The 51,236-nt window shown below is 69.4% G+C and carries 52 protein-coding genes; 23 read left to right on the forward strand and 29 right to left on the reverse strand.

All coding sequences use genetic code 11. The features are described from left to right. Positions 1 to 529: energy transducer TonB (locus SAHL_RS17510; RefSeq protein WP_148045514.1), on the forward strand; the 529-nt coding region annotated here is incomplete at its 5' end. A 214-nt stretch (positions 530 to 743) separates the two neighbouring features. Here the strand turns inward: SAHL_RS17510 and SAHL_RS07215 are convergent. Continuing rightward, positions 744 to 1,244 (reverse strand): CC0125/CC1285 family lipoprotein, encoded by a 501-nt coding sequence (locus SAHL_RS07215; RefSeq protein ID WP_123590732.1) that lies wholly within the window; start codon positions 1,242 to 1,244, stop codon positions 744 to 746. 601 nt (positions 1,245 to 1,845) lie between these two features. On the opposite strand from SAHL_RS07215, the gene SAHL_RS07220 reads away from it, so the two are divergent. Together SAHL_RS07220 and SAHL_RS07225 are read left to right on the forward strand one after the other, a co-directional pair. Next, the gene (locus SAHL_RS07220; protein WP_123590733.1) at positions 1,846 to 2,418 is read left to right on the forward strand and encodes a TRAP transporter small permease subunit; all 573 of its coding nucleotides are present in this window, start codon (positions 1,846 to 1,848) and stop codon (positions 2,416 to 2,418) included. Further along, a complete protein-coding gene (locus SAHL_RS07225) occupies positions 2,418 to 3,788 on the forward strand; it encodes a TRAP transporter large permease (protein WP_123590734.1) in 1,371 nt (456 codons plus the stop codon). Before SAHL_RS07220 ends, SAHL_RS07225 begins: the two co-directional genes overlap by 1 nt. A gap of 45 nt (positions 3,789 to 3,833) precedes the next feature. On the opposite strand, the gene SAHL_RS07230 is transcribed toward SAHL_RS07225, so the two are convergent. From SAHL_RS07230 to wrbA, 5 genes are all read right to left on the reverse strand, one after another. After that, entirely contained in the window at positions 3,834 to 4,919 is a 1,086-nt protein-coding gene (locus SAHL_RS07230; protein ID WP_123590735.1) for a TRAP transporter substrate-binding protein, read from the reverse strand. Positions 4,920 to 5,066: 147 nt separating this feature from the next. Continuing rightward, complete coding sequence (locus SAHL_RS07235; protein ID WP_123590736.1) at positions 5,067 to 5,723, reverse strand: rhomboid family intramembrane serine protease; 657 nt, start codon at positions 5,721 to 5,723, stop codon at positions 5,067 to 5,069. 856 nt (positions 5,724 to 6,579) lie between these two features. Continuing rightward, complete coding sequence (locus SAHL_RS07240) at positions 6,580 to 8,577, reverse strand: BCCT family transporter (RefSeq protein WP_123590737.1); 1,998 nt, start codon at positions 8,575 to 8,577, stop codon at positions 6,580 to 6,582. Positions 8,578 to 8,688: 111 nt separating this feature from the next. Beyond that, entirely contained in the window at positions 8,689 to 9,285 is a 597-nt protein-coding gene (locus tag SAHL_RS07245; protein ID WP_123590738.1) for a nitroreductase family protein, read from the reverse strand. 17 nt (positions 9,286 to 9,302) lie between these two features. Beyond that, entirely contained in the window at positions 9,303 to 9,905 is a 603-nt protein-coding gene (wrbA, locus tag SAHL_RS07250; RefSeq protein WP_123590739.1) for an NAD(P)H:quinone oxidoreductase, read from the reverse strand. A gap of 179 nt (positions 9,906 to 10,084) precedes the next feature. Here wrbA and SAHL_RS07255 point away from each other — a divergent pair, with 179 nt between their 5' ends. Then, positions 10,085 to 11,005 (forward strand): LysR family transcriptional regulator, encoded by a 921-nt coding sequence (locus SAHL_RS07255; RefSeq protein WP_123590740.1) that lies wholly within the window; start codon positions 10,085 to 10,087, stop codon positions 11,003 to 11,005. On the opposite strand, the gene djlA is transcribed toward SAHL_RS07255, so the two are convergent. Then, positions 10,969 to 11,763, reverse strand: a complete 795-nt coding sequence (djlA, locus tag SAHL_RS07260; protein WP_123590777.1) for a co-chaperone DjlA — start codon at positions 11,761 to 11,763, stop codon at positions 10,969 to 10,971. The genes SAHL_RS07255 and djlA overlap by 37 nt on opposite strands. Positions 11,764 to 11,916: 153 nt before the next feature. Here djlA and SAHL_RS07265 point away from each other — a divergent pair, with 153 nt between their 5' ends. After that, on the forward strand, positions 11,917 to 12,600 hold the full coding sequence (locus SAHL_RS07265) for a DUF2057 family protein (protein WP_148045515.1): 684 nt from the start codon (positions 11,917 to 11,919) through the stop codon (positions 12,598 to 12,600). A gap of 328 nt (positions 12,601 to 12,928) precedes the next feature. On the opposite strand, the gene pdeM is transcribed toward SAHL_RS07265, so the two are convergent. From pdeM to SAHL_RS07285, 4 genes are read right to left on the reverse strand one after another with little or no spacing between them, the layout of a single operon-like run. Further along, positions 12,929 to 13,621, reverse strand: a complete 693-nt coding sequence (pdeM, locus tag SAHL_RS17780; protein WP_184947487.1) for a ligase-associated DNA damage response endonuclease PdeM — start codon at positions 13,619 to 13,621, stop codon at positions 12,929 to 12,931. Further along, entirely contained in the window at positions 13,618 to 16,107 is a 2,490-nt protein-coding gene (locus SAHL_RS07275) for a ligase-associated DNA damage response DEXH box helicase (protein WP_123590742.1), read from the reverse strand. Before SAHL_RS07275 ends, pdeM begins: the two co-directional genes overlap by 4 nt. After that, a complete protein-coding gene (locus SAHL_RS07280; RefSeq protein WP_123590743.1) occupies positions 16,100 to 16,402 on the reverse strand; it encodes a YbaN family protein in 303 nt (100 codons plus the stop codon). Before SAHL_RS07280 ends, SAHL_RS07275 begins: the two co-directional genes overlap by 8 nt. Next, a complete protein-coding gene (locus SAHL_RS07285) occupies positions 16,399 to 18,039 on the reverse strand; it encodes an ATP-dependent DNA ligase (RefSeq protein ID WP_123590744.1) in 1,641 nt (546 codons plus the stop codon). Before SAHL_RS07285 ends, SAHL_RS07280 begins: the two co-directional genes overlap by 4 nt. 288 nt (positions 18,040 to 18,327) lie before the next feature. Between SAHL_RS07285 and SAHL_RS07290 the strand changes: the two genes are divergently transcribed. From SAHL_RS07290 to budC, 3 genes are all read left to right on the forward strand, one after another. Continuing rightward, positions 18,328 to 19,182 (forward strand): glycine/sarcosine N-methyltransferase, encoded by an 855-nt coding sequence (locus SAHL_RS07290; protein WP_123590745.1) that lies wholly within the window; start codon positions 18,328 to 18,330, stop codon positions 19,180 to 19,182. Between the two features lie 12 nt (positions 19,183 to 19,194). After that, the gene (locus SAHL_RS07295) at positions 19,195 to 20,031 is read left to right on the forward strand and encodes an SAM-dependent methyltransferase (protein WP_123590746.1); all 837 of its coding nucleotides are present in this window, start codon (positions 19,195 to 19,197) and stop codon (positions 20,029 to 20,031) included. 125 nt (positions 20,032 to 20,156) lie between these two features. After that, positions 20,157 to 20,921 (forward strand): meso-2,3-butanediol dehydrogenase, encoded by a 765-nt coding sequence (budC, locus tag SAHL_RS07300; protein ID WP_123590747.1) that lies wholly within the window; start codon positions 20,157 to 20,159, stop codon positions 20,919 to 20,921. Positions 20,922 to 21,261: 340 nt separating this feature from the next. Here the strand turns inward: budC and lipA are convergent, their stop codons facing one another. Continuing rightward, complete coding sequence (gene lipA, locus SAHL_RS07305; protein WP_123590748.1) at positions 21,262 to 22,257, reverse strand: lipoyl synthase; 996 nt, start codon at positions 22,255 to 22,257, stop codon at positions 21,262 to 21,264. Positions 22,258 to 22,474: 217 nt separating this feature from the next. Here lipA and SAHL_RS07310 point away from each other — a divergent pair, with 217 nt between their 5' ends. Further along, entirely contained in the window at positions 22,475 to 23,533 is a 1,059-nt protein-coding gene (locus SAHL_RS07310; protein ID WP_221177875.1) for a DUF5924 family protein, read from the forward strand. Positions 23,534 to 23,543: 10 nt separating this feature from the next. Here SAHL_RS07310 and SAHL_RS07315 read toward each other — a convergent pair whose 3' ends face one another. Further along, a complete protein-coding gene (locus SAHL_RS07315; protein ID WP_184947489.1) occupies positions 23,544 to 25,751 on the reverse strand; it encodes an acetyl-CoA hydrolase/transferase C-terminal domain-containing protein in 2,208 nt (735 codons plus the stop codon). Between the two features lie 26 nt (positions 25,752 to 25,777). Beyond that, positions 25,778 to 26,689, reverse strand: coding sequence for a lipid kinase (locus SAHL_RS07320; protein WP_184947491.1), 912 nt, complete (start codon positions 26,687 to 26,689; stop codon positions 25,778 to 25,780). Between the two features lie 135 nt (positions 26,690 to 26,824). Here SAHL_RS07320 and SAHL_RS07325 point away from each other — a divergent pair, with 135 nt between their 5' ends. Beyond that, complete coding sequence (locus SAHL_RS07325; RefSeq protein ID WP_123590752.1) at positions 26,825 to 27,376, forward strand: YIP1 family protein; 552 nt, start codon at positions 26,825 to 26,827, stop codon at positions 27,374 to 27,376. Positions 27,377 to 27,383: 7 nt separating this feature from the next. Here the strand turns inward: SAHL_RS07325 and dusB are convergent, their stop codons facing one another. Beyond that, positions 27,384 to 28,370 carry a tRNA dihydrouridine synthase DusB gene (dusB, locus tag SAHL_RS07330; protein WP_123590753.1) on the reverse strand — a complete coding sequence of 329 codons (987 nt, stop codon included), beginning with the start codon at positions 28,368 to 28,370 and terminating at the stop codon, positions 27,384 to 27,386. Positions 28,371 to 28,908: 538 nt separating this feature from the next. Between dusB and SAHL_RS07335 the strand changes: the two genes are divergently transcribed. Together SAHL_RS07335 and SAHL_RS07340 are read left to right on the forward strand one after the other, a co-directional pair. After that, entirely contained in the window at positions 28,909 to 29,544 is a 636-nt protein-coding gene (locus SAHL_RS07335; protein ID WP_123590754.1) for a BON domain-containing protein, read from the forward strand. A gap of 2 nt (positions 29,545 to 29,546) precedes the next feature. Then, positions 29,547 to 29,873, forward strand: a complete 327-nt coding sequence (locus tag SAHL_RS07340; RefSeq protein WP_123590755.1) for a hypothetical protein — start codon at positions 29,547 to 29,549, stop codon at positions 29,871 to 29,873. Between the two features lie 306 nt (positions 29,874 to 30,179). Here SAHL_RS07340 and SAHL_RS07345 read toward each other — a convergent pair whose 3' ends face one another. The 4 genes from SAHL_RS07345 to SAHL_RS17790 form a co-directional block, all read right to left on the reverse strand. Then, positions 30,180 to 31,523: an NADH:flavin oxidoreductase/NADH oxidase family protein gene (locus tag SAHL_RS07345; protein ID WP_123590756.1), complete on the reverse strand. Its 1,344-nt coding sequence runs from the start codon at positions 31,521 to 31,523 to the stop codon at positions 30,180 to 30,182. A 323-nt stretch (positions 31,524 to 31,846) separates the two neighbouring features. Next, positions 31,847 to 32,017, reverse strand: coding sequence for a hypothetical protein (locus tag SAHL_RS17785; RefSeq protein WP_184947493.1), 171 nt, complete (start codon positions 32,015 to 32,017; stop codon positions 31,847 to 31,849). Beyond that, positions 31,981 to 32,580, reverse strand: coding sequence for a sigma 54-interacting transcriptional regulator (locus SAHL_RS07350; protein WP_123590757.1), 600 nt, complete (start codon positions 32,578 to 32,580; stop codon positions 31,981 to 31,983). The genes SAHL_RS17785 and SAHL_RS07350 overlap by 37 nt, the downstream gene beginning before the upstream one ends. A gap of 18 nt (positions 32,581 to 32,598) precedes the next feature. After that, entirely contained in the window at positions 32,599 to 33,147 is a 549-nt protein-coding gene (locus SAHL_RS17790) for a hypothetical protein (protein ID WP_184947495.1), read from the reverse strand. A gap of 73 nt (positions 33,148 to 33,220) precedes the next feature. Here SAHL_RS17790 and SAHL_RS07355 point away from each other — a divergent pair, with 73 nt between their 5' ends. After that, positions 33,221 to 34,297, forward strand: a complete 1,077-nt coding sequence (locus tag SAHL_RS07355; RefSeq protein ID WP_184947497.1) for a DUF3080 family protein — start codon at positions 33,221 to 33,223, stop codon at positions 34,295 to 34,297. On the opposite strand, the gene SAHL_RS07360 is transcribed toward SAHL_RS07355, so the two are convergent. Next, on the reverse strand, positions 34,267 to 34,713 hold the full coding sequence (locus tag SAHL_RS07360) for a hypothetical protein (RefSeq protein WP_123590759.1): 447 nt from the start codon (positions 34,711 to 34,713) through the stop codon (positions 34,267 to 34,269). The genes SAHL_RS07355 and SAHL_RS07360 overlap by 31 nt on opposite strands. A 161-nt stretch (positions 34,714 to 34,874) precedes the next feature. Here SAHL_RS07360 and SAHL_RS18335 point away from each other — a divergent pair, with 161 nt between their 5' ends. From SAHL_RS18335 to sppA, 6 genes are all read left to right on the forward strand, one after another. Continuing rightward, on the forward strand, positions 34,875 to 35,255 hold the full coding sequence (locus tag SAHL_RS18335; protein WP_123590760.1) for a glycine zipper 2TM domain-containing protein: 381 nt from the start codon (positions 34,875 to 34,877) through the stop codon (positions 35,253 to 35,255). A gap of 8 nt (positions 35,256 to 35,263) precedes the next feature. Continuing rightward, on the forward strand, positions 35,264 to 35,617 hold the full coding sequence (locus SAHL_RS07370; RefSeq protein ID WP_123590761.1) for a PepSY domain-containing protein: 354 nt from the start codon (positions 35,264 to 35,266) through the stop codon (positions 35,615 to 35,617). A gap of 35 nt (positions 35,618 to 35,652) precedes the next feature. Beyond that, positions 35,653 to 36,360 (forward strand): response regulator transcription factor, encoded by a 708-nt coding sequence (locus tag SAHL_RS07375; protein ID WP_123590762.1) that lies wholly within the window; start codon positions 35,653 to 35,655, stop codon positions 36,358 to 36,360. After that, positions 36,360 to 37,700 (forward strand): ATP-binding protein, encoded by a 1,341-nt coding sequence (locus tag SAHL_RS07380; protein WP_123590763.1) that lies wholly within the window; start codon positions 36,360 to 36,362, stop codon positions 37,698 to 37,700. Before SAHL_RS07375 ends, SAHL_RS07380 begins: the two co-directional genes overlap by 1 nt. Positions 37,701 to 37,931: 231 nt before the next feature. After that, positions 37,932 to 38,441, forward strand: coding sequence for a hypothetical protein (locus SAHL_RS07385; RefSeq protein WP_123590764.1), 510 nt, complete (start codon positions 37,932 to 37,934; stop codon positions 38,439 to 38,441). 3 nt (positions 38,442 to 38,444) lie between these two features. Further along, positions 38,445 to 39,446: a signal peptide peptidase SppA gene (gene sppA / locus SAHL_RS07390; RefSeq protein ID WP_123590765.1), complete on the forward strand. Its 1,002-nt coding sequence runs from the start codon at positions 38,445 to 38,447 to the stop codon at positions 39,444 to 39,446. Between the two features lie 11 nt (positions 39,447 to 39,457). Here sppA and plsB read toward each other — a convergent pair whose 3' ends face one another. Genes plsB through SAHL_RS07415 form a run of 5 tightly spaced genes read right to left on the reverse strand, consistent with a single transcriptional unit; the run spans position 39,458 to position 45,348 of the window. Continuing rightward, the gene (gene plsB / locus SAHL_RS07395; RefSeq protein ID WP_123590766.1) at positions 39,458 to 41,956 is read right to left on the reverse strand and encodes a glycerol-3-phosphate 1-O-acyltransferase PlsB; all 2,499 of its coding nucleotides are present in this window, start codon (positions 41,954 to 41,956) and stop codon (positions 39,458 to 39,460) included. A 15-nt stretch (positions 41,957 to 41,971) separates the two neighbouring features. Further along, on the reverse strand, positions 41,972 to 42,670 hold the full coding sequence (locus SAHL_RS07400; RefSeq protein ID WP_123590767.1) for a protein kinase family protein: 699 nt from the start codon (positions 42,668 to 42,670) through the stop codon (positions 41,972 to 41,974). A 10-nt stretch (positions 42,671 to 42,680) separates the two neighbouring features. Further along, positions 42,681 to 43,433, reverse strand: a complete 753-nt coding sequence (locus tag SAHL_RS07405; RefSeq protein WP_123590768.1) for an MlaA family lipoprotein — start codon at positions 43,431 to 43,433, stop codon at positions 42,681 to 42,683. A gap of 23 nt (positions 43,434 to 43,456) precedes the next feature. Further along, positions 43,457 to 44,530 (reverse strand): NAD-dependent epimerase/dehydratase family protein, encoded by a 1,074-nt coding sequence (locus SAHL_RS07410; protein ID WP_123590769.1) that lies wholly within the window; start codon positions 44,528 to 44,530, stop codon positions 43,457 to 43,459. Beyond that, positions 44,530 to 45,348 carry a lysophospholipid acyltransferase family protein gene (locus SAHL_RS07415; RefSeq protein WP_123590770.1) on the reverse strand — a complete coding sequence of 273 codons (819 nt, stop codon included), beginning with the start codon at positions 45,346 to 45,348 and terminating at the stop codon, positions 44,530 to 44,532. Before SAHL_RS07415 ends, SAHL_RS07410 begins: the two co-directional genes overlap by 1 nt. Before the next feature lie 85 nt (positions 45,349 to 45,433). Between SAHL_RS07415 and SAHL_RS07420 the strand changes: the two genes are divergently transcribed. After that, complete coding sequence (locus tag SAHL_RS07420; RefSeq protein ID WP_123590771.1) at positions 45,434 to 46,279, forward strand: ParB/RepB/Spo0J family partition protein; 846 nt, start codon at positions 45,434 to 45,436, stop codon at positions 46,277 to 46,279. A 4-nt stretch (positions 46,280 to 46,283) separates the two neighbouring features. On the opposite strand, the gene SAHL_RS17795 is transcribed toward SAHL_RS07420, so the two are convergent. The 4 genes from SAHL_RS17795 to SAHL_RS07440 form a co-directional block, all read right to left on the reverse strand. Then, complete coding sequence (locus SAHL_RS17795; protein WP_184947499.1) at positions 46,284 to 46,460, reverse strand: hypothetical protein; 177 nt, start codon at positions 46,458 to 46,460, stop codon at positions 46,284 to 46,286. 20 nt (positions 46,461 to 46,480) lie between these two features. Next, positions 46,481 to 46,849: a c-type cytochrome gene (locus tag SAHL_RS07430; protein WP_123590773.1), complete on the reverse strand. Its 369-nt coding sequence runs from the start codon at positions 46,847 to 46,849 to the stop codon at positions 46,481 to 46,483. A gap of 17 nt (positions 46,850 to 46,866) precedes the next feature. Next, positions 46,867 to 47,208 carry a c-type cytochrome gene (locus SAHL_RS07435; protein WP_123590774.1) on the reverse strand — a complete coding sequence of 114 codons (342 nt, stop codon included), beginning with the start codon at positions 47,206 to 47,208 and terminating at the stop codon, positions 46,867 to 46,869. Between the two features lie 72 nt (positions 47,209 to 47,280). After that, positions 47,281 to 47,952, reverse strand: a complete 672-nt coding sequence (locus SAHL_RS07440) for a hypothetical protein (RefSeq protein WP_123590775.1) — start codon at positions 47,950 to 47,952, stop codon at positions 47,281 to 47,283. Between the two features lie 57 nt (positions 47,953 to 48,009). Between SAHL_RS07440 and SAHL_RS07445 the strand changes: the two genes are divergently transcribed. The 3 genes from SAHL_RS07445 (at position 48,010) to SAHL_RS07455 (ending at position 51,071) form a co-directional block, all read left to right on the forward strand. Beyond that, positions 48,010 to 48,285, forward strand: a complete 276-nt coding sequence (locus SAHL_RS07445; protein ID WP_123590779.1) for an acylphosphatase — start codon at positions 48,010 to 48,012, stop codon at positions 48,283 to 48,285. Positions 48,286 to 48,365: 80 nt separating this feature from the next. Further along, complete coding sequence (locus tag SAHL_RS07450; RefSeq protein WP_148045517.1) at positions 48,366 to 49,103, forward strand: hypothetical protein; 738 nt, start codon at positions 48,366 to 48,368, stop codon at positions 49,101 to 49,103. Between the two features lie 357 nt (positions 49,104 to 49,460). Further along, entirely contained in the window at positions 49,461 to 51,071 is a 1,611-nt protein-coding gene (locus SAHL_RS07455; RefSeq protein WP_123590780.1) for a peptide chain release factor 3, read from the forward strand. Positions 51,072 to 51,236: the final 165 nt, after the last annotated feature.

Here is a 51,236-nt window from a genome sequence, read left to right on the forward strand (position 1 = left end):
ACCCGAACCGGAACCCGAACCGGAGCCCGCCCCGGAACCGGAACCTGAACCAGAGCCCGAACCGGAGCCCACGCCGGAGTCCACGCCGCAGCCCGAACGGCAGGACGCGCGTCCGGACGCCGCCACACAGACGGCGACGGCAGCCGAGCCGGCCGGGGGCTCGGACGCAACCAGTGCCCGCGCCCAAGCATCGACGGCCGGCGAGCAGGCTCAATCCGGATCGACGGGCAGCGTCTCCGACACCCCCGCCGACTACCGCGGCGAGCTGCGCGCCTGGTTGGCGAGGAGCAAGGAGTACCCGCGGCGGGCGCGGCGCCTGCGCCAGGAGGGTACGGCCACGCTCTACTTCGTGATGGACCGCAACGGCAACGTGCTCGAATGGGAGATCCGCAAGAGCTCCGGGCACCCGTTGCTCGACGAGGCGGTGGAGAACATGATCAAGCGCGCGGATCCGCTGCCGGCGCTACCGGACAACGTGTCGATGCAGCGGCTGGCGCTGACGGTGCCGGTGAGTTTCAAGCTGCGCTGAGCGACGCGTCACCGCGTCTCCCGCCACCCAGCCCAGACCCGAGCGGATCAAGCACTCAGGGCCCGACGACGGCGAGGACCGCCGCAATAAGACTACCCGTCGGCCGCCCGATAGCCTCGGGCTAGCGGATGTATACCGATGCCCGGGACCGATCGGGCGCTGCGCCACGTGGGCCCGGCGAGACGGTAACCGAGGCGCATGGATCGCGTGGCGATCAGGCCTCGTCGCCGGCCGCGACCGAGGGCGCCAGGTTGCGCTTGAGCTCTTCCGCGTCGTAGACGTCCGCGCCGTTGTCGGGCAGCTCGTCGCCGAGCTGAATCTCCAGCACGGTCTCGTAGCGGGTCCGGCTCTGCCCGCCGGTGGAATAGCCGATGCTCGTACCCCAGAAGGGATAGCCCCAGCCGTAGCCGATGCTGGTGCTCGGCCCGCCGCCGGAATAGCTGGTCACCGGGGACGTCTCGCGCGAGGTGATCCGAAAACGATCGGCACCGTGGCCGAGGGCCACGTCGGCGGCCCGGAACAGGGCGTAATTCTCGACCGTTTCGCGTGCCATGCCGTAGTCGCCGGCGAAGCTCACGCGGTAGCGATCGCTGGTCAGTGCGTTGTCGCGATAGCCGAAATCGCCCGGTTCGGCGGCCGGACGATAGGCCGGACCGCTCGCACACGCGGTGAGCACGGCACAGATCAGCGCGACGATGGCGATGCGTGACTTCATGTCTCCACTATAACTCGAACCCGGCCGTTTGGATGCACCCTCGGAACGGCGTCGCAGTCGCCGCCGATGCGCGGCCGGAGTTGCCGGCGAGGCCGGCCGTGGACGCTCTCTCGGCAGCTCAAGCCACGCGCCGGGCGCACCCGGATGCGCAACGGCGGCGAGCCTGCCCGCTTCGCCTTGGCGCGCAGGCCGAGGCGGCCACAACGCCGATGCGCAGCGAAGTCCGTTACCCGACTGCTTCGCCAAGCGACCGGCCTTCCGATGGCCCCGGTCGGGCGACGAGCCACAGCCTGATGGCAACGGCCTACGAACAGGTCGCCGGCCGACAACGGCACCGCTCGTACGCAAGGTCGCCGGTCGCCGGTCGCCGGTCGCCGGTCGCCGCACGATCGAAGTAGCTTTGATACGAACACGCGTGCAGATATCGCGCAGTTTCGGGCCCGCGTCATGCGCCGGCAGACCGCGACACGGGACTGCGCACGCCCGCGCCCCGAGCGTGCGACCGTCGCCCGGACGACCGCCACGGGCTCGGCGCCCCGGCCCCGTGTTCGCTAGAATGGCGCGTTCGACGCGGCCTGTCGCCGCCGCCGGGGAGATACGCATGTCCATACTGCTCGCCTTGGCGCGCGTCATCGACGCGCTGTCCAACGGGGTCGGCAAGCTGATGTGGTGGCTGACCGCCGCCATGGTGCTGATCGGCGCCTACAACGTCATCACCCGCTATCTCGGCCAGTATCTGGGGATGCAGCTCAGTGCCAACGTCTATCTCGAGCTGCAGACCTATGCCTTCGATCTGATCTTCCTGCTGGGCGCGGCTTATGTACTGCGCGCCGACGCCCATGTGCGGGTGGACATCATCTACAGCCGTCTCGGCGCGCGGGCGCGTGCCGCCATCGACATCTTCGGCACGCTCGTTTTCCTGATTCCGTTCTGTGTCTTCGGGCTGTACTTCTGCTACGGCTACGTCGAACGCTCCTGGGCGGTGATGGAACAGAGCCCCAACCCCGGCGGCCTGGCGCGCTACCCGATCAAGACCGTGATTCTGGTGGCCTTCGGCATGCTGCTACTGCAGGGCATCAGCGAGATCATCAAGAACGCCGCGCTGCTGACCGGCCATCGCCGCGTCGACGAGAGCGGCACGGCCCACGCCGCCGAGCGCGCGGACGCACTCTGATGGATTACCTGTCCCTGTGGATGTTCGCGGCCGCGATCGGCCTGCTGCTCATCGGCTATCCGGTGGCCTTCAGCCTCGGCGGCACGGCCGTGCTGTTCACCCTGATCGGCAGCGACCTGCTGCCCGACATGGGGGTCACGCTGCCCTGGGAACCGGCGTTCCGCGTGGCCCGGCTCAATATCCTGCCGGGGCGCATCTTCGGCAATATCATGAACAACTACGAACTGGTCGCCGTACCGTTCTTCGTGTTCATGGGCGTGATGCTGGAAAAATCCCGGCTGGCCTCGGACCTGCTCGAGACCATGGGGCTGCTGTTCGGCCGCATGCGCGGCGGCCTGGCGATCTCCGTGGTCGTGGTCGGCACCCTGCTGGCCGCCTCCACCGGGGTGGTCGGCGCCTCGGTGGTGACCATGGGCGTTCTGGCGCTGCCGGTGATGCTGAAGTACAACTACGACAAGGGTCTGGCCAGCGGTACGGTGGCCGCCTCGGGCACGCTCGGCCAGATCATCCCGCCGAGCATCGTGCTGATCATCCTGGGCGATCAGATGCAGGTTTCGGTGGGCGATCTGTTCCTGGGCGCCCTGCTGCCCGGCGTGCTGCTGGCCGGGCTGTTCATCGCCTGGATCGCCTTCGTGGCCCTGCGCTATCCGGAACGCGCGCCGGCCCTGCCCGCGGCCGAACGCAATCTCGGCGCACGTCGGCTGCTCATGCGCATGGCGGTCATGATGGCGCCGCCGCTGGCGCTCATCCTGGTCGTGCTCGGCACCATCTTCGCGGGCATCGCCGCCCCCGCCGAGGCCGGCGCCATGGGCGCGCTCGGCGCCTCGCTGCTGGCACTGGCCAACGGCCGCCTGAACTGGCCGAACCTGCGCGCGGTGATGGATCAGACCGTCAAGCTCACGGCGATGGTCTTCGTGATCCTGCTGGGCGCGACCGCCTTCACCATGGTCTTCGCCGCCCTCGGCGGACCCGGGCTCGTGGACGACATGCTGGTGAACCTGCCCGGCGGCACGCTGAGCTTTTTGTTCTTCACGATGCTCGTGATCTTCGTGCTGGGGTTCTTCATCGACTTCATCGAGATCAGCTTCATCGTGGTCCCGGTGATCACGCCGATCGCGATCAAGCTTGGCGTCGATCCGCTCTGGTTCGCCGTGATGATCGCGCTGAACCTGCAGGCTTCGTTCCTGACCCCGCCGTTCGGCTTCGCGCTGTTCTATCTCAAGGGCGTGGCGCCGCCGGCGATCCGCACCATCGACATCTATCGCGGGGTAATGCCGTTCATCGCCATCCAGCTGCTGGCGCTGGTTCTGCTCTGGCTGTTCCCGCAGATCGTGCTCTGGCTGCCGCACCTGAGCGACGCCGTGCGGTAGCACCGCCCCGGCGCCGCTACCGCACGGCGATCGCCGCGGCCGCGTTCAGGCGAGATCGCCGTTCACGTAGCGCAGATAGCGATACTCGCTGGCATTCGTCCAGGTCCGCACGCTGTCCCGAAAGCCCGTCCACTGCTCGTAGACCCGGGCATAGAACTTGTCCTGTTCGGCGTGCTCGGCCTGGATCTCGTCGGTGTACTTCTCCAGCACCTGCAGCACATCCGCCGGAAATGTGCGCACCTCGGCGCCGCCGTCGATCAGCCGCTGCAGCGCGGGGCCGTTCTTGGCCATGTACTCCGAGAACATGCGCTCGTTGGCGGCACGCGCGACCGTCTGGATGATCTCGCGGATATCGGCGGGTAGGTCCTTGTAGATGTCGAGATTGGCGTAGAGTCCCAGCGTTGCGCCCGGCTCGGCCCAGCTCGGCATGTAGTAGTACTTGGCCGCCTCGTGCAGCTTGAGGATCTCGTCGTCGTAGGGACTGACCCAGTCGGCGGCGTCGATGGTGCCGCGATCGAGGGCGAAATAGACCTGGCCGCCGGGCAGGTTCTGGATATTGACGCCGGCGCGCGCCATCACCTGGCCGCCCAGGCCGGGGAAGCGCATCTTCAGTCCCTTGAGATCCGCCGGGCTGTTGATCTCCTTGTTGAACCAGCCGCCGGTCTGGCCGCCGGTGTTGCCGGCGGTGAAGGCGATCAGATTGCTGCGGGCGTTGAGTTCGTTCCACAGGTCCACGCCGCCGCCGGACTGCAGCCAGGCGTTCTGCTGCATGCCGGTCAGGCCGAACGGCATGGCGGTGAAAAAGGCATGCGCCGGATTCTGGCCGATGTAGTAGTAGGACGCCGTGTGCCCGAGCGCGAAGGCGCCGCTGGCCACGCTGTCGAAGACTTCCAGCCCGCCGACCTGCTCGCCGGCCGGAAAGACCTCGACCGTCACATCGCCGTCGGTGGCCGCCTCGATCGCGCGGCCGATGTACTGCGCGGTGCCGAACAAGGTGTCTAGCGAGGTCGGCCAGGAGGTGACCATGGCCAGGTTGAAGGTCTTGTTCTTGGCGATGGTCAGCGGCGAGAACACGCTGCTGGCCGCGGCCGCCGCCCCGGCGGCACCGGTCAGAAAATGGCGTCGTTTCATGTCGTCATGGCTCCTCTTGTCAGCCCGCGCCGCGACGCCGCGGGCCTCGCGGCCCGACGTGCGACGGATTGTTGTCGAATACAAAAGCGGCCCCAGCCTGCCGCAGCCGAGCGCCCGCGGGAAGTCGACCTTGGCCGCAGGCAGCGACTAGCCGGCTCCGCGTCCCGGCGGATTGCGGCGCCAGTACATGATCATGGCGAAACCGAAGGCCATGCCACCCAGATGCGCGAAATGGGCCACACCTGCCTGCGTACCGGTGACGCCGAAGAACAGCTCGAGCGCACCGTAGCCGATCACCAGCCATTTCGCGGTCATCGGAATCGGCGGTATGAGCAGCATCACGCGGGCGTTGGGAAACATCATGCCGAAGGCGAGCAGCACCCCGAACAGCCCGCCCGAAGCACCGACCGTCGGCACCACCTCGCCCGGCGAGAACAGATACAGCACCACCACCTGCGTCACCCCGGCGCCGACCACGCAGACCAGGTAGTAGATCAGAAAACGCTGGCCACCCCAGACCTGTTCCACGACACGACCGAACATCCACAAGCCGAACATGTTGAAGAACAGGTGCCCGAAGCCGCCGTGCAGGAAACCGTAGGACAGCAGCTGCCAGAACTCGAAGCCCACGGTCCCCGGCCCGCTCGACGTACCCACCCGGTATTCGCCGAACGGCCACAGCGCGAAGTACTGCATCGCGGGTTCCGCGGCATACAGCAGAAACAGAAAGCCCACACCGTTGGCGATGAGCAGCCACTTGATCATCGGTGGCACGCGGGACACGGCAAAGGGATCCTGGCGCATGGGCGAGTCGGGCCGAAGGCGAGTAAAACGCGTCAAGGATAACCCATCCACGTCCGGACTCGAATCAAGCAACGACGATCGCCGCGCCTATCCAGTGCCGGCTCGCACCGAGCGGTCGGCCGCCATGCGGCCACCGCACCGTCGACGTCGAACCGACAGGGCCGCCTCGGCGTCGACACGAAAGCGCGAGCCGCGCCAATCCGCTCCGACCAAGCCTGCGCTGAACTCTGGAGTGCCCCGCCACATCACCGACCCAGGACTGCCCCTCGGGACGCCCATCGGTCATGGCCCGCGCCGCTGATCGGATGACACGTCCGCGTGACCGACTGCGCCGTCGTGACGGACCGGAAAAGATGACGCGGGAAACGCGGGATCGACGAATGACTCACCCGCCCACCCGGCGGCCACGGCGGGGGCCACCCGACCTCCGTCGCTTTTCGGCGAATGCCCGACGCGAACCCGTCAGCGCGCCGATCCGGCCTCGCCCCCGAGAAACCGCCCATTCCGTCACCCGGCAACGCCCACGCCCGCGTCGGGCCCGATGCCGCTGACATCGACCCGGCGCCGTCGAGCGCACGAAGCGATGGCCCCGCGTGACGAGACGCCCTACCCAGATCGGGCGATCGCACGCCACCGGGAACGCAGGCATGCGGGCTCGGACAGACTCGGGCAGCACGACGGGGGGAAACCGGGGCGTCGCTCGACTATTCCACAGGAAGCGATCACCGCCCCGAAGATCCGCCGGAATCGACCGACGCCGGACAATACGACGGTCCGAGCAGCGAGACGTCATGCCTGCGCCCATGAAAAAGGCCCGGCACCGCAGAAGCAGTGCCGGGCCCGTTTTCGGGACGGACTATCGGACCAGGTAGAGGAAGTGCAGGTGCTTCTCGTACTGGTCGAGAATATCGCCGATCAGCTGCTCCCGGGAGTAGCCGACCACGTTGTACTGCTGGCCGCCCTCGCGCAGGAAGACCTCGGCACGGTAGTGCTCGCGGCCCTTGGCGCTGCCCGGCGGCTCGCCCTTGAGCGCGCCCATGTAGAACGACGGCGCGGTGAACCGGCGTGCCCGCACGCCGTAGACGAAGTCGATCTCGGCACCGTGCTCCACCCGGAGGTAGCAGCGGTCCTCCTCGCAGTTGATCTGGGTCGCCATCTCGCTTTCCTCGAACTGCTTGGCGACCTCCTGCATCGCCGGCTCGACGGTCTCCTTGAGGAAGCTGTCGATCTGCGTCCGACGCGGCGAGGACACCAGCGTCTTGAGACGCTGCTCCCAGCCGCCGGCGCCGAAGCCGGCCACGTTGTAGGGCGTGTTCATCACGCTGCGCATGCTGTCCTGCTTGATCGCCTCGACGCTCAGCGACTTGTACAGGCAGTAGGCCATGATCAGGATGATGACGGTGATCGGCAGCGCCGAGGCCAGCGATGCCGCCTGGAGCGCGCCGATGCCGCCGGCGACCAGCAGCACGATCGCCACGACACCCTCGAGCACGGCCCAGAAGATCCGCTGCCAGACCGGCGGCTCGCTGCCGTCCTTGGCGGTGAGGATGTCGATGACCAGGGAACCGGAGTCCGAGGAGGTCACGAAGAACGTCACCACCAGAATCGTGCCGAGAACCGACGTCAGCCAGGTCAGCGGGAACTGCTCGAGGAAGTAGAACAGCGCCGTGGACGTGCTGTCGTTGACGGCATCGACCAGATCGGTGGCACCATCGGCCATGATCATGTGAAGCGCCGTATCGCCGAAGGCGGTCAGCCAGAGGAAGGTGGCGCCCACCGGCACGATCAGCACGCCGAGCACGAACTCGCGGATGGTCCGGCCGCGCGAGACCCGCGCGACGAACATGCCGACGAACGGCGACCAGGAGATCCACCATGCCCAGTAGAACAGGGTCCAGCCGCTCATGAAGCTATCGGTGTCCTCGTCGCCCGTATAGGCGTACGAGTTGAACGTCATGTCGACGATGCTCGAGAAATAGTTGCCGATGTTCTGCGACAGCGACTGGAAGATGAACAGGGTCGGGCCCAGCACCAGCACGAACAGCAGCAGCGCCGCGGCGAGCCAGAGGTTGAGCTCGGAAATACGGCGGATACCGCCGTCCAGGCCCAGCACCACCGAAAGCGTCGCCATGGCGGTGATGATCGCGATCAGTACGATCTGCGTGGTGATGCCTTCCGGCACGTCGAAGACGAAATTCAGGCCGGAGTTGACCTGCTGCGCGCCGAGGCCCAGCGACGTGGCCACGCCGAACAGGGTACCGAACACCGCCAGCACGTCCACCGCGTGGCCGATGGGACCGTAGATGCGGTTGCCGATCAGCGGATAGAAGGCGGAACTCAGACGCAGCGGCAGGTTGCGGCGGAAACTGAAGTAGGCCAGACACAGGCCGACGACGGCATAGACCGACCAGGCGTGCATACCCCAGTGGAAGAAGGTCAGCCGCATGGAGTCGCGCGCGGCCATTGCCGTCGACGCGTCCCCGGTGGGCGGGTTGTCGTAGTGCAGCACCGGCTCGGCCACGCCGTAGAACATCAGCCCGATGCCCATGCCGGCCGAGAACAGCATCGCGAACCACGACAGATAGCTGAAATCCGGCTCGCTGTGATCCGGTCCCAGCCGGAACTGCCCGTAGCGCGAGGCCGCCAGCACGATGCAGAAGATCAGGTAGACGCCGACGGCGGACAGATACAGCCAGCCGAAGGTCTCGATCAGCCAGCTCTGCATGCCGCTGAAAAACGAATTGGCCACGTCCGGCATCGCCGCGCCGAACACGACCAATATGCCGATTACGATCACGGACGGGTAGAACACCGGCGGGTTGATACCCGCCTTCGTCGGCTGGTCGTCACTCATGTGTCACTTGTCGCCTTGTCTGCGGTAATCCCCTTTCTATCTATAACATGCCTGTCGTCGTCTAACGACAGTCGCAGGACGCCAGCGGGATCGGCGCAGCCGGCGCGAACGCTAGAATCCGGCCGGGTCGCCGAAGTTGCCGGTGAACACGAATTCGCCCAGCGGCCGGCGCGTGCGCGGCTTGTCCTCGCGCGCGTGCAGGGCCGAATCGCCGGCCTGTGCGGCCTCCCGATAGCCGATGGCGATCGCGGTGAACGCCTCCGCGTCCTCGGGGATCGAGAAGGTCTCGCGCGCGGCCTCCGGGTCCAGACCGATCATCTGGTGGACGTACAGGCGGCGGGTGGTGGCCTCGGTCACCAGATTGCCGGTCGCCAGACCCAGATCGTGCGGCGCGGCCTTGTTCGGCTTGCCGTTGGCGCTGAAGTTGCGCATGACGACGCCGAGTGCGAGCACCGGCGCGTTCCGCGCCCAGGGCTGATTGCCCTCCGCGAGACAGTCGAGAATGCGCCGATGGGTGTCGCCCTCGCCCTTGAGGCCGACGATGTAGCGCCAGGGCTGCTCGTTGTAGGACGACGGCGCCCAGCGCGCCGCTTCGAACAGCGATCGCAGATCGGTGATCGCCACCGGCTTGGCACTGAAGACGTACGGGCTCCACCGCACCGCGAGCGTGTTGTGGATCGGGTGGTCGGTCTCGGCGTTCTTGTTCATCGCTGCTCCTGGGTTGCCTAGTCGTTCATGCGCACCGCCAGCCGGGCGACCTTCTCGCCCTGATAACGCGCGATCGACAGCTCCTTGTCCGACGGCTGGCGCGAACCATCGCCCCCCGCATAGGTGGAGGCACCGTAGGGCGAGCCGCCGCGCAGTTCGGAGATATCGAACAGCTCCTGGGCGCCCGCGTAGTCGACCGGCACGATGAGCATGCCGTGATGGGCCAGCGTATTCCAGAACGAGGTGATCGTGGTCTCGTTGCCGGCGCCCGTCGCACTCGAGGTGAACACGCTGCCGAGCTTGTTAACCAGCGCGCCGTTCGCCCAGAGGCCACCGGTCTGGTCGAGATAGGTGCGCATCTGACCGGACATGTTGCCGAAGCGCGTGGGCGAGCCGAAGATCACCGCGTCGTAGTCGGCCAGTTCGCCGGGCTCGGCCACGGGCGCCGGCTGGTCGGTCTTGCCGCCCGCCGCCTCGAAGGCATCCGCAGGCATCGTCTCAGGGACCCGCTTGAGGGTCACGCTCACGCCGTCGACGCCGCGGGCGCCCTCGACGACCGCGTTGGCCAGCGTCTCGATATGACCGTACATCGAGTAGTACAGCACCAGAATCTTCTTCATTGTCGGCTCCTTGATTTTCGGATCGGCGCGCCGCGACGCGCCATCGATCGATGCACATGCCGGCGCGTTCCCGGCCGCGCCCTACCGGTAACGCTACGGCCGCGGCGATGGCAAGAAAAGCGAAGCCTTTTGGCATACTCGTTCAAACTTTTCGAACGCCTGAACGCGCCACGCCCCTCATGACCACCCCATTGCGACTGGAGTCGCTCGAGGCACTCGACGCCATCGACCGCCACGGCAGCTTCGCCGCGGCGGCGGCGGCCCTCTACCGCGTGCCGTCGGCCATCTCCTACACCATCAGCCAGCTTGAAAACGACCTCGGGGTGGCCGTATTCGATCGCAGCGGCCACCGCGCCGTGCTCACTCCGGCCGGCCGACTGCTGCTGGACGAGGGCCGGCGCATCCTGACGGCGACCCGCGAACTCGGAGCCGCGGCCCGGCGCGTGGCCGACAACTGGGAGCCGGAACTGCGCATCGCCGTCGACGGCCTGATACCGCCGACCGATCTCTGGCCGGCGATCGCGGCCTTCGGCGCCGAGCATCCGGCGATCAACGTGCGCCTGACCGAAGAAGTGCTCGGCGGCACCTGGGAGGCGCTGATCGACGATCGGGTGGATCTGGCCGTCGGCGTGGCCGACCCGCCGGCCGGCGCCGGCGTCCGGCGCACCGCCTATGCGGACGTGGCGTTCGCGTTCTGCTGCGCGCCGCATCACCCGCTGGCCGAGCGCACGCACGCGGTCAGCGAGGATGAACTGCGCAGCCATCGCGCGGTGGTCGTCGCCGACAGCGCGCGCCGACTGTCGCCGCGCGATGCCGGCCTGCTCGACGGTCAGCCCCGCCTGACCGTGGCCTCGATGGCGAGCAAGGTGGCTGCGCTCGAACACGGACTCGGTGTCGGCCACGTGCCGCGGGCGTGGGTCGCCGAGGCGCTAGCCGCCGGACGGCTGGTCGAGCCGCCCCTGGATCGGCCGCGCGAGGCCGCACAGACCTGGCTGCTGTGGCGCTCGGGCGCGCCCGGTCGGGCGCTGGCATGGTTCATCCGGCGCCTGGGCGGCGACCGGGATCAGCCGATGCCGCGGGCCTCGCAGATGCGCTCGTAGGCGGCCCCGATCTCGCGCGTCTTCTCCTCGGCCATCTCGCGCATGCTCTCGGGCATGCCCTTGGCGGCAAGCTTGTCCGGATGATTCTGGCTCATCTGTCGCCGGTAGGCCTTCTTGATGTCGGCGTCGCTGGCATCGCTGTCCACGCCGAGGACATCGTAGGCCTGCTGCAGCTGTTCGGCCGGGTCCACGCCCTGCTTGGAGCCCATGCCGTCGCCGGAGGTCTGACCGCTGCGCCCCGAGAGCATCGCCTCGAGCTGACGGATCTCGGCCTCCGACAGACCGAGATCGCGGGCGACCCGCATGAGCGCGTCGTGCTCGGCATCGCTGACCTTGCCGTCGGCCGCGATCGCCGCGATCTGCACCTGCAGGAACATCTGATGCAGCGCGCGCTGGCCGCGGGCGACCTTAACGAACCGAGCGACCTCCGCATCCAGGTCGAAACCGGGGGTCTTGCCGCAGTTGAACGAAGCGCGCGCCCGGGCCTTCTGATCCTCGGACAGGCGCAGCTTGCCGAACAGATCCTCGGCGACGCGGATCTCGTCGCGCGTGACCTGGCCGTCGGCCTTGCACAGCGCCCCCATGACCGCGAACGTCGAGTCGAGAAACTGCGCGCGGATGGTGCCGAGCGCGCCCTTCATGAGGGTCATGGCGATCAGCTGCGCGGCCCAGAAACCGAGCACGCCGCCGAGCAGAGCGCCCGGCAGACCGAACACCGCGCCGCCGGCAAGCGCGCCGATGATGATGGCAATAAGCATGCGCATGATTCTACCCGGCCCGGCCCCCGCATGCCGAATCGCCGCCGCGAGCGTCATCCCGTTGTCATACCGCGGTCACATTGACGTCGCATCGTGGCCGCGTTCCGGCGCCCGCGGCGCCGCACGATCGTGATCCGCCACCAGGGGGCCGAGATGCCACGCACCTTCCGTCGCTTCGAGTTTCTGCTGATCGCCGCCGCCATGCTCGCGGCGGCCGGCTGCGCCAGCGTCCGTGATCTGGACACCGGCACGGCCGAGGGCGCCGACGCCGCCCGCCTGTTCGTGCCCTATCAGTTCCAGGTCGCCGCGCTCGACGGCGAGACCATCCGCGACAGCTTCTACACCTTCGACGCCCGCGACCAGCGGCTGTCGGTGGCCCCCGGCCGGCACACGCTGGTGCTGCGCTACTTCGACCTGATCGACGACGACGCCGACCGCAGCGACGATTACGCCCGGGTGCTCTCAGAGCCGATCACGGTGACCTTCGACGCCCGACCCGGGGGCGACTACGCGGTGGTCGGCGCCCAGCCGGACACGCCGGCGACCGGGCAGGCGTTCGCGGCCGACCCTACGCTCGAGATCCAGTCGCGCGAAAGCGGCGAGGCCGTCAGCGATTCGATCTCGGTGGCCGAGCCGGAAGCCGAGACCATTCGCCGCGGCAACACCGTCTACGCGCCGGTCGCGGATGCCGGCGCCAGCGCGGCGAACGCGAACGAGCCCGCGGCTGCGCCGGCCAAGGGCAGCCCGCAGGCCTACGAGATGCTCAAATACTGGTGGAACAACGCCGGCAGCGCCGAGCGCGCGCGCTTCGAGGCGTGGCGCGAGACCGCCGACTAGGATCTGCCAACGCTTCATGCGAGGCCGCGTCCAGCGCTTCCGGAAAAGCGGCCATGGGCGGCAACACCAAGCGTCGTGCGCGCCGCGCAGTCGTTCTTCGCCAGCGTGCAACAACATGGGATTGCCGCATCCTCGCCGTTCCATGGGGGCGCCTGGCCCTTCGGGTTGGGCCACCCATGAAACAACCGTGGGCGCGCTGCGGGCGTTCCAAGTCTTGAGCGTGGCTCGCCACGATCGGCGACTCGCGCCTTGCCGCACACGATGTGCGGCCTCCAGCACGGCGCTCGTATGAGGTGTTAACAGGCGCTGGGGACAGCGCGGGCGCAGCTCAGCGGTCGGCCCCGGTGGCGACCTCGATCACCCGGTCGCCGCCGATCACGAACAGCCGGTCGCCGGCGGCCGGCGTCACCGCCGCACCGCCGGCGAAGCTCGAGAACGCGGGCAGCACCAGGCCCTCGGCATGCGCCCAGAACGCCGGCAGGCGCAGGCGCTCGCCGCCGTCACGCAGGACCACGACCGGATGCAGATGACCGGCCAGCACCGGACCGCGCGGGTCGTGCGCCGGCTCGTGCCGACACACGAACGGCGCCTCCAGCCGAGCGCCGGACTGCCAGTCCACATCGAAGGCCGCCGGCACGGCGTCCATGCGATCGTGGTTGCCCCGCAGCACGCGGAAGTCGACGCCGGCATGACCGGCCCGCCACGCGGCGAAGCGGGCCAGCCAGGGTTCGTCCGCGGCCGGCGGCGCGTGCACGAAATCGCCCAGCACGACCACCCGCGACGCCTCCGTGGCCGCGATCGCCGTACCCAGACGGGCCAGATCGGCATCGGTCGTGCCCTGCGGCAGGCCCATGCCGTGGCGCCGGAACACCCCGGCCTTGCCGAAGTGGGTGTCGGCGACGAACAGCGTCGCCGTCCGCGGCCAGTACACGCTGCGATCCGCGCGCAGGATCAGCCGCTCGCCGGCGATATCCAGCGCGGCATGCTCGGGCTCGGCGACTTCGGCGCGGGCGAGGGTCAACGGTCGGCGGCCTTTTCCAGTTGCACGGTCATGCGCTCGACGCGATCGCGCCAGGATTCGTTGCTGACCTGGCTGGCGACCCGTTCGACCCAGAGCGGGAAACCCATCGGCGTGAGCCGCCGCGGCGAGACCAGCCGCAACGACTGTCCGTCGATGCGATCGAGCGCGCCGCGCAGGCGTCCCAGCTCCAGCTCGCGTTCGAGCACTTCGCGGCGCGCCTGATCGAGCAGCAGATTGTCGGCATCGTAGCGGGCGAGCACGTCGTAGACGAGTCCGCTGGAGGCCTGCACCTGGCGCGCGCTCTTGTGGCTGCCGGGATAGCCGGGAAACACCAGGCCGGCGATGCGGGCGATGTCCCGGAAGGCGCGCTTGGACAGCTCGGCGGCGTTGAGACAGGCCAGCAGATCGTCGACCAGATTCTCGCTCGACAGCGCGGCGCACAGCTCGGCGGCCGAGAACCCGACCCGGCTGCGGGTGACCAGCTCGAAACCGTAGTCGTTGACCGAGAAACGGAACGTGGCGGCGTGCATGCGCGCCAGCCGCCACGCCACCAGCGCGGACAGCCCCTCGTGGGCCAGCCGCCCGGCGAAGGGATAGAAGAACCAGTGCCGGCCCTCGCGGCTGGTCACGTGCTCGACCAGCAGTTCATCGGCCCCCGGCAGCGCCGACCACTGCCGCTGGACCTCGAGCAGGCCGCGAATCGCGGCGAGCTCCGGCTCGCGATAGTCGCCGTCGCGGGCCTGCTCGATTAGCCCGCGGATGGCGTCGGCCAGGGTGCCCGAAATCGCCAGCCGGCCGCCGGCCCAGCGCGGCACGTGGCGCTTTCGCCGCTTGGCGGCGCGCACGTAGGCGGTCAGCTCGCGCACCCGGACGAGCTCCAGCAGCCGGCCGGAGAACAGAAACACGTCCCCCGGCGTGAGCTGGGCGATGAAACGCTCCTCGACCGTGCCGATGCGCCCGCCCTTGAGCCACTTCACGCTCATGGCCGCGTCCGAGGTGATCGTGCCCATGGTCATGCGATGACGCCGGGCGATACGGCGATCGCCCACCATTAGCCGTCCGTCGACCCGGTCCACCCGGCGGAACTCGGGATAGGCCGACAGCGCCGTGCCGCCGCGGGTGACGAAATCCAGCGTCCACTGCCACGCCGCGTCACCGAGGTCGCGATAGGCCAGCGTGGCGGTGACCTCGGCGTGAAGCGCCTGCTCCGACACCCCGCCCCGGGCGCTGCTGCCGAGCGCGCGCGTGACGATGTGCTGCGCGAGCACGTCCAGCGCGCCGGTCAGCGGCTCCCGCGCCTCGATCTCGCCGGCGAGCGCCTTGCGCCGGGCCGCGGCGATCTCGACCAGCTCGAAGGCGTGGGTGGGCACGCACAGGATGCGGCTGGCCACACCCGGCCGGTGGCCGGAACGCCCCGCGCGCTGGAGTAGCCGGGCGACGCCCTTGGGGCTGCCGATCTGGATGACCTGATCCACCGGCGAGAAATCCACACCCAGATCGAGGCTGCTGGTGGCGACCACGCAGGCCAGCTGCCCGTCGGCGATCATCGCCTCCACGCGCTCGCGCAACGCCCGATCCAGCGAGCCGTGGTGCAGCGCCACCCGGGCCAGCCAGTCCGGCCGGGCGCGCAGGATCGCCTGGTGCCAGAGCTCGGCCTGGGCGCGGGTGTTGGTGAACAGCAGCGTGCTTTCGGCGGCCTCGAGCGCCTCGATGACCGGCTGGACCAGCCGTGTACCGAGATGGCCGGCCCAGGGAAAACGCTCGATGGTCTCCGGCACCAGCGCGTCGATATGGGTGGCCGCCGGCGTCATGCCGCGCACCAGCCGCCCCGGCGCACCGCCGGTGAGAGCGTCTCTGGCCTGTTCGAGGTTGGCCAGCGTGGCCGACAGCCCCCAGGTGCGCAGGCCCGGCCGCAGCGCCCGCAGACGCGCCAGGCACAGCTCCAGCGCCACGCCGCGCTTGGTCGACAGCAGTTCGTGCCACTCGTCGACCACGACCACATCGAGGCTCGCGAACAGGCGCTCGTGCTCGGCGTAGGACAGCAGCAGGGCCAGACTCTCCGGCGTGGTCACCAGCGCGCTCGGCAGGCGTCGGCGCTGACGCGCCTTGACGCTCGATGCGGTATCGCCGGTACGCCGCTCCACCGTCCAGTTGAGGCCCAGTTCGGCGGCGCTGGCGGCCAGATGAGCAGTGGTGTCGGCGGCCAGCGCCCGCAGCGGCGTGATCCAGAGCACGGTCAGACCGGGCGTGATGCCGTCGTCCTCGGCCCGATTCAGCCAGTCGCCCACGGCCGCGAACCACGCCGCCAGCGTCTTGCCGGTGCCGGTCGGCGCGTGAATCAGCCCCGACTCGCCGGCCGCGCAGGCGGCCCAGGTCTCGCGCTGGAAATCGAAGATCTGCCAGCCGCGGTCGGCGAACCAGCCCTCGATGCGCGCATCGACGGAATGCGCCCTCTCCGGCGCCGGCCGCTCGCCGCCGTCACTCATCCGAGCGGGCTTTGCGGCTCCAGCGCTGGGTGATGCTGCGCGCCTTGGCCGCGACCCACGGGAAACGCGCCTCGCCGCGATCGAGCTGTTTCTGCACCCAGCGCGAATACGGCGCCAGCAGGATCGCCGAGATGATCAGGAACAGCACGCCCTGGAGCACCGGCAGGACGAGCCCGAGGATGCCCAGGATGAACATGATCACGCCGAGGCCCACCCGCAGGTAGTCCCGCCAGGTCATGTCCTGCCAGCGGATATGGCGTCGGTCCGTGGTCTGCGATGGGCTGTCGGATGTCATGCGTCGACCTCTGTCCTGTCTTCGGCGGGCAGCAGCGCCTTCACGTCGGCCAGCCGGTCCGCCTCAGCTACGGGTTTGTCGTGGCGCCACCGCGCGATCCGCGGAAAGCGCACGGCGATGCCCGACTTGTGTCGCTTGGACGCCTGAATACCCTCGAAGTGCAATTCGAAGACGTGGGCGGTCTCGACCGCCCTTACCGGCCCGAAACGGTCGATGGTGTGCCGGCGGATCCAGTGATCCAGCTGGCCGATCTCGCTGTCGGTGAGCCCCGAATAGGCCTTGGCGAAGGGCACGAGCGCGTCGCCGTCCCAGACGCCGAAAGTATAGTCGGTCAGCAGATTCGAACGCCGTCCGTGGCCGGGCTGGGCGTAGAGCAGCACGGCGTCGACGCTGAACGGATCGACCTTCCATTTCCACCAGTCGCCGCGCACCCGGCCGACCCGGTAGGGCGAGCCGGCTCGCTTGAGAATGAATCCTTCGGTGGCGAACTCCCGCGAACGAGCGCGCAACGCCGCCAGATCGTCCCAGCTTTCGGCGGTCACGGGAGCCGACAGCGCGATCCGCGCGTCGCTTTCCGCCAGCACCTCGGCCAGCCGCGCGCGGCGGGTCTCGATGGCGCACTCGCGGATGTCGCGGCCAGCGTGCTCGAGCAGGTCGTAGGCGAGAAAACGCACCGGATGCGCCGCCTGCATCTTCGCCGACGGCTTGAGCCGGCCGATGCGCCGCTGCAGGCGCGCGAAGGGCAGCGGCCGCGGCTCGCCCTCGGCCCAGGCCAGGATCTCGCCGTCGAGCACCGAACCGTCGGACAGCGGCTCGGCGGCGGCCTCCAGCTCCGGAAAACGGCCGGCCATGAGGTCCTCGCCGCGCGACCAGATATGGCATTCGCCGCCGCGCCGGATGAGCTGGGCGCGAATGCCGTCCCATTTCCATTCCACGAGCCAGTCGTCGCGCGCGCCGAGATCGGCCACGCGCGCGACCGGCGCGTTCTCGATGGGCGAGGCGAGAAAGAACGGATACGGCTGGGCCGCGTCCTCGCCGCGGTCGGCCGGATCGAGCAGCCGCTCGAAGAAGGCCGGCGTGGGCTCCCAGCGGCCCATCAGCCGATGGGCGATGCGCGCCGGTTCGATGTCGGCGGTCTCGGCCAGCGCCCGCGTGACGAGCCGACGCGACACGCCCACGCGGAACGCGCCGGTGAGCAGCTTGTTGAGCACGAAGCGCGCCTCCAGCGGCAGTTCGCGCCAGTAGCCCGTGACCGCCTCGCGGCACCGGGCCTCGCTCATCGAGCGCAGCGGCAGGATCCGCTGCTCGACCCAGTCGTGGAGGGCGACGTCCAGCCCGGACTCGCCGGGCGTGCCCGCCCGGGCATCGAGCAGCAGGGTCACGGTCTCGGCCAGATCGCCGACCGCGGCATAGCTCTCCTCGACCAGCCAGAGCGGCATGTCGGCCGCCTCGGCGACCCATTCGCGCAGGCGCGCGGTCGGGATGAGGCGCTTGATGCGCCGTCCGCACAGGAACGACACCGCCCACGCCGCGTCGGCCGGCGGCGCGCTCGCGAAGTAATCGCGCATGGCCGCGATCTTGTCGTTGGTCGCCGTGGTGGCGTCCAGCCGGGTGTAGAGACGGGTGAAAGCGCGCATCAGGGCGCAGGTTTCGCGCGAATCGCGCGAATCGCCGATCCGAATGGATGAATTTTTTCTGACGCCGTGATAGCGCCGGCCCGATCGGCCGCTAGCGCAGTACTCATCGGCGTTACACGCTGAATGGCCCGCATCCGAAATCGCCCCCATATGGCGTCCGCACGGCGCGATGTTAGCGCTATGGCGATTGCAGTCCCGTACCAGCCTTCATACGGTAATGACTCACTTGCATGAATCAGTGCGCCCCGCGGAATCTCCGTGCCGGCGTATCGAGGGAGAGTAATGCCTATGGATAGCTCCGCTGAAAAGGATCCGGTCTTTCAGAAGCAACAGGATTTCGGCGGCGACCCCACCGAGGTTCGCGAGACCGACCACTACCAGCACGAGTACGTCCACGACTTTGTCGAGCGCTGGGACGAACTCATCGACTGGGAAGGCCGCGCCAAAAGCGAAGGCAGCTTCTTCGTCGACATTCTGAAGAAGTACGGCTGCGAATCGGTCATCGATGCAGCAGCCGGTACGGGTTTCCATTCGGTGCAGCTGCTCAAGGCCGGCTTTGAAGTCGCCAGCGTCGACGGCAGCCCGCAGATGCTCGCCAAGGCGTTCGAGAACGCGCGCCAGCACGGCATGATCCTGTCGACCGTCCACGCGGACTGGCGCTGGCTGTCGCGGGACCTGGTGGGCCGCTACGACGCCATCGTGTGTCTCGGCAACTCCTTCACGCACATCTTCAACGAGCACGACCGCCGGCGCACGCTCGCCGAGTTCTACTCGATGCTCAATCACGACGGCATTCTGATCCTCGACCAGCGCAACTACGACGCGCTGCTCGACGGCAAGTCCAAGCCGGGGCACAAGTACTACTACTGCGGCGAGAACGTCTCGGCCTCGCCCGAGCACGTCGACGAGGGTCTCGCGCGGTTCCGCTACGAGTTCCCGGGCGACGAGGTCTATCACCTCAACATGTTCCCGCTGCGCAAGAACTACGTGCATGACTTGATGCACCAGGTCGGCTTCCAGGCGGTGACGACCTACGGCGACTTCCAGAGCAGTTACAAGGAAGACGAGCCCGATTTCTTCATCCACGTGGCGGAGAAGTCCTACCGCGAGGCCGATGAAGACCGGGACGCCGACAAGGAATAGGAGGACAGCGAAATGACTCAGTATTCCGACGCAGTCAAGACGGCGCAGGCCTACTACAACAGCGACGACGCCGAGAACTTCTACTCGCGCCTGTGGGGCGGCGAGGACATCCACATCGGGCTCTACCAGTCCGAGAGCGAGCCGGTGATCGAGGCCAGCAACCGCACCGTGGCCCGCATGTGCGAAAAGCTCGGCGACGATCTCAAGGGCGCCCGCGTGCTGGACATCGGCGGCGGCTACGGCGGCTCGGCCCGGTTCATGGCCGAGCACTACGGCGCCGAGGTGGTCTCGCTCAACCTGTCCGAGGTACAGAACGAGCGCGGCCGGCGGCAGAACGCCGACCGCGGTCTCGACAAGCTGGTGACCATCGTCGATGGCGACTTCGAGAACGTGCCCTACGATGCCGATACCTTCGATATCGTCTGGTCGCAGGACGCGATGCTGCATTCGGGCGATCGGATCCGCGTGCTCGAGGAAGTGGCCCGGGTGCTCAAGCCTGGCGGCATCTTCATCTTCACCGACCCGATGCAGCACGACGACTGCCCGCCCGATGTGCTGCAGCCGGTGCTGGCCCGGATCCAGCTCGAGACCATGGGCTCGCCCGGCTTCTATCAGCGCGAGCTGGAGAAGCGCGGCTTTCGCCTGCGCGAGTTCGAGGACCATACGCATCAGGTGCCGCGGCACTACGGTGGTATCCGCGAGACGCTCGAATCCCGCGAGGAAGAACTCCGGGACTCGGCGATCTCCAACGATTACATCACCAACATGAAGAACGGCCTCCAGCACTGGGTCGACGCCGGCAACGCCGGTCACCTGTCCTGGGGCATCATGATCTTCGACAAGCAGTAACCACGCGGCCGTGGCGGTCGGGCTCGGGTCCGCCCGACCCATCGGCCAGCTGTTCGTTGCAGCATCGAAAGCCGCGGCATTCGCCGCGGCTTTTTTTGTGGATTGTTTCACCAGCGGAAGATTTTATGGAACGCTTCAAGGACAAGGTCGCGCTGATCACGGGCGCCGGTTCCGGCATCGGTGCGGCGACCGCGCGCCGGCTCTCGGACGAGGGCGCCACACTCGTGCTGGTGGGCCGCACACAGGACAAGCTCGACGCCGTCGCCGCCGAGCTGCCGGCCGAACGCACGACGGTGATCCCGGCCGACGTCGCCGATGCGAATGCGGTGAACGCGCTGTTCGAGCGCGTGATCGCCGATCACGGCCGACTCGATATCCTCGTCAACAACGCGGGCAAGGCCACGGTCGGCGCGATCACCGATACGGACGACGACACGTGGCGTCAGATCATGGGCATCAACGTGGACGGCGTCTTCCATTGCTGCCGCGCGGCGCTACCGCATCTCGTCGCTTCGAAAGGCAATATCGTCAATACCTCGTCCGTCTCCGGCATCGGCGGCGACTGGGGGATGAGTGTCTACAACGCGAGCAAGGGCGCGGTGACCAACTTCACCCGAGCCCTGGCACTGGACCACGGTCGCGACGGCGTGCGCGTGAATGCGGTATGCCCGAGTCTGACCCGCACCGACATGGCCAGCGGCGTGTTCGAGAAGAATCACCTGCTGGACCGGTTCGCCGAGCGCATGCCGCTGGGTGTGGGCGCCGAGCCGGCCGATGTCGCCAGCGTGATCGCCTTTCTGGCCAGCGACGATGCGCGCTTTGTGAGTGGCGTGAACCTGCCGGTGGACGGTGGCCTGATGGCGTCCAACGGCCAGCCGAACATGGGGTGATCCGGCCCTGTCGCCCCGGCCGCGCGAATCGCATCGCCGTCCCTCATCGTGAGCCCCCGGGCCTATGGCGCCGGCCGGTGATCGTGCCGGGGCCGGCTGAGCCGTGGTGCCGAGCAGGATTGCGTGCGTCACCCGAACAATCGTGGCCTTCGTCCCACGAGCCGGCATGCCGCCGGCTTGCTGTCGCACCCATGACCCGGGGCGCGCCGTCTCATGTCGCCCGGACGATGCCGCCAGCGCGGGCCAGGCGATGCGGGCGACAGACACCGGGACGGCACGTCTGAACCCAAAAGGCCCCGGGTAGCCCGGGGCCTTGGGTCCTCACCGGGGTGCGCTGGCTTCAGGCGGTCTGGTCGAGCCCGGCGTTGTTCTGATCGAACACCCGATCCGCGCGATAGGAACTGCGCACCAGCGGGCCGGAGACGACCTCCAGAAAGCCGCGCGCCAGGCCCCACTGGCGATACTTCTTGAAGTCGTCCGGCGGCACGTAGCGCTCGACCGGCAGGTGGTTCACAGTCGGGCGCAGATACTGGCCGAAGGTGACGATATCCACGCCCACGGCGGCGAGGTCGTCGAGCACCTGCGCGATCTCGTCTTCGGTCTCGCCGAGGCCCAGCATGACGCTGGTCTTGGTCAGGACGGACGGATTGTGCTGCTTGGCGTGGGCGAGCACGTCCAGGGTCTGGCGATAGCCGGCACGGGCATCGCGCACCACATGGGTGAGCCGTTCCACCGTCTCCACGTTCTGGGCGAAGACCTCGAGCCCGGAATCGACCACGGTGTCCACGTCCGCCATGCGACCGGAGAAGTCGGGCGTGAGCGCCTCGACCTTCGTCTCCGGGCAGCGGCGCTTGATCGCGGCCACGCAGTCGGCGTAGTGCTGCGCGCCGCCGTCGGGCAGGTCGTCGCGGTCCACCGAGGTGATGACGATGTACTTCAGGCCCATGATCTCGGCGGAATCCGCGCAGTGCTCGGGCTCGTCGGCATCGAGCCAACCGTGCGGGTTGCCGGTGTCCACCGCGCAGAACTTGCAGGCGCGGGTGCAGGTGTCGCCCATGATCATGATGGTGGCGGTGCCGTGGCTCCAGCACTCGCCGATGTTCGGGCACATCGACTCTTCGCAGACCGTGGCCAGACGGTGCTTGCGCACGTTGCGCTTGACCTCGTTGTAGCCCTCGCCGGTGGGCAGCCGCGCCCGCAGCCAGTCGGGCTTGCGTCCGATCGGCACTGCGGCCGCCTGCTTGCTGGCCTTCATTCCGTTCTTGATCGCACGCGTGCCGTTGGGCTTGCTCACCTTGCTGCCCGTGACCACGGGTATGCCCTTGAAGTCGCTCATGATTACGTCGTCCGTCGGTGGCGCCACCGCCTGATCGATGGGCCCAATCATAACACCGGGTACCGGCTCTGCCGGCCCGCGCCCGTGGCATCGACATGCGGCCGGCAACGGCGCTTGCAAGCCCCGGGCGACGGTCAGCCGGCGTACAGGCGCCGCGCTGCTATGATTCGCCGCGCGCCGTGACGGCGCCCCGCATTCACCGGAGCCGATGACGCACGTGGCCACCACCTCAAGCGGCGAGCATGCCCCGCCCCAGGCCGCCGAGCGGCTTGTCGCACGACTGACCGACAGCCGGCTCGGGCGCCTGGCCTATCGCTATCGGCGGCTGGTGCCGCTGGCCTCGTTCGCCATGGGGGCGGGCAGCTTCTTTCTCGTCGAACGTCAGGCCCAGCTCGCGCAGTGGGTGACCGCACTCATGCTGCTGGGCTGGCTGGCGCTGCTGTTCGAGGGCCTGCTCTGTCGGCTGCTGGCGCGTTTTTTCGGCGAGCGCATCCCGCAGGCCGCGGTACGCTTCGCCGCCCAGTGCCTGCACCAGGAAACGCTGTTCTTCGTGCTCCCGTTCTTTCTGGCCACCACGACCTGGCTGAGCGGGCAGGCCGTGTTCACGGGGCTGCTGATCGCCGCCGCCGCGGCGTCCACGCTCGATCCGCTGTATCTCAACGCCATCGCCGGCCGGCGCTGGCTGTTTCTGGGTTTTCACGGCTTCACCCTGTTTGCCGCGCTGCTGACCGCGGGGCCGATCATGCTGTCGCTGACCACCGGCGAGAGCGTGGCCATCGCCTCCGCGGCGATGGCGGTCTGCGCGCTGCCGAGCTTCAACGATGCCCTGCAGGCCGGGCACTGGTGGCGCTGGTTTCTGCTGGCGGCGCTGTCGCTCGCACTCGGCGCGCTCACGTGGTTCGGCCGCTACTGGATCCCGCCGGCCACGCTGCGCGCCACCGATTTCGCCATCACCCTGCAGATGGACACCGCGGAACGCGAGCCGGGCCGCAGCCGCGACAGCTTCGCGACCGACGATCTGCAGGGCGACGGCCTGTACGCCTTCTCGGCGATCAAGGCGCCGCGCGGCCTGCATCAACAGATATTCCACGTCTGGTCGCACGACGGCGAGGTGGTCGATCGCATTCCGCTGGAGATCGTCGGCGGCCGCGAGGCCGGCTATCGCGCCTGGAGCCACAAGACGGTCTTCGGCGACGACGCCAGCGGTCGCTGGCGGGTGAACGTGGTCACCGACGACGGCCAGCTCATCGGCGCACGGCGCTTCACCGTGGAATGACGGCCGGGTCTCAGGCCTCGTTCCGCGAGCGCCCTTCGTCCGCCTCGGCCGTGATCGCCCCGGCGTCGAGCAGCGCCAGCACGACCAGCCGCGCGTAGAGCGCCTCGCGCCAGCCGCGCGGCGCCGCCAGCTCCATACGCGCCAGATACGGGCGCGCCGCGGCGGGCAGCCGGGTCAGCCGCCGGGCATGGCGCGCCAGCCGCAGCAGCCGGCGCGTCGAAAAACCGCCGCGCAGCCCTTTCAACGCCCCGGTGAGCGTGCGCTCGATCTCGGTGAAATCGCTGCCGTAGGGATAGGCCGGGAACCGGCCTTCGGCCTTGTGGCCCGCCAGCGTTCGGCCGATGGCCGCGGGCGTGTTGTCCCGCGCCCGGGCGGGCACACGGTAGTCGGGCGTCAGCTTGCCGGCCTTCACGGCGGCGCGGCGCAGCGGCTCCTGGAAACGGGCGTCCGCGATCTCGATCAGGGCAATGGCGACCTGCTCGTCGGTGCGGCCGCGCAGATCGGCGACCCCGTATTCCGTGACCACGATGTCGCGCAGATGGCGCGGTATCGTGGTGTGGGCGTAGTGGGCGACGATGTTCGATTCCGGCCCGTCGGACCCGGCCCGTACCGCGCGCACGCAGATGATCGAGCGCCCGCCCTCGAGTTCGTGGGCCTGGGCAACGAAGTTGTACTGCCCGCCCACCCCGGAGAGCACCTGGCCGTCGGCGAGGCCGTCGGAGGCCACCGCCCCGCCGAGGGTGACCTTGATCCCGGTGTTCACGAAGCGCGCGCCGCGCCGCTGGACCCGCCGCAGGGCCTCGTCGCCGTAGAGCTGATTGATCCGGCCCACGCTGGTCATGTGGAACAGGTCGCGGGTCTCGTCATCCAGCGCGTGCAGGGCCTGATAGAAACGACTCGGGCCGAGGAAGAAACCGCCGTGGACCAGCGTCGCCCCCGCGAGCCGCTCGCCCAGACAGCGCGATTCGATCGCCGCCCGGGCGCCGGCGTCGTCCAGATCCGCGGCGATCGGCGGTCCGTCGTCGCCGGCGTCGAGCGTGCGGCCATGGAGCGTGACGCGCTCGTGAAACACGCCGAAGCGCTGGAGATAGGCCACGTCCGAAGCCGCCAGGACGGCGGGTATCGCGCCGCGTTCGCGCAGGGCGGTCAGCGTCGCCGGCGTGACCCGCTCGCCGATCTCGCCGGCGTCGAGCGCGGTCTGCAGCGCGATGTCGTCGTAGACCGGGCGCCGGATCACGCCCGAACGGTGGAGCTGGAGATAGGCCTCGACCAGCATCTCGGTGCAGCCATACAGCCCGCGCACGAACGGCGCGAGGCCGCCGATCGCCGCGCTCAGGCCGCGCTCGGCGGGGCCGCGCTGCATGGCGGCGATGACGTCGTGATAGCGGGCGTTGTGGTTCTGGCGCAGATCGCAGACATAGGCGATGGCATCCGACAGCGAGCCGATGCCGATCTGCAGGGTGCCGCCATCGGCCAGCAGCGTGCTCACCCGCAGGGCGATCGCGTAGTCGGCCTCGGCCACCGGCGCGGCCGGGGCGCCGAACGGCTTGAAATCGGCGGCATCGCCCTCGAACAGGGCGTCGGCCAGGGTCGCGTCCACGAGCGCGCTGCGGGTCATCGTCGGCATGCGCGCGTTGAGCTGGGCGACCACGACCGGCGGCTCGCCCCGGGCCCGCGCCGATTCGATCGCCGGCAGCAGATCGAGCGTGACGTCGGTGTTGGAGGACAGCGAGAACTCGCCGGCATGGCGCCCCGGCGCCACCATCTGCATGAGCACGTTAACGCCGGCATCCATCAGGTCGCGCGCCACGTGGGTGTAGTTGACCGAACGATAGTGGCGCTGGGCGTGGCCGTTGCCGAGCAGCGCCCCGGGCTGGAAGAAGAACTCGGAGACGGTGACGTTGGCCGGCAGGCGGCCGGCCCGGAGATCGCGCAGATAGGCCAGCCCCGGATAGTCCTCGAACACGCGCTCCACGATCGGCGCCATCAGCCGCCGCTCGAGCTCGCCGTCGGCCTGCGGCACGTCCAGCGAGAGCGCGGTGATGAAGGTCAGGCGGATGCCCGGATCGGCCTTCGCCCGAGCGTAGAGCGCGTTCATCAGCGTCGCCGCCTTGCCCAGCCCGAGCGGCGCGCCCACCCGCAGCTCGCGGCCGACGGTCGCCAGCAGCCAGTCGATGACGGCCTCCGGGTCGCTGAATCGCTGCGGTCGCTCGGCCATGGCGCTGTCCGGACCGCCGCCGTGCATCAGGCGGCGTCGTCGCGGCCGTAGCGCTCGATGTATTCGCGCGGCACCTTCACTTCCAGAGCGCGCGGCAGCACCCGGAAGGTCGCCGGCGTCTCGGTGAGCAGCTCGCCGTCGGTGTTGATCGGCATCGGCCGGCCGGTGTCGACGTGGAAGGTCGTGCCTTCGAACATCTGCACGCCCTGGACGTACTTGTCCGGGCCGCGCACCAGCGACGGCAGCATGCCGACGAGCTGGCCGAACGAGGCCGGCTCCAGGCTGTAGAGATCGAGCCGACCGTCATCCAGGGCGGCGTCGCTCGAGACCGCCAGCCCGCCGCCGAAATAGCGGCCGTTGCCGATCGCGATCTGGATGGAGCGCAGGCGATGCACTTCGTCGCCGCGCCGGATCTCGGCGTCGAACGGTTCGGTGTCGCGGTAGGCCGAGAACACGTTGGAGGCGTAGCCGAAGGAACCGAACCATTTCTTCGCCGCGTCGGAGCGATACTCGCAGGCGCGCACCGCCAGGCCGATGCTGGCGACGTTGACGAAGTACACGTCGTTGCACTGGCCCAGATCGACCCGATGGCTCACGCCCTCGACGACGTTGCGACAGGCAGCCTCGAGCACGGTGGGGATCAGCAGCGTGCGCGCGAAGTCGTTGGCCGTGCCCAGCGGCAGCACCGCCATCGGCCGCTCCGCGCGCATGACCGCCGCCGAGGCGAGATTGATGGTGCCGTCGCCGCCGCCGAGCACGATCACGTCCACCTCGGCGGCATGGGCGTCGATCTCCGCGGGCACGTCGTCGGGTTGCTCGAAACGCCCCAGCACGACGTCCACGTCCAGGTCCTCGAGCGCGTCGCGCGCGGCCTGGGCGTTGGCTTCGCCCTGTCGGGATTCACGATTGATCAGCAGTAGCGCGCGCAGAACGGTCACCGGCGGCGGTATGGGGTGAGGCTAGCGTAAGTGCGACCCCGATGCGGCGCAATCCGCAGGCGGCCGGATTGGCCAGCGGGCCCGAGTTGCGTCACGCTCGGCGCCGTTGCCGAATCACCACAGGAGCCACCGGCCATGCAGAGTTTTTTCCAACGGATGCTGGGCGCCGCGCGTCTGGATGTGCCGACCTACGAGGAGGTCGAGCACGACAAGTCCGCGACCGGCCAGGCCGCCGGCGTCGTCGCCCTCAGCGCGCTGGCCGCAGGCGTGGGCGCCATGGCCCAGGGCGGGATCGCCGCACTGCTGCTCACCGGACTTGCCGCTCTGCTGGGCTGGGTGATCTGGGCCGCCATCATCTGGGCCGTGGGCACCAAGCTGCTGCCGGAGGCCCAGACCGAGGCCGACATCGGCCAGCTCCTGCGCACGCTGGGCTTCGCCGCCGCGCCGGGCGTGCTGCGCGTGTTCGCCTTCATCCCGCTGCTCGGGCCGCTGGTGATGCTGGTCGTCGCGGTCTGGATGCTCGCGACCACCGTGGTCGCCGTGCGCCAGGCGCTGGACTACAAGAGCACCTGGCGGGCCGTGGGGGTCTGTGTGATCGGCTGGGTCGTGCAGCTGCTCATCATCGCCCTGATCGGCAGCGCCGCCGGCTTTGGCATGGGCGGCCCCACCCCGGCACCGGCAGCCTGAGCGGGCGTCACGCCGCGGCCGCCGGCATGTCGGCCGCGGCCTCGAAGTAGCGCGCCAGCAGCCGCAGCTGGCGCGCGCCGCTCGCCGCGGCCATCAGATCCATGTACAGCGCCGGTCGGGGCGGCCGGCGCTCGCACAGCCAGCCGATGTGCTTGCGCGCCACCCGCAGGCCCTGGTCCTCGCCGTAGAAGTCGTGCAGCTGCTCGACGAGCCCGAGCACGATCTCGCGCTCGTCGGCCAGCGACAGCGGCGGCGCGGGCCGACCGGTCGCGCGCGCCACCGCGATTTCGCGGAACAGCCAGGGTCGCCGGCAGGCCGCGCGGCCGATCATCAGCCCGTCGGCGCCGGTCGCCGCGAGCACGGCTTCGGCCGCGGCCGGCGAATCGATGTCGCCGTTGGCCCAGACCGGAATCGTGACCGCGGCCTTGACCGCGGCGATCGTGGCGTATTCCGCCCGACCGCGATAGTGCTGGTCGCGCGTACGGCCGTGCACCGCGAGTGCGGCGATGCCGGCGCGCTGTGCCCGGCGGGCGATGGTCACCGCGTTGATCCGGTCGGCGCTCACGCCGGTGCGCATCTTCAGCGTGACCGGCACCGGGCTGGCGGCGACCACGGCATCGAGAATCCGCGCGACGTGATCGACGTCGGCCATCAGCGCCGATCCCGCGGCCTTGCGGCAGACCTTCTTCGCCGGACAGCCCATGTTGATGTCGATGATGTCGGCCCCGGCATCCGCATTGACCCGCACGGCCTGCGCCAGATCGGCGGCATCGCCGCCGGCGATCTGCACGATGCGCGGTGCCGGCTGACCGCCGAAATCGAGCCGCAGGCGCGACTTGCGGGTGGCGCGCAGTTCCGGCCGCGCCGACACCATTTCCGCCGTGGTCGCGGTCGCGCCCAGACTCCGGCACAGACTCCGGAAGACGCGGTCGGTGACGCCCGCCATCGGCGCGCAGGCGAGCCCGTTGTCGAATGCGTGGCCGGCGATCTCCATGGCGCGCGATTCTAGGGCCTGCCGAGGCGACATGCGAGCCTGCGACGAGCGCCGTCGTCCGGCAGGACGAGTCCCCGCGCGCGTCGCACAGCCCCTGTCGCGCCCGCCTGCGGCGAGGCCCGATCGCCGCCCCTCGTTCATGTCACGCGCACGGCGCCGACGCTTGGCCCGCCCGTGGGCGATTCACCACGGCTGGCCTGCCGTTGTGCAGGTCCCGATCGTGGCGCCACGACCGGCGACCCTGCATCCCGACCCGATGTGCGGTTACCGGCGCGGCATTGGCCCGACGGCGCCGTGCCCGATGCGTAGCGGCACTGTTCGCGATGCGCCCGATCGGCGCGTCGGCATCGCGCCTGTCTTCCGTCGCGGTCGACGCGACCGGCACGGCGTCGACCCGCCCGTCCGTGATCCCGGCGTCCTGACGCGCCGCCGGCGACGGCCGGCGGGTGCCGCCGCCTGGCCCCGCCCCGTCCCGCGCGCCGATGGACGCGCGTGGAAACGTGTTATTTTTCGAACAACGATCCGGCCAAGGAAACCCATGCCCACGATTCAGTCCATCGCGCGCCCGCTGACGTTCGCCGCCGCGCTCATCGCCGCCGCCACGGCGATCACGGCCTGCTCGCCCGATCCGCAGGAGCAGTACGAGGACGCCACCTCGAAGCTGGAGGAGGCCCGCGAGGCCCGGAACGAGGCACAGGAGGCGCTCGAGGCCAAGAAGGAGGAGCTCGCCGAGCTGCGCTCGAACCTGAACGAGTCGGAGGCCGAGCTGCAGGCCGCGCGCCAGAAGGTCGACGAAGCCTCGCAGAAGGTCGACAAGACGGTCACCGACGAAGTGCTGTTCCGCAAGATCCAGCGTGAACTGCTCGACGAGGATCAGTTCGAGGAGGCCGCGATCTCCGTCGGCGTGACCGATCGCGTGGTGACGCTCGGCGGCAACGTGCCGGACGAGGAGACCCGCAAGGCGGCCCTGGAGAGCGCCCGCTCGCAGGCCGGGGTGAAGGACGTCGTCGATTCGATGGAGGTTCGCGACAGCGAGTCCGCGCCTTCTGAGAAATCCCCCGAGGGCAAGGCGGACGGCGGCGATTCGAACGGCGGCGGCTCGAATGCTGGCGGCTCCGGCGGCGGCAACGGCGGCGGCGGCTCGGACGGCAGCTCGGACGACGGCAAGAGCTAGGCATGCTCGCGCTGGCATTCGTGCTGCTGCTCGTAGCCGCCACCGGCGGCCTCGCCATGGCCGTGCTCGACGTCGCCGCGCCGGCGGTGCGCACCGCCCACGGCGGCATCGCCGGCCTCGGCCTTCTGGTGCTGTTGATCGGCGCGCTCATGCACGGCCAGACGCTGGTATGGACCGCCTTCGGCCTGCTGGCCATCGGCTTCGCCGCCGGCGCCGTCCTGTTCGGGCTCGTATGGCGCGAGCGTACCCCGCCCCGGCTGGTGGTCGCCGGCCACGGCCTGATCAATGCCGTGGGCATCGTGCTGCTCGGCGTGGCGATCTTCGCCTGACGCCCCGACTGTACTAAGGCCTCGTCACACGAGCGCCGCCTTGGAGATCGCACATATCGCGTGCGGCAAGGCGCGAGTCACCCGTCGTGGCGCGCCACGATCCAGACGGGCAACGCCGCCGCGCGCCCCCGGTCGATTGGTCGTGGGCGGCCCCTCCCGGAGGGACGCGCGCTTTTTTGCGGCAATCCAGCGCTGTCGCACGCTGGCGAAGAACGACTGTGCTGCGCGCACGACGCCTTATCTTGCCGCCCATAGTCGCTTTTCAGGGAGCGCCCGGCGCGGACTCGCATGACGTGTCGAAAGGCCCTAGCGCAGCTGCGCCGCCTGTTTCTGGAAGGCGCGGATCGCCCGGGCGCTGCGCAGTTCCGCGGCCACGTGGCCGAGCAGCCCACGCCAGAGCGGCAGACGCCAGTTCGGTTCGGCGCCGCGGCCGAGCCGGAACAACTGGACGTAGTACCAGCCCATCTGCGAGAAGATGTTGATGAAGCGCAGCGCCGTGACCCCGGACCGCGGGCCGAGCACGCCGCGGCCGTAGGCGAGTTCCGCCCCCGGATCGGCGGCGGCCTCGGTGGTGCCCTCGAAAAGCCGTGCGACGAAGAACGGGTCCACGCACAGCGGCCGGCCGAGACCGATCACGTCCACCCCGTCCTCGTCGATCGCCGCGGCCATCGCGTCCCGGCTGCGAAAACCGCCGGTCACCATCACCGGCATGCGCGCGGCCCGACGGACCCGCGCCGCATACTCGAGAAAATAGGCCTCGCGTGTCCGGGTGCTCGCACGCGGCGCCTCGGCCTGATCGGCGTCGCCCTCGTGCCCGAGCAGGCGCGGCTGTTCGTAGCTGCCGCCGGATATCTCGATCAGATCGACCGCCAGCTCGTTGAGCCAGTGCACCACCTGCACGCAGTCGGCGTCGTCGAAACCGCCCTTCTGGAAGTCCGCGGAATTGAGCTTGACGGCCACGGCGAAACCAGGGCCCACCGCCCGACGCACGGCGCGCACCACCGCGAGCAGCAGGCGCGCGCGATTGGCCAGCGAACCGCCGTAGTCGTCGCGGCGGTGGTTGACCGCGGGCGACAGGAACTCGCTGAGCAGATAGCCGTGCGCGGCGTGGATCTGCACGCCGGTGAAGCCGGTCTCCCAGGCCAGACGCGCCGCCGCCGCGAAGCGTTCGACGATCTGTTCGATACCCGCCACGGTCAGCGCGCTCGGCGTGCGGTAGGCGCCCAGCAGCCGCAGCCGCCGCGCCGAGGGCGCCACCGGCGTCGGCGAGCAGTAGAACGGCGCCTGCCGCCCCGCGTGCGAGATCTGCATCCAGAGCTGACTGCCGCCGGCCGTGCCGGCGCTGGCCCAGCGCGCCAGCGCCGCACGATCCGCGGCGCCGTCGATGACGACGTTGCCCGGCCGTTCCAGATCCCAGCGGTCGATCTGGACGTTGCCGGTGATCAGCAGACCGGCGCCGCCGTGCGACCAGCGCCGGTAGAGGCGTTCGTGCGCCGGCGTGGCGTTCATGCGGGCATCCGCCAGGCCTTCCGTCATCGCCGCCTTGGCGATGCGATTGGGCAGGACCTGGCCGCAGGGCAGCGTCAGCGGCCGGGCCAGCGTCGCGGTCGCGGCGGAAGCGGCGGTGACGGATTCGTCCGGCGCGGTCATGCGATCAGCATACCGCGACTGTCGGCGGCGTGCGGCTGGCCTGGTGGGCCGTACCGACCGGCGACGCGCACGTGCCGGGGCGATTGCCGGGCCGGCAGGCCCGTCAGGCCATCGCGGGCGGCGAGCGCGTCGCCGCGGCCGTGTGGAAGGACCGCCGCGTGCCACGCCGAGGCGCTATGGCGCGGGCATGAGCGGGCACTGCGTTCTCACTTCGAGGCAGATGCTGCGGCCGCTCGCGACGCCCGGCAGCGGCCGTGCGATGACACGACGCGCAGGCGATTCCGACGAGAGGCGCGGCCCCGTAGACCCTAGAGTAAGCGCGCCTAGCGGCCACCGCTGGTGTACAGCGCGTGGCTGGCATGGGTTTCGGGCTCCCAGATGACCATCGCCTCGTCGACGGCATCGCGCTCGATCAGCGGCGCGCGCCGGCTCGCCGCGGTCACGAACGCGGTCTCGATCACGCGGATGAGCGCGCGCGCGTATTGCCCCGCCACGGGCAGTCGCCGATCGCCTGCCAGGCCGCCTGCGACAGGCCTGCGGGGGCCGCCCAGGTGGTCGCACGCCGGCGCATGCCGTCGAGCGTGGTCGCCAGCACCGCGATCAGGTCCTCGCGCCGCACCGCGAGATCAGGCAGATGCAGGATCATCGCGCCCAGCCGGGCGTGCTCGTCCATGTTCACCGATGCGATGAGCGTATCCCAGCTGCGGTTCGAGGCGAACACCACGGCGCAGTCCAGCGGACGCTTGGCCGAGGCGCCGTAGGGCAGATACTGGTTCGAGTCCAGCGCTTCCATGAGCACCTCCATCACCGAGCCGGACACGCCGTGCGACTCGTCCAGAAAGCACACGCCGTCGCGGGCGTGCGAGAACGCGCCGGTGCGCGAGCCCGCGCCCGGAAAGGCGCCGGAGACGTGGCCGCAGAGCAGCGACTTCATCGCCGCCTTGTCGTCGGTGGCCTCGGCGGTGACGAAGTTGCCGCGGGTCCGCGCCAGACAATAGTCGTAAGCCCGAGAGGTCTTGCCCGACCCCGGCCCGCCGAGCAGGTCGATGCGCGAGATATTGGCCTCAGCGAGTTCCTACAGATGCGCCCGCAGACCGCGCAGCTCGGGACTGAGACAATAGAGGTACTTGTATTCGGGGTTGTCGACCTCGGTCGAGACCGGCATGGCGATGACATTGGGTTCGACCACCGCTTCGAGACGGCCCGGCAGCTGCGCGACGATCCGTTCCGGATCACGCTCGACGATCAGCCGCAGCCCCTGCACGAGATCCGCCGGCGCGGCGTCCGCGAGCCAGCCGCCGAATTCGGTGAGCCGGTCCGGCGACAGGCCCACGATCAGTACCGGCCAGCCGTCGCCGCGCGCGGCGCGCTGCTCGCGCACCGCCTCGGCCAGCCGCGTGAGCGCCTCCGGCTCGGGAAACAGCGCGAAGACCGCATCCGAGGCCGGCAGCCGCCTGCCCGCGTCCGAGATCACCTCGCTGGTCAGCGGCACGACCGCATCGGCGATGCGATCGCGCAGGGCCCGGCTCTCGGCCAGCGGTGCGGCCAGGTGCACGCTCACGCGCGCCCGGATGCTGTTGCGATCCGTCGCCTCGGCCCGTTGCGGGCTGCGTTTGCCGAACATGCCTGTGCCTCTTCCCTGTGGGCGCACACCTCGGGCGACCGGTAAGCCCCCCGCCGGCCCCTCGCGCGCCGCCGTGTTCCGGTCGCGACTGTGTGCGCTGATCCTCATCCTCCTTATCGGCGGCTGCAGCGCGGCCGACACCCCGCGTGCCCGATTCGACGATTATCTGGCCCGACTGGCCCGGGTCCTGGATACCGCAGTGCCGCTGGCCCGGACGCCGCCGCCGGTGGCCTACCCGGCCAAGCGCGCCTTGACGCGAATCGTGGACACGCCGCGTACGGGCTGGATCGGTTTGTTCGAACTGCGCCGCTGCGGCCTGGTCAACCTGATCTCCAAGCGCAACAGCATTCTCGGCCGAGTGGCGCCGCCGCAGCAGCGGCTGGCCTACGAGTCGCGCCTGCTGGGCGGCCTCCAGCGCTGCCGCACCGAGATCGACGCCGACACGGCACTGCACGCGCGCCTGAGCGCCCTGATCGCCCGCAAACGCGCGAGCCTCCCGGCCGTGTTCTGGAACGCCACCTTCGCCGATGACGCGCTCATCGGCCTGTTCAGCCTCGCCGGCGAGACAAACGGGCTCGATCCGCACACCGCCGGCGGCCCGACGCGGCGTGCCCTGGCGGGGCTGGCCGGCGCCGGCGAAGCGCTGACCGCAGCCCGGCCGCTGGACGAGAAACGCCTCGGCGACTACTACCGAACGCTCGAATCCAGCGAGCACGGCGGCGCCCTGCTGCAGGCGGCGCACGCGGCCACCGAGGCGCTCGAACGCGCCACCCGCATGCTCGAGGCCCGCCTGGCGCGGCGACCGCTGTGCTTCAAGCAGCGCCCGAATCGACGCGCCCGCGTACTGCGGACCGTTCTGCTGGAGATCTACGGCCAGCGTGTCCAGCCCTATCTGTCGACACTGGTGCGCGCCGGGCGCGACTGGCAGCGTGCCGTCGGCTCGCTGATCGCGGCCCAGCACGTGACGATACCGCCGCCATTCGCCCGCTACGTCCGAGCCACGCTGACGGGCGACGACACGCCCTGGACGCGGCTCGACGCCGCCATCGACGCCCATACCGCCGTCTGGCAGGAGGCGCTCGGCCAGTGCGGCCTGATGCCCGGCGCCACCCCGGCGGGTCAGCGCCCGTCGCGCGCACCGTCGGGCTGAATCAGGCGTTCGCCCGGCTCGATCGCCCGTTCGGCCGGCCCGATCACGCGCGCGCCGGTCGTCGAAGCCGGGGCGCAAGCGCCCGGCGACCGCGCGTGCCCGCCGAGACGCGGGGCCGTGGGTGCGGCGCGCCGATGGCCGGGACCGAAACGCTCGATCACACGGCCGTGCCGATGCGCCGCGGCCGGCGCGAACGAGCGGGGATGGCGCGACCGGGTGCGGTATTCCTCGTAGCGGAAGCCACTTTCCGGGCCGAAGACCCGGGTGTGCCGCTCGCTGCGATAATCGCCCCACGGCGTGCTCCGATGGTCGTGCTCGTGGATGACCACCTCGGCCTTGTCGGCCGCCGGCGCCGTGCCTGCGGCCAGCACCGCGATGGCCCATCCCGCTGCGGCGCGGCGTATCCGATGACCCATTCGCGACCTCCGGCTGATCTCGCAAGCGTTGAGGACACGACTGTACCCGCATCGGGTCTGAACGCCCTGTGAACGCGAGATGCGGCGTCGCCGTCGCACAATTAAGGCAACGTTCAGCGCCTCGCGCCTAATTTTGGCGGACATTATCAGCGGGGGTCACGATGCAGGCACCACGACTCGCCATCATCGCTTTGCTTTCAGGCGCCGGCGTGCTCACCGCATGCGCGTCGAACCCGGAGCCCCAGGTCGATCCGATCTTTCAGGCCGTGCCCGGAGGGCGCTACGACTGCTACTACGCCGACGACGAGCGCAACGTGGCGGTCAAGGGCGCCACCAGCCAAGTCGGCCAGGGCGTGATCGGCGGCCTCGCCGGCGGCCTGCTCGGCAACCAGTTCGGCAGCGGCTCCGGGCGGGATCTCGCCACGGGCGCGGGCGTCGCCGCGGGCGCGGCGGCGGGCGCTTGGAACGCCCAGCGCATGGAAGACAACCGTCTGCAGGACTGCGTGCAGCGCCAGGGCGACCCCGCATCGCGGGGCTACTAGGCGGTGCCGTGACCACAGCCGCCCCCATTCGACGCAGGAGGCCCCGCTTCGGGCCGGCACTCGCGGTCATCGCGTGTGCCTGCATCGCGCCGAGCGCGTTTGCCGGTCTGGGCGAAAGCGGACTGCGCTCCTCGCTGGCGGAAGCGGCCGGTCCGAGCGGCCAGCCAGGCGACGAGAATGGCGAATCGGAACGGCCCGAACCCAACGTGGCGCCGGCCGAGGCCGGGCGGCGCGCCTCGCGTGAATACGGCGGCCGGGTGCTCAACGTGGTGCTGGAAGACGGTCCCGGCGGCCCGTATTATCGGGTCAAACTGCTGGACGGCGGCCGCGTGCGGGTGGTGCACGTCGAGGCCCGCCACTAGGCGGCCGCACAAGGCTTGAGACGAGAGTACGGCGAATGCGCGCACTGGTGATCGAGGACGACGTCGACCTGCGGGAGCAGGTCTGCAACCAGCTCCGCGCGGAGGGATTCGCGCTGGACGCCACCGGCGAGGGCGACGAAGGACTGTTCTACGCCCGCGAATATCCCGTCGACATCGCCATCATCGATCTCGGCCTGCCCGGGCCGACCGGGCTCGACATCATCCGCGAGGTGCGCGAGGCGGGCCTGGACTATCCCATCCTCATCCTCACAGCCCGCAGCCGATGGCAGGACAAGGTCGAGGGGCTGGAGACCGGCGCCGACGACTATGTGGTCAAGCCGTTTCAGCCCGAGGAACTGATCGCCCGGATCCAGGCGCTGGTCCGGCGTTCGCGCGGCTGGGCCCAGCCGCGGCTCGAGTCCGGCGACATCGTGCTCGACACCGCGCGTCAGGAGGTCTTCGTGGGCGGCGAAACGGTCGAACTCACGGCCTATGAGTACCGGGTGCTCGAGCATCTGATGCTCCACGCCGGCGAAGTCGTGTCCAAGACCGCGCTCACCGAACACATCTACGAGGAGAACGCCGAGCGCGACTCCAACGTCATCGAAGTGTTCGTGCGGCGGCTGCGGGCCAAGCTCGATCCGGACGGCCAGCGCAGACCCATCGAGACGCTGCGCGGCCGCGGCTATCGCCTGGCCCGCAACGAGCGCAGCCCCGCACCGGCCAACGACGATCCCCAGTGATGAATTCGCTGCGGGCGCGGCTGCTCGCCGCCACCGCGGTACTCCTGCTGGCCTTCATCGTGCTCACCGGCGTGGCGCTGGAGACGGCCGTGAGCGAACGCGCCGATCAGGCCGAGCGCGACCGCCTGCAGGGGCTGAGCTACGCCCTGCTCGGCAGCGCCGAAATCACCGCGGATGGCGGCTTCCGGCTGGCGCCGCGGGTGCTGCCCGAGTCGGACCTGTCGCGCCCGGACTCCGGCCTGTACGCCCTGGTCCTCGACGAGGACAACGAGCCGGTCTGGCGCTCGCCGTCGCTGCTGGGCACGATCGATCTCGAGCGCGGGCCCGAGGTCGGCGAATGGCGCTTCACCCGGGTCGAACGCGATGACACCCGCCTGATCACCCTGGCCTTCGGCTTCCGCTGGGTGACCGACGCCGGCGACGACTATCGCTACACCCTGATCGTGGCCGAGAACGCCGATTCCTTCGCCAAGCAGATGCAGCGCTTTCGCGGCATGCTGTGGACCGTACTCAGCGTCGCCGCCCTGATGCTGCTGCTGGTGGAGCTGCTGATCCTGCGCTGGGGGCTGGCGCCGCTGCGCCGGCTCGCCCGCAATCTGGTCAGCCTGCAGTCGGACGAGAAGCGTCGCATCGAGGGCCGCTATCCGGACGAGATCCAGCCGCTGGTGAGCAACCTCAACACCATGCTCTCCAACGATCAGGCCCGGCTGACGCGCTACCGCAACGCCCTGGGCGATCTCGCCCACAGCCTGAAGACGCCGATGGCGATCCTGCGCGGCCTGGCCGAGGACGAGCAGCTGCCCGCGGCCCACCGCGCACCACTGCGCAACCAGCTCGCGCGGATGAACGACATCCTCGACTATCAGCTGCAGAAAGCCGCCGCCGCGGGCAAGCGCAGCCTGGCGGCCCCGATCGCGATCGCGCCGGCCGCCGAGAAACTCGCCCGCGCGCTGACCAAGGTCTACGCCGAGCAGGGCACGCGTTTCGACGTGGACGTGCCGGCGGGGCTGCGGGCGCCCATCGACGAGGGTGACCTCACCGAGCTGCTCGGCAACCTGATGGACAACGCGGCCAAGTACGGCGGCGGCACGGTCCGCGTGTCCGCACGCGAGCGCGACGGCGATCTGGCGCTGTGCGTGGACGACGACGGTGACGGTTTCGGCGACGGCGAGACCGAGCGGCTGCTGGAGCGCGGCGTGCGCGCCGATGCCTCGCGCGAGGGCCAGGGCCTCGGTCTGGCCGTGGCCGCCGAGATCGTGCGTTCCTACACCGGCGAGATCGAGCTCGAACGCAACGAGGACGGCGGGGCCCGCGTGCGCGCGCTCATCCCGGCCGCCTAGCGGCGGGACGCGGATCGGCCGGCAGCGAGGCGCATCCCGCATCCGGGCCCGACTCGGCCGCGGCGTCTCGGCGGCCCCGGGCGCGAGTGTCAACGCCACCCGGGTGGGGCCGCACCGCAGGGCGTTTTCGCCGGCCCGGCGCAGACCGCTGGACCCGTGTTCTATACTCGACGCCATGCGCCGTTGCGACTGCCGCGGCGCGCCATTCCCCGAGCGAGCGAAACGCAAGCCATGAGCGTATCCGATTCCCGACGGCTGGATCCCGAGAAACTCGATCCGGAGGCGCTGGACGCCGAGGCCTACCACCGCGTCGTGGGCCCGGCGCTGCAGGTGGCCGCCGACATCGCCGCCAAGCGCGGCCACCCCACCCTGCACGACGACATGCCGGCCATGCTCGCGCTCGTGGAGATGATTTCGCATCTGGCCGAGCGCTACGGCGCGGACCATCCGGAGCGCGTCAAGGACGCCGAGGTGCTGGACAACGCGGCCACCGGCGCCTGCGTCATGGTCTTCCAGCAGGCCGAGATGCCGGGCGACGCCATCGGCCAGTGCCTGGCCGCGCTGGAGACCGCCCATCGGCAGCTGCACGAGCACGAGGTGCTGGAAAGCGCCCGCCCGTTCATCGCCATGGCGTTCTCCCATCTGGAGGACGACGAGCGCGACGCTGCCCGCCACTGCCTGGAGCAGGCCGGCCAGCGCATCGTCGCCGAGATCGAGAACTGGCAGACACAGGTCCACTGAGCGATGCGTCCGGGGCCGCGTCTCCTCCGGCTCGTCGGTCTCGCCAGCGCGCTGCTGGCGCTGTCGGGCTGCGTGTTCGTGACCGCCCCCTTCGGCAACGCCGATGACGCGCTCCGCGAGACCACGATCCGCGGCGAGGGCTCGGCCAAGATCCTGTGGCTGCCGATCTCGGGCTTCATTTCCGATACGCCGAGCCGGCAGGCCTTCGGCCTGATCGAGCAGCCCTCGACCCTGGCACAGGTAAGCCGGGCGCTGGACCGGGCCGAGACCGACGACGCGATCCGCGCGGTCGTGCTGCGCATCGACAGCCCCGGCGGCACGGTCGCCGCGGCGGACGAGATCTACACCCGCATCCGCCGCTATCACGAGGCCACCGGCGTGCCCGTGATCGCCAGCTTCGGCGGCGTGGCCGCCTCGGGCGGCTACTACGTCGGGCTGGCCGCGGACACGCTCATCGCCCAGCCGACCACGATCACCGGCTCGATCGGGGTGATCCTCGTCGGCGTGAACACCGCCGGCCTGCTCGACAAGCTCGGCATCGAGAACCAGAGCTACACCTCCGGCCCGCACAAGGACATTCTCTCGCCCCTGCGGCCGGCCACCGCCGAGGAGCGCGCCATCGTCCAGCGCGTGGTCGATTCGCTGTTCGCACGTTTCGTGGACGTGCTCGAGCGCCGGCGTCCGGATCTGGACCGGGCCCATCTGGACACGATCACCGACGGCCGCATCCTGGCCGCCCCCGACGCCCGCGAGCTCGGGCTCGTCGACACCATCGGGCATATCGACGACGTGATCGACATCGCCCGCGACCGGGCCGGCGTCGATAACGCCCGGGTGATCCGCTACTACCGCGGTGGCCACGCACCGGCGACGCTGTCGGCCGGCCTCGCGGGGGCCGCGCCACAGGCCGAGCTCGGGCCCGCGGGCTCGGCGTTCGAACGCTGGCTGGCGCACAGCACGGGCCCGCAACCGCTGTATCTGTGGCGGGGTGCGGAACTGCGCTGATCCCGCCTCGGTCAGCCGCTGCCGACGCGCGTCTCGCCCGGGGCGCCGTCCTCGAGCTGGGGCAGCGACGTCAGATGGGCCAGCGATTGGCGCAGGTCGGAGCCCAGCAGCTGCAGCGCGTGCTCGGCCAGATCCCGCAGCGCGGGGTCGATGGTCAGACGACTGCCCTTCTGGTGCAGCAGCCCCACGCGAACCAGCGTCTGCAGATGATTGCGAAACAGCCGCGCATCGAAGAACTCCGGGCTGTTGCGGCCGGTGAGGATGGCCATGCGTTCGGCCATGAGTTGGCACTGGCGCTCGAACCGACCGCGCTCGACCTCGCCGGCCTCGAGGTTGTGACTGAGCAGCATCACGGTCATCGCATAGCGTTCCAGCGACTCGCGCATGATGCGCGCCAGACTCATGAGCGCCGCGAACGCCGGCGAACCGGCCTGCGGCCGGCGCAGCTGGCCGGGTTGCGCGCCCGGCACCAGCAGGCCGCAGTCCAGCAGCGCGTCGGTGGCGGCGTCCAGCGCCGCCGGCGCTTCCTCGGGCTGCCAGCGCAGGAACAGCTCCGAGGCGAGCAGCGGATAGAGTTCGGCCGCGTCCGCGAGCATGGCCTCGCGGCTGCGCGACTCGAAGTGGGCGAAGAAGTTCGCGACCAGCGACGGCAGCGCGAACAGATGCATGACGTTGTTGCGGGTGTAGGTCAGCAGCACTGCCTGACGCGACTCCACCGTGAGCACGTCGCCCCAGGCATGGGGCAGGCGCACCAGGCGCATCAGCGGCTCGGCTTCGGCCAGCAGCGCCGGCCCGTCGGGCTCCGGCGCGGTGGCATCCGGCGAATACGGGCAGCGACGCGCCAGCCCGGCCAGCAGCGCCAGGGTATCGGTCATCTCGTTCTCGGCGATGGCCTTCTGCGGGCTGCCGAGCAGGATCAGCGATGCGAGGCCGGTGGCGTTGAGGGTCGCGGTGGCGTTGATGCCCTCCATCACCCGCTCGGACAGGCCGGCCACGAACGACTGCAGCCACTGCGGCCGTGTCTCGGCGTCGAGATCGGCCATCTTGTCGCGCCAGCCGGGCAGATGGACGTCGGCGTAGTCCCAGAGGTCGATCGGCGTGCCGAAGGAGACGAACACGCGGCCGTACTTGCGCTTGAGGATCTTGGTCGAGCCACGCACCAGATCGCCCATCGATTCGCGCTTCTTCGCGCGCGTGCCGCGCAGTTCGTCGAAGTACTTGTTGACCTCCATGACCCGGTCGTAGCCGATGTAGACCGGCACGATCGCGACCGGCGCACCGCCCTCGCCGAGCGCGCTCGTCACCGTCATCGAGAGCATGCCGGTCTTGGGCGGCAGCAGCCGGCCGGTGCGGCTGCGCCCGCCTTCGGGATAGAACTTCATCGGCTGGCCGCGGGCGATGAGCACCTCCACGTAGGCGCGGAACACCGCCGTGTAGAGCCGATCGCCCTTGAAACTGCGCCGCAGATAGAAGGCGCCGCAGCGCCGCAGCAGGCCGCCGATCGGCCAGAAGTCGAGATTGATGCCCGCGGCGATCTGCGGCAGTGCCAGCCCCTCCCGATAGAGGATGTAGGACACCAGCAGATAGTCCATGTGGCTGCGGTGTGAGGGCAGATAGATGATCTCGCGGCGGTCGTGTGAGACCGAACGCAGCCGCGGCAGATGGCGCACGTCGATGCCATCGTAGATGCGATGCCACAGCCAGGTGAGCACGCGCAGCATGAAGCCGATGGCGATGTTGGAATAGTCCGCGGCGATCTCGTTGGCGATGTCGCGGGCGCGAACGCGCACCGCGGCCACCGTGCTGCCCTCGCGGCGCGCGGTCTCGGCGATCGCGCGGGTGACGTCGGGATCGGCCAGCAGCGAGTTGATGAGCTGACTGCGCCGCGACAGCGGCGGGCCGAGCGTGGCCGCACGCTGGCGGCGGAAATGCACCCGCAGCACGCGCACGAGCTTGCGCACCAGGGTCGCCGGCGCGGCGGCCTCGTCCAGAAAGCCCCGATAATCCAGCGGCTGACCGAAATGGACCAGCGTGTTGCGACCGTTGGCGAGCACGATCAGCAGCTTGCGCAGGCGGCCGGGCCGTTCGCTGTCCGCGAACAGGATGCGCAGGATCGAGGTCTCCTTGACCGGGTTGCGTCCCCAGAAGACCGAAACCGGGACCAGCTGGACGTCGAAACTGCGATCGTGCAGCCCACGCGAAACGATGCGCTGCAGCTCGGAGCGCGTGCGACCCCGGCCCACCGGCAGCGCCAGCACCACCGCACGGTTGGTCCGGGGCAGGCGATTGGCCGCCAGATAGGGACGCGGCAGGCCGCGTTCCGCGCAGGCGGCCTCCAGGGCGAGCCAGTCCATGACGCTGCCCACCGGCAGGACATAGCAGACGGGCTTGTCGCCCTCGAGCGCGATCTCGTCGAGATCCGACGGCGTGGTGTGGGTGTTGATCCAGGCGCGCAGCGGCCAGCGCAGCAGCGGCAGGAACAACGTCAGAAAGCGCAGGAGCCAGGTCACGCGAACTCGTCGACGCTAGCGCGAACGGACGAAATAGCGCAGCAGACTGCGCGTGTTTTCGCCGATGGCGCGGGCGATGCGCTCCAGCGGCCCCTGGGTCGACAGCGTCTGCCGATCGGCGGCCGTGGCCAAATGCGGTGCGTAGCGCACCCGCAGCTTGGCGAGCGCGCTCTCGTCGGCCCGCACGAACTGACGATAGAGCCAGTTCCAGGGCAGATTCCAGCGCGCACCGCGCTGCACCCGGGCGACGAAATCCACGATGTAGGGCCGGCCCTGGTCGTCGACCAGCATGTTGCCGGCCGCGCGCAGATCGCAGTGCGCGATGCCGCGGCGATGCATGGCGTCGACCAGCGTGCGCAGCCGCGCATAGGCCGCGTCCGGCGCGTCGGCGCTGGGCCAGGGCCGGGCCGGCAGGTATTCCATAAGCAGTCCGCGGGCGTCCAGACGGCGGTGAAGCGACGGCACGCCCTCGAGCCCCGCAAGCCGCACCAGCGCGCTGTACTCGCGCCAGATCAGGATCGGCGCGATCAGCCGGCCGAACCAGCCGGGCGTGCGCGCGTAGTCCTTGAGGATCGCCTGCGCACCGCCGTACACCACCAGCGCCACCTCCGGTTCGGTCCGGCCGCCGGTCTTGAAGTAATGGCGGGCATGGGCGTGGAGTTCGCTGCGCGACAGCCGCGCCAGCGCACGCATGTCCGCGTTGTTCTGCGTCACGACGCCGGCGCTACTCGCCGTCGGCGGCGTCGTCGCCGTACATGCGCTCCGGCGGCACATCGCCGTCGTACACGTCCTTCAGGCGGTTCTCGAGGTAGTAGCCGCGCAGGAAAGCGTAGGGGTCGAACTGCTGTTCCAGCGTGTCCTCGAAGCCGAGCAGGCGGGCGCGATAGTTGAGCAGTTCGAGACCGCGCAGACCCCAGATGATGTACTGGTAGTCGTCGTCGATCTCGTCGAGATAGTCGATCGGATAGAGGAACTGGTCACCGAGATCGCCCACGAAGTCGCGCCCGGTGCTCGGCCCCAGGAAAGGCAGCACCAGATACGGGCCCTGGCCGAGCCCCCAGTAGCCGAAGGTCTGGCCGAAATCCTCGTCCGGCTCGTCGATCTCCAGCGCGCTGGCGACATCGAACAGGCCGGCGACACCGGCCGTGGAGTTGACCATGAAGCGCCCGAGGGCGACGTTGAACGAGTCGAACTTCAGCTGCAGCGCGCTGTTGACGATGGTGATCGGCATGCGCGCGTTGTCGAAGAAGTTGCCGACGCTGGTCTGCACCCGATCCGGGGTGACCGTATCGTAGCCGCGGGCCGCCGGCTGCAGCACGTACTGGTCGGCCTTGTCGTTGAACTGATAGACCGCGCGGTTGACCGGCTCGATCGGGTCCCAGGGATCCGACGGCGGGCTGTGCACGCAGCCGCCCAGCGCGAGCAGCGCGAGCGGGCCGAGGAGCGTGAGCAGACGATGCGGCAGGGTCTGGGGCATGGTGTGTCTCGTGGCGATGCGGCCTACTTGAGGCCGCGGTAGTGGCTGAGCAGTTCGGTCAGTGAATGTTCGGGTTCGAAGTCGAAGGTCCGGGCGAACAGGCTGCCGTCGATGATGACCGCATACTTGAAGAAGTCGATCAGATAGTCCGGCGGCGCATAGCGCCCGAGCGCCCGGACCGCTCGCCGGGCCAGTGCCGGCGGCACCGAGGGCAGAAACAGCCGCCGGCAGCCGGCCTGCTGAAGGGCATCCTGATACGCCACGTAGTCGTCAGGCGCGACATTGTATACGCCCGGATGGTTGCGCTCGAACGAGCGCACCACGGCGCGGGCCATGTCCTCCACGTGAATGAACTGCATCAGCGGCGAGAAGCCGAACAGACAGGGCGCGACCGGCTGCGAGAGCATGCGGCTGATCTCGTTGTTGATGCCCGGGCCCGCGATGTTGCACGGGCGCAGAATGCTGATGTTGAGCTCGGGATGCTTGTAGAGATGGATGTTGAACAGGTTCTCGAGCTCGACCGCATCGACCACCTCGCGCATCAGGTTGGCCGCGCGCATGGGGTACTCCTCGTCGATGAGCGAGGGGTTGCGCGCATCCGCGCCGTAGACGTGGTACGTCGACAGCGCTATCACCTGCTCGACCCCGTACTTCAGCGCGAGGCGCAGCAGTCGCGCGGTACCCACCACGTTGGCCGAATAGCGCCGGTTGCGGGTGGACTGGGTGAAACGGATGCGGCCCAGATGGATGATGGCCATGAAGCCGTGTTCGCGGAAGACGTCCTCGAAGGGGCGGGTGTTGAAATCCACCACATAGTCGACGGTGTCCGGATACTCGGCCTGCACGCCGCGAAACTCGACCCCGACGACGTCGTAGTGCTCGCGCAGCAGCGCGATGACGTGCTGGGCCAGCGCCCCGGCCGCGCCGGTGACCAGCACCTTGCCGCGGGTCTCGCTGCCGATGCCCAGGCCCGCCGGACGGGCCTGGGCCTCGGCTTCGGTGCGCCGGCGTGCGGGCGTCTTGCGGCGTACGGTCTCCGACGACGCGGCCGCGGACGCCCCGCGCCGCGCCGGCTGCTTGCGCTTGCCGTCGCTCATCAGAAGATGCTCTTGCGCTGGGCGATGCCGGTGTCGATGAGGTCACGGATGGCGTCCTTGACCTCCTCCACGCGCCATTCGACGTCCTGCTCGTTGCGCGCGTCGTTGGCGAAATGCATGGGCCGGCCGAAGTTCAGAAACACCCGCGCCGGCAGCGGCACGAGCGGCGCGAGCGGGAAATAGGGCATGCCGAGCATGCGCGCCAGCGGCTTGATGTCGACCAGCGAGGGCATGGTCTCCTCGCAGCCGACGACACCCACCGGCACGATGGGCGTGCCGTGCTCCATGGCCAGATGCATGAAGCCGTGGCCGAAGCGCTGCAGCTGGTAGCGCAGCCGATACGGCTTGCCCGAGCCGCGGATCCCTTCGGGGAAGACCACGATGGCCTCCTCGCGCTCGAGCATCTTGGCGCAGTTCTTCGGATCACCGATGACGCCGCCGACCGAATTCATCCAGTTGCCCAGAAACGGCACGGAGGGAAACCAGCGCTCGATCATCGAACGCGGCAGGCGCGCGTCCTCGGCCTTGTTGGCGACGGCGAAGCTGACCATGACGCCGTCCATCGGCAGCTGGCCCGAATGATTGCCCACGATCAGCAGGCGCCCGGATCCGGCGACGTTCTCGAGGCCGTGCGCGCGGACCCGAAAATAGTGCTCGTAGAGCCAGCGCACCGCCGTGAAGGTGATCTTGGCGGTATCCGGGTTCAGTCCCCAGGGGTCGTAGCCCTGACTGCCGATATTGTGCTTGGGCAGCGCATCGACGATTTCGTCGACCTCCCGGCTCACCGTCCGGGGTTTTAGAAACTGCCGGGTGCGCATCTGACTCCTCGCACACGGGCGCGCGCACGCGGCGGCCCGTCTATGGTTTTACACTCCGCCCTGTCCCTTGAGCTTAGCACGCACGATGCCGTCATCCGCAGACCCGCCGCCGCCCGAATCCGGCGCCACCGATCGCGCCGGGCGCGACCGGATCCACACCCTGCCGATCGAACGGATCGCACCGGGCGACAGCCAGGCGCGCAGCCGTTTCGACGACGATGCGCTCGCCGAGCTGGCCGCCTCGATCGAGGCCTCGGGCGTCATCCAGCCCGTGGTGGTGAGCGGCTCGCCGACCGCAGGCTACCGGCTGCTGGCCGGCGAACGCCGCTGGCGGGCCGCCCAGCGGGCCGGGCTGGCCGAGATCCCGGCGATCGTACGCAACGATCTCGGCGCCGGCGAGGCCGCCGTGCTGGGCCTGATCGAGAATCTCCAGCGCGAATCGCTGGGGGTGATGGACACCGCTCACGGCCTGGCGCGGCTGGCCGCCGAACACGGCCTGACGCACGAAGCCATCGCCGGCCGCATCGGCAAGTCGCGCGTTTATGTCACCAATTTCCTGCGCCTGCGACAGCTGGCCGAACCGGTCCAGGCGCTACTCGATGCCGGCCGTCTCAATCTCGGTCACGCCAAGATCCTGGCCGGGCTCGAGCCGCCGCGTCAGATCGAACTGGCGCGCACCGCGGCGGCCCGCTCGCTGAGCGTGCGCAGCCTGGAGCGGGCCGCGCGCGCGGCGGACACGCCGGCACCGACGGCCCCGGCCGGTGGCAGCGACATGGCGGAACTGGAAACGCGCCTGGCCGAACACGTCGGCAACGCCGTGCGCATCGATTACGATCCCGACCGGCGCCGCGGCGAACTGCGCATCACCTTCCATGACCTGGACGAGTTCGACGGCCTGCTTGCCCGTCTCGGCTACACCGGCGACGGCTGAGGCGTCAGCGACGATCCCGGGGCGGACGGGTCCGGCCCACCGCGCCCATCAGACCGAAGCCGACGATCACCGCCGCACCCACGCCGATCCACCCCGGCGGCACGCTCAGCATATAGGCGCCGCAGGCGAGCGCCCCGGCCACGACGACCACACCGAGCATGTATAGGGCGAAGTTCGACACGGCGCGCGGCCCGGCGGCCGTCAATCGTCCAGATAGGGGGTATGCAGCGGCGTGTCGGTCTGACGGCTGTAGTAGCGCGCCAGCGCCTCGAGCTGATCGTTGCTCATGTTCTGGACCTGGCCGGCCATGACCGCGTTCTCGCGTTCACCGTCGCGGTAAGCCTTGAGCGAATGCAGGAGATAGTCCTGGTACTGACCGGCGATGATCGGGAAGTTGGGCGTCTGCGCCACGCCGTTCTTGCCGTGGCAGCTGGCACAGGTCTGCGTGGTCTGCGACACCCAGTCGCTGTCGGCGGCCTTGTCCTGACCGGATTCGGACTGCGCCATGAGCGGGCCCGCGGCCAGCGACAGCGCGGCCACGAGGGCGATGCGAGAAAATGCGTGGATCATTCGTCTGCTTCCCGTGCTCAATCCGACTTCTGCTGCGACAGAAAGGCCGCGATGTTCTGGATGTCCTCGTCGCTCAGGCTGGAGGCCTGGGCGTGCATCGTCGAGTGCTCGCGCGCGCCGCTGCGATAGGCTTCGAGCGCCGATACGATGTAGTCCGCGTGCTGGCCGCCGATCTTGGGCACGTGGTACGTGGGATAGGCGTTGGCATACCCGTCGATGCCGTGACAGCCCGCACAGGTATAGAAGCGTTCCTTGCCGGCGACCGGGTCGCCGCCCTCGTCGGACTGAGCCCATGCCGGCGCGGCCAAAACCATGCCACACACGAACACCATCAGGCATTTACGCCAGCTTTGAATCATATGCTCTCCCGGTAACAGCGTGCGCCACGGAGCCCCGGCGCAGCGTTATGCTCTTGTAAATCGCCCGCCGAGTCAATTCACGCCGGTCTCGGCGGCCTCCGCATCGGCGGCGCTGGCCGGCTCGACCAGCCGAGCGGCGCTGGCGTTGAGGTTGAACCCCGAGGCCGCGCCGAGATCACGTTCGTCGAACTGCAGCAGTACGAGCCGCGCCAGCCCCCCGGCGGGCCCGCCCGCCGGGCCCGACCACACCCCGACCCGCGGCTCGCCGGCGGCCAGGCGCGGCAGACCGCCGCCGTAGACGCGTCGCAGCGGCTCCGGCGTCAGGGCGTCCGCGCCGGCATCCAACGGCGCCGTACTGAACTGAACGTCGATCCAGCTGCGGCGACGACGCGCAGTGATCGGTGCCAGCCGTTCGGCCGGCAGACGCGAAAGCACGCCGCGGACCAGTGACGCCGCCGCGTGACGGCCGCTGTCGGCCAGCGAACGGCGCGCCACCGGCCCGTGGCCGAGAGACGGCGAGCCTTCGGCATCCGTCAGGCGCAGACAGCTGTCGACATGGGCGCGCAGGCGCAGCGTCTCGCCCCGGGCGTGCGGCGCAGCGGAGAACGCGACGGTCGCGCTCAGCCACGGCCGGCCGCCGTAGGGGTTGGGCAGGCGCAGCTGCAGGCGCGCATCGCGGTTTCTCGGCGCATCCCCATGCCGGCCGGCTCGCGCGCGCAGCCGTGTGCGGATCAGGTTGAACATCGACCGACTCCGCCCGTTCAATAGCGTGTAGCCACTATACTCGAGCAGGACATGATCATGCGCAATGCACGTCACTATATCGTCACCGGACGCGTTCAAGGCGTGGGCTTTCGGGCCGCGACCGAACGGAGCGCGCGCGAGCTGGACCTGGCCGGCTGGGTGCAGAACCGCCGTGACGGCGGCGTCGAACTGGTGGCCGCCGGCGACGACGCCGCGCTCGATCGCCTCGGTGACTGGCTGGCCGTCGGCCCGTCGATGGCCCGGGTGGATCACGTCGAGGTCGCCCCGGCGGATTCCGACGACGATCTGCCGCAACCGTTCGCGGTGCGCTGACCGTAGCGCATAGAATATGCGCACTACATCAACCGTCGCGCCCGTCCGGCGCATCACTCGTCATGAATGAACGCCCCGATATGAATGAACGCCCCGATACCGCGCTGCCCGGCTGGGCCTGGCTCGGGCTGCCGCTGGTCATCTACTTCAGCCATTATCTGGCACGCGCGCTGCTGGACTTCGCGGTCTACGACCGCTGGGTCCTGCACGAATCGGGGATCACCGAAAAAGCCACCCTGGTGATGCAGGCGCTGGCACTGGTCGGCGGCCTCCTGGCGACACGCTGGGCCTGGCGCCAGGGCGACCGCAAGCTCGTCGCCTTCTTTCTGGTCTTTTGCCTCGGCTGTGTGTATTTCGGCGGCGAGGAAGCCAGCTGGGGCCAGCACATGGCCGGCTGGTCGGCGCCCGAGGAGTGGGCCGAGGTCAACGACCAGGCCGAGACCAACCTGCACAACACCAGCGGAATCGCCGGAACGCTGCTCGATCAGCTGCCCCGCAACCTGCTCGCGATCGCCATGCTGGTCGGCGGCGCCATCCTGCCGCTCGTGCGGCGCGCACGGGGCCTTCGCCACTCGCTGCACTCATTCCGGGGGCTGATCATGCCCGGCTTCGAATGCGTGGCGATCGGCTTCATCGCCCCGCTGGCCTCCATTCCCGAAAAGATTCTCAAGGCCGTCGCCGGCACGGTGCCCGCGCCGCTCGAGATCGAGGCCGGGGAAGTCAAGGAATTGATGTTCGCGGTCTTTCTGGCGATGTACATCGCCGGCGTGCTCGTGCGCATGCGCCGTGCCGGCGCGGCGGCCCCGTCGCCGCACTGATCCGCGACCGACGGACGCGTCGCCGGCTCTTTCGACGAGCGCCCAAAAAGAAGCCCGGATCGGGAGGGCAACCGATCCGGGCCAGGGGGCGGACGTCGCCAGGGGGAGAACGACGCCCTGATCCACGCAGCGGCATGACTCGGGTAGGATGCGCGCTGCGTATTGCAGATCGGTGAGGGGGAGACACCGTCTCTGCGACAGCGGGGTGACCCCGCTGCGTGATGTGAACTATAGGCGTACCGTATCGACTCTGCCAATTGAGTTTCTATTGCCTATGGATAGCGCTGTACTATACAGCGATTATTGCCAGCACAGACAGTAACCTATGACCCCGTGGTGATCTGCCCGGAGCGCCCGATGACTCAACCCGCCGCAACAGCGAACACGCCGACTGCGCAGGAAGCGGCCAAGCGACGCACCTTCGCGATCATCTCCCATCCCGACGCGGGCAAGACCACACTCACCGAAAAGCTGCTGCTGTTCGGCGGCGCGATCCAGCTCGCGGGGACCGTGAAGGGGCGCAAGGCCTCGCGCCACGCCACCTCCGACTGGATGGCGATGGAGCAGTCGCGCGGCATTTCCGTAACCACTTCGGTGATGCAGTTTCCCTATAACGAACGCATCGTCAACCTGCTCGACACTCCGGGCCACGAGGACTTCTCCGAGGACACCTACCGCACGCTGACCGCGGTGGACAGCGCGCTCATGGTCATCGACATCGCCCGCGGCGTGGAGCCGCGCACCATCAAGCTGATGGAGGTCTGTCGCCTGCGCACCACGCCGATCTTCACCTTCATCAACAAGATGGACCGCGAGGGCCGCCCGCCCCTGGAGGTGCTCGACGAGATCGAGGACGTGCTGGGCATCACCTGTGCGCCCATCACCTGGCCGATCGGCATGGGCAGCCAGTTCAAGGGCGTGTATCACCTGCTCGAGGACAAGGTCTATCTCTACGAGGGCTCGGACAACGAGGGCGGCGGCCGCACGGTCACCCTCGACGGCCTCGACGACCCGCGCCTGGCCGAGATCGCCGGGCATTATTACGACGATCTGCTCGAGGAGATCGAGCTCGTGCGCGAGGCCGGCGACGGCTTCGACCTGGAGATGTATCTCGCCGGCGAGGTCACCCCGGTGTTCTTCGGTTCCGCGGTCAACAACTTCGGTATCCGGCCACTGCTGGATGCCTTCGTCGAGTGGGCGCCCGCACCGCGTCCGCGCGAGACCCGGGCCCGCGACGTGGCGCCGTCCGAGGACGCGCTGTCGGGCTTCGTGTTCAAGATCCAGGCGAACATGGACCCGCAGCATCGCGACCGGATCGCGTTCATGCGCGTGTGCTCCGGCCACTATGCCAAGGGCATGAAGATGCGCCATCTGCGCGCCGGCAAGGACATCCGCATCAACGATGCGCTCACCTTCATGGCCAATCGCCGCGAGGCGGCCGAGACCGCCTGGCCCGGTGACATCATCGGCATTCACAACCACGGCACCATCGCCATCGGCGACTGCTTCTCCGAGGGCGAGGAACTGGCCTTCACGGGCATTCCGAACTTCGCGCCGGAGCTGTTCCAGCGCGTGGTCCTGCGGGATCCGCTCAAGGCCAAGGCCCTGCACAAGGGGCTCGACCAGCTCTGCGAGGAGGGCGCGACCCAGGTCTTCCGGCCGCTGCACAACAACGACGTCATCCTGGGCGCGGTCGGCACGCTGCAGTTCGACGTGGTCGCTCAGCGGTTGAAGTCCGAATACAACGTCAACGCCGGATTCGAGGCGGTCCAGGTCCATACCGCGCGCTGGATCTACGGCGATGCACGCGAGATCCGGCGCTTTCGCGACCGCATGGACACGGGCGTGGCCGAGGATCACGGCGGCGCGCTGGTCTATCTCGCACCGTCGCGGGTCAAGCTGCAGCTGACCGAGGAACGCTGGCCGGAGATCACCTTCGCGGCGACCCGCGAATTCAACGCCGGTTGAACGCCGCTCAGTCGGCCGCGGTCTGCAGGCCGATGCCGACACGCCCCAGCTGCTCGGCCTCGCGCGCCAGATCCGCGCGCGTCAGCGGCCGTCGGTTCAGCCAGTCGGCGGCACAGAACAGCTGCACGCCGGTCTCACCGGCGCCGAGCCGTACCGGCGGCGCGG

Source organism: Salinisphaera orenii subsp. halophila YIM 95161 (assembly GCF_003732545.1).
GTDB classification, from domain to species: domain Bacteria; phylum Pseudomonadota; class Gammaproteobacteria; order Nevskiales; family Salinisphaeraceae; genus Salinisphaera; species Salinisphaera orenii_A.

Coding starts and splice junctions, on each gene's coding strand:
- sppA (WP_123590765.1), top strand. CDS start 38,445: ATGCGTCCGGGGCCGCGTCTCCTCCGGCTCGTCGGTCTCGCCAGCGCG.
- SAHL_RS07450 (WP_148045517.1), top strand. CDS start 48,366: ATGAATGAACGCCCCGATACCGCGCTGCCCGGCTGGGCCTGGCTCGGG.
- SAHL_RS07240 (WP_123590737.1), bottom strand. CDS start 8,577: ATGAGTGACGACCAGCCGACGAAGGCGGGTATCAACCCGCCGGTGTTC.
- SAHL_RS07235 (WP_123590736.1), bottom strand. CDS start 5,723: ATGCGCCAGGATCCCTTTGCCGTGTCCCGCGTGCCACCGATGATCAAG.
- budC (WP_123590747.1), top strand. CDS start 20,157: ATGGAACGCTTCAAGGACAAGGTCGCGCTGATCACGGGCGCCGGTTCC.
- SAHL_RS07295 (WP_123590746.1), top strand. CDS start 19,195: ATGACTCAGTATTCCGACGCAGTCAAGACGGCGCAGGCCTACTACAAC.
- SAHL_RS07340 (WP_123590755.1), top strand. CDS start 29,547: ATGCTCGCGCTGGCATTCGTGCTGCTGCTCGTAGCCGCCACCGGCGGC.
- SAHL_RS17790 (WP_184947495.1), bottom strand. CDS start 33,147: ATGTTCGGCAAACGCAGCCCGCAACGGGCCGAGGCGACGGATCGCAAC.
- SAHL_RS07245 (WP_123590738.1), bottom strand. CDS start 9,285: ATGAACAAGAACGCCGAGACCGACCACCCGATCCACAACACGCTCGCG.
- SAHL_RS07225 (WP_123590734.1), top strand. CDS start 2,418: ATGGATTACCTGTCCCTGTGGATGTTCGCGGCCGCGATCGGCCTGCTG.
- SAHL_RS07220 (WP_123590733.1), top strand. CDS start 1,846: ATGTCCATACTGCTCGCCTTGGCGCGCGTCATCGACGCGCTGTCCAAC.
- SAHL_RS07285 (WP_123590744.1), bottom strand. CDS start 18,039: ATGCGCGCTTTCACCCGTCTCTACACCCGGCTGGACGCCACCACGGCG.
- SAHL_RS07455 (WP_123590780.1), top strand. CDS start 49,461: ATGACTCAACCCGCCGCAACAGCGAACACGCCGACTGCGCAGGAAGCG.
- SAHL_RS07290 (WP_123590745.1), top strand. CDS start 18,328: ATGGATAGCTCCGCTGAAAAGGATCCGGTCTTTCAGAAGCAACAGGAT.
- SAHL_RS07360 (WP_123590759.1), bottom strand. CDS start 34,713: ATGGGTCATCGGATACGCCGCGCCGCAGCGGGATGGGCCATCGCGGTG.
- djlA (WP_123590777.1), bottom strand. CDS start 11,763: ATGCTTATTGCCATCATCATCGGCGCGCTTGCCGGCGGCGCGGTGTTC.
- SAHL_RS07435 (WP_123590774.1), bottom strand. CDS start 47,208: ATGATTCAAAGCTGGCGTAAATGCCTGATGGTGTTCGTGTGTGGCATG.
- SAHL_RS07385 (WP_123590764.1), top strand. CDS start 37,932: ATGAGCGTATCCGATTCCCGACGGCTGGATCCCGAGAAACTCGATCCG.
- SAHL_RS07335 (WP_123590754.1), top strand. CDS start 28,909: ATGCCCACGATTCAGTCCATCGCGCGCCCGCTGACGTTCGCCGCCGCG.
- SAHL_RS07325 (WP_123590752.1), top strand. CDS start 26,825: ATGCAGAGTTTTTTCCAACGGATGCTGGGCGCCGCGCGTCTGGATGTG.
- SAHL_RS07265 (WP_148045515.1), top strand. CDS start 11,917: ATGCCACGCACCTTCCGTCGCTTCGAGTTTCTGCTGATCGCCGCCGCC.
- SAHL_RS07380 (WP_123590763.1), top strand. CDS start 36,360: ATGAATTCGCTGCGGGCGCGGCTGCTCGCCGCCACCGCGGTACTCCTG.
- SAHL_RS07215 (WP_123590732.1), bottom strand. CDS start 1,244: ATGAAGTCACGCATCGCCATCGTCGCGCTGATCTGTGCCGTGCTCACC.
- wrbA (WP_123590739.1), bottom strand. CDS start 9,905: ATGAAGAAGATTCTGGTGCTGTACTACTCGATGTACGGTCATATCGAG.
- SAHL_RS07315 (WP_184947489.1), bottom strand. CDS start 25,751: ATGGCCGAGCGACCGCAGCGATTCAGCGACCCGGAGGCCGTCATCGAC.
- SAHL_RS07345 (WP_123590756.1), bottom strand. CDS start 31,523: ATGACCGCGCCGGACGAATCCGTCACCGCCGCTTCCGCCGCGACCGCG.
- lipA (WP_123590748.1), bottom strand. CDS start 22,257: ATGAGCGACTTCAAGGGCATACCCGTGGTCACGGGCAGCAAGGTGAGC.
- SAHL_RS07255 (WP_123590740.1), top strand. CDS start 10,085: ATGACCACCCCATTGCGACTGGAGTCGCTCGAGGCACTCGACGCCATC.
- SAHL_RS07445 (WP_123590779.1), top strand. CDS start 48,010: ATGCGCAATGCACGTCACTATATCGTCACCGGACGCGTTCAAGGCGTG.
- SAHL_RS07415 (WP_123590770.1), bottom strand. CDS start 45,348: ATGCGCACCCGGCAGTTTCTAAAACCCCGGACGGTGAGCCGGGAGGTC.
- SAHL_RS07375 (WP_123590762.1), top strand. CDS start 35,653: ATGCGCGCACTGGTGATCGAGGACGACGTCGACCTGCGGGAGCAGGTC.
- SAHL_RS07440 (WP_123590775.1), bottom strand. CDS start 47,952: ATGTTCAACCTGATCCGCACACGGCTGCGCGCGCGAGCCGGCCGGCAT.
- SAHL_RS18335 (WP_123590760.1), top strand. CDS start 34,875: ATGCAGGCACCACGACTCGCCATCATCGCTTTGCTTTCAGGCGCCGGC.
- dusB (WP_123590753.1), bottom strand. CDS start 28,370: ATGGAGATCGCCGGCCACGCATTCGACAACGGGCTCGCCTGCGCGCCG.
- SAHL_RS07430 (WP_123590773.1), bottom strand. CDS start 46,849: ATGATCCACGCATTTTCTCGCATCGCCCTCGTGGCCGCGCTGTCGCTG.
- SAHL_RS07420 (WP_123590771.1), top strand. CDS start 45,434: ATGCCGTCATCCGCAGACCCGCCGCCGCCCGAATCCGGCGCCACCGAT.
- SAHL_RS07410 (WP_123590769.1), bottom strand. CDS start 44,530: ATGAGCGACGGCAAGCGCAAGCAGCCGGCGCGGCGCGGGGCGTCCGCG.
- SAHL_RS07280 (WP_123590743.1), bottom strand. CDS start 16,402: ATGACATCCGACAGCCCATCGCAGACCACGGACCGACGCCATATCCGC.
- SAHL_RS07405 (WP_123590768.1), bottom strand. CDS start 43,433: ATGCCCCAGACCCTGCCGCATCGTCTGCTCACGCTCCTCGGCCCGCTC.
- SAHL_RS07275 (WP_123590742.1), bottom strand. CDS start 16,107: ATGAGTGACGGCGGCGAGCGGCCGGCGCCGGAGAGGGCGCATTCCGTC.
- SAHL_RS07230 (WP_123590735.1), bottom strand. CDS start 4,919: ATGAAACGACGCCATTTTCTGACCGGTGCCGCCGGGGCGGCGGCCGCG.